Origin of the sequence: Enterovibrio norvegicus DSM 15893, assembly GCF_900115495.1 — a bacterium.
In the GTDB taxonomy this organism is placed as follows: Bacteria; Pseudomonadota; Gammaproteobacteria; order Enterobacterales; family Vibrionaceae; genus Enterovibrio; species Enterovibrio norvegicus.
Map to the genome: position 1 here is coordinate 25,631 of NZ_FOWR01000022.1, position 57,671 is coordinate 83,301.

General features: G+C 47.9%; 58 protein-coding genes (1 of these 58 cut by a window edge). 26 read left to right on the forward strand and 32 right to left on the reverse strand.

Annotated features, from left to right (window positions below):
- Positions 1-109 precede the first annotated feature (109 nt).
- The 4 genes from galK to BM082_RS14625 all read right to left on the reverse strand — a co-directional run bounded on the left by galK (position 110) and on the right by BM082_RS14625 (position 7,508).
- Positions 110-1,279, reverse strand: coding sequence for a galactokinase (gene galK, locus BM082_RS14610; protein ID WP_017017088.1), 1,170 nt, complete (start codon positions 1,277-1,279; stop codon positions 110-112).
- 53 nt (positions 1,280-1,332) lie between these two features.
- Positions 1,333-2,391 (reverse strand): UDP-glucose--hexose-1-phosphate uridylyltransferase, encoded by a 1,059-nt coding sequence (locus BM082_RS14615; protein WP_017009252.1) that lies wholly within the window; start codon positions 2,389-2,391, stop codon positions 1,333-1,335.
- A 305-nt stretch (positions 2,392-2,696) separates the two neighbouring features.
- Complete coding sequence (locus BM082_RS14620) at positions 2,697-3,797, reverse strand: alkene reductase (protein ID WP_074927480.1); 1,101 nt, start codon at positions 3,795-3,797, stop codon at positions 2,697-2,699.
- A 270-nt stretch (positions 3,798-4,067) separates the two neighbouring features.
- The gene (locus BM082_RS14625) at positions 4,068-7,508 is read right to left on the reverse strand and encodes a M66 family metalloprotease (RefSeq protein ID WP_074927482.1); all 3,441 of its coding nucleotides are present in this window, start codon (positions 7,506-7,508) and stop codon (positions 4,068-4,070) included.
- Between the two features lie 393 nt (positions 7,509-7,901).
- Here BM082_RS14625 and BM082_RS14630 point away from each other — a divergent pair, with 393 nt between their 5' ends.
- Positions 7,902-8,291, forward strand: a complete 390-nt coding sequence (locus tag BM082_RS14630) for a hypothetical protein (RefSeq protein ID WP_017015032.1) — start codon at positions 7,902-7,904, stop codon at positions 8,289-8,291.
- Between the two features lie 161 nt (positions 8,292-8,452).
- Here BM082_RS14630 and BM082_RS14635 read toward each other — a convergent pair whose 3' ends face one another.
- From BM082_RS14635 to BM082_RS14645, 3 genes are all read right to left on the reverse strand, one after another.
- Positions 8,453-8,908, reverse strand: a complete 456-nt coding sequence (locus tag BM082_RS14635; RefSeq protein WP_074927485.1) for a hypothetical protein — start codon at positions 8,906-8,908, stop codon at positions 8,453-8,455.
- 13 nt (positions 8,909-8,921) lie between these two features.
- Positions 8,922-10,781 carry a S8 family serine peptidase gene (locus BM082_RS14640; protein WP_017015034.1) on the reverse strand — a complete coding sequence of 620 codons (1,860 nt, stop codon included), beginning with the start codon at positions 10,779-10,781 and terminating at the stop codon, positions 8,922-8,924.
- A 433-nt stretch (positions 10,782-11,214) separates the two neighbouring features.
- On the reverse strand, positions 11,215-11,598 hold the full coding sequence (locus BM082_RS14645) for a class I SAM-dependent methyltransferase (RefSeq protein ID WP_422111102.1): 384 nt from the start codon (positions 11,596-11,598) through the stop codon (positions 11,215-11,217).
- On the opposite strand from BM082_RS14645, the gene murQ reads away from it, so the two are divergent.
- The 6 genes from murQ to BM082_RS14675 all read left to right on the forward strand — a co-directional run bounded on the left by murQ (position 11,544) and on the right by BM082_RS14675 (position 18,574).
- A complete protein-coding gene (murQ, locus tag BM082_RS14650; protein WP_074927487.1) occupies positions 11,544-12,446 on the forward strand; it encodes an N-acetylmuramic acid 6-phosphate etherase in 903 nt (300 codons plus the stop codon). The genes BM082_RS14645 and murQ overlap by 55 nt on opposite strands.
- A gap of 266 nt (positions 12,447-12,712) precedes the next feature.
- A complete protein-coding gene (locus tag BM082_RS14655) occupies positions 12,713-13,423 on the forward strand; it encodes a hypothetical protein (protein ID WP_017015037.1) in 711 nt (236 codons plus the stop codon).
- A gap of 9 nt (positions 13,424-13,432) precedes the next feature.
- Positions 13,433-13,975 (forward strand): RNA polymerase sigma factor, encoded by a 543-nt coding sequence (locus BM082_RS14660; protein WP_017015038.1) that lies wholly within the window; start codon positions 13,433-13,435, stop codon positions 13,973-13,975.
- Complete coding sequence (locus tag BM082_RS24970) at positions 13,960-14,769, forward strand: hypothetical protein (protein ID WP_017015039.1); 810 nt, start codon at positions 13,960-13,962, stop codon at positions 14,767-14,769. The genes BM082_RS14660 and BM082_RS24970 overlap by 16 nt, the downstream gene beginning before the upstream one ends.
- Positions 14,770-15,145: 376 nt before the next feature.
- Entirely contained in the window at positions 15,146-16,354 is a 1,209-nt protein-coding gene (locus tag BM082_RS14670; protein ID WP_017009241.1) for an ammonium transporter, read from the forward strand.
- Between the two features lie 192 nt (positions 16,355-16,546).
- The gene (locus tag BM082_RS14675) at positions 16,547-18,574 is read left to right on the forward strand and encodes a tetratricopeptide repeat protein (protein WP_074927488.1); all 2,028 of its coding nucleotides are present in this window, start codon (positions 16,547-16,549) and stop codon (positions 18,572-18,574) included.
- Between the two features lie 2 nt (positions 18,575-18,576).
- Here BM082_RS14675 and BM082_RS14680 read toward each other — a convergent pair whose 3' ends face one another.
- Both BM082_RS14680 and BM082_RS14685 read right to left on the reverse strand, forming a co-directional pair.
- Positions 18,577-19,398, reverse strand: coding sequence for an AraC family transcriptional regulator (locus BM082_RS14680; protein WP_074927489.1), 822 nt, complete (start codon positions 19,396-19,398; stop codon positions 18,577-18,579).
- Between the two features lie 70 nt (positions 19,399-19,468).
- Entirely contained in the window at positions 19,469-20,062 is a 594-nt protein-coding gene (locus BM082_RS14685; protein ID WP_074927532.1) for a LysE family translocator, read from the reverse strand.
- A gap of 531 nt (positions 20,063-20,593) precedes the next feature.
- On the opposite strand from BM082_RS14685, the gene BM082_RS14695 reads away from it, so the two are divergent.
- Together BM082_RS14695 and BM082_RS14700 are read left to right on the forward strand one after the other, a co-directional pair.
- A complete protein-coding gene (locus tag BM082_RS14695) occupies positions 20,594-20,884 on the forward strand; it encodes a YciI family protein (RefSeq protein ID WP_017009236.1) in 291 nt (96 codons plus the stop codon).
- A 2-nt stretch (positions 20,885-20,886) separates the two neighbouring features.
- Entirely contained in the window at positions 20,887-21,429 is a 543-nt protein-coding gene (locus BM082_RS14700) for a nucleotidyltransferase family protein (RefSeq protein WP_017009235.1), read from the forward strand.
- Between the two features lie 46 nt (positions 21,430-21,475).
- On the opposite strand, the gene BM082_RS14705 is transcribed toward BM082_RS14700, so the two are convergent.
- Positions 21,476-22,507 (reverse strand): endonuclease/exonuclease/phosphatase family protein, encoded by a 1,032-nt coding sequence (locus BM082_RS14705; RefSeq protein WP_017009234.1) that lies wholly within the window; start codon positions 22,505-22,507, stop codon positions 21,476-21,478.
- A 309-nt stretch (positions 22,508-22,816) separates the two neighbouring features.
- Here BM082_RS14705 and BM082_RS14710 point away from each other — a divergent pair, with 309 nt between their 5' ends.
- Entirely contained in the window at positions 22,817-24,124 is a 1,308-nt protein-coding gene (locus tag BM082_RS14710; RefSeq protein WP_280138445.1) for a hemolysin family protein, read from the forward strand.
- Positions 24,125-24,301: 177 nt separating this feature from the next.
- On the opposite strand, the gene BM082_RS14715 is transcribed toward BM082_RS14710, so the two are convergent.
- The 6 genes from BM082_RS14715 to BM082_RS14740 form a co-directional block, all read right to left on the reverse strand.
- Positions 24,302-24,481 (reverse strand): hypothetical protein, encoded by a 180-nt coding sequence (locus tag BM082_RS14715; RefSeq protein ID WP_074927491.1) that lies wholly within the window; start codon positions 24,479-24,481, stop codon positions 24,302-24,304.
- 182 nt (positions 24,482-24,663) lie between these two features.
- Positions 24,664-25,137 (reverse strand): 2TM domain-containing protein, encoded by a 474-nt coding sequence (locus tag BM082_RS14720; RefSeq protein WP_074927493.1) that lies wholly within the window; start codon positions 25,135-25,137, stop codon positions 24,664-24,666.
- A gap of 229 nt (positions 25,138-25,366) precedes the next feature.
- Positions 25,367-26,023, reverse strand: coding sequence for an alpha/beta hydrolase (locus BM082_RS14725; RefSeq protein ID WP_074927495.1), 657 nt, complete (start codon positions 26,021-26,023; stop codon positions 25,367-25,369).
- A 33-nt stretch (positions 26,024-26,056) separates the two neighbouring features.
- Complete coding sequence (locus BM082_RS14730; RefSeq protein ID WP_017015046.1) at positions 26,057-26,368, reverse strand: cupin domain-containing protein; 312 nt, start codon at positions 26,366-26,368, stop codon at positions 26,057-26,059.
- 183 nt (positions 26,369-26,551) lie between these two features.
- Complete coding sequence (nusG, locus tag BM082_RS14735) at positions 26,552-27,070, reverse strand: transcription termination/antitermination protein NusG (RefSeq protein WP_017009189.1); 519 nt, start codon at positions 27,068-27,070, stop codon at positions 26,552-26,554.
- Positions 27,071-27,355: 285 nt separating this feature from the next.
- Positions 27,356-28,207 (reverse strand): LysR family transcriptional regulator, encoded by an 852-nt coding sequence (locus BM082_RS14740; RefSeq protein ID WP_229491703.1) that lies wholly within the window; start codon positions 28,205-28,207, stop codon positions 27,356-27,358.
- An 81-nt stretch (positions 28,208-28,288) separates the two neighbouring features.
- On the opposite strand from BM082_RS14740, the gene BM082_RS14745 reads away from it, so the two are divergent.
- Entirely contained in the window at positions 28,289-28,885 is a 597-nt protein-coding gene (locus tag BM082_RS14745) for a glutathione S-transferase family protein (RefSeq protein ID WP_017009191.1), read from the forward strand.
- Complete coding sequence (locus tag BM082_RS14750) at positions 28,885-29,298, forward strand: VOC family protein (protein ID WP_074927498.1); 414 nt, start codon at positions 28,885-28,887, stop codon at positions 29,296-29,298. Before BM082_RS14745 ends, BM082_RS14750 begins: the two co-directional genes overlap by 1 nt.
- Positions 29,299-29,429: 131 nt before the next feature.
- On the opposite strand, the gene BM082_RS14755 is transcribed toward BM082_RS14750, so the two are convergent.
- Together BM082_RS14755 and BM082_RS14760 are read right to left on the reverse strand one after the other, a co-directional pair.
- Positions 29,430-29,735, reverse strand: coding sequence for a GNAT family N-acetyltransferase (locus BM082_RS14755; RefSeq protein WP_342028270.1), 306 nt, complete (start codon positions 29,733-29,735; stop codon positions 29,430-29,432).
- A 51-nt stretch (positions 29,736-29,786) separates the two neighbouring features.
- Positions 29,787-30,152 (reverse strand): hypothetical protein, encoded by a 366-nt coding sequence (locus tag BM082_RS14760; protein ID WP_017009194.1) that lies wholly within the window; start codon positions 30,150-30,152, stop codon positions 29,787-29,789.
- Between the two features lie 312 nt (positions 30,153-30,464).
- Here BM082_RS14760 and BM082_RS14765 point away from each other — a divergent pair, with 312 nt between their 5' ends.
- On the forward strand, positions 30,465-31,019 hold the full coding sequence (locus tag BM082_RS14765) for a peroxiredoxin family protein (RefSeq protein ID WP_017009195.1): 555 nt from the start codon (positions 30,465-30,467) through the stop codon (positions 31,017-31,019).
- 103 nt (positions 31,020-31,122) lie between these two features.
- Here BM082_RS14765 and BM082_RS14770 read toward each other — a convergent pair whose 3' ends face one another.
- The 4 genes from BM082_RS14770 to BM082_RS14780 all read right to left on the reverse strand — a co-directional run bounded on the left by BM082_RS14770 (position 31,123) and on the right by BM082_RS14780 (position 33,607).
- Positions 31,123-31,851 carry an agmatine deiminase family protein gene (locus tag BM082_RS14770; RefSeq protein WP_280138446.1) on the reverse strand — a complete coding sequence of 243 codons (729 nt, stop codon included), beginning with the start codon at positions 31,849-31,851 and terminating at the stop codon, positions 31,123-31,125.
- 83 nt (positions 31,852-31,934) lie between these two features.
- On the reverse strand, positions 31,935-32,225 hold the full coding sequence (locus BM082_RS25440) for an agmatine deiminase family protein (protein ID WP_280138447.1): 291 nt from the start codon (positions 32,223-32,225) through the stop codon (positions 31,935-31,937).
- 234 nt (positions 32,226-32,459) lie between these two features.
- On the reverse strand, positions 32,460-32,678 hold the full coding sequence (locus tag BM082_RS14775; protein WP_017009197.1) for a hypothetical protein: 219 nt from the start codon (positions 32,676-32,678) through the stop codon (positions 32,460-32,462).
- A gap of 167 nt (positions 32,679-32,845) precedes the next feature.
- Positions 32,846-33,607, reverse strand: a complete 762-nt coding sequence (locus BM082_RS14780) for a ribonuclease H family protein (RefSeq protein ID WP_017009198.1) — start codon at positions 33,605-33,607, stop codon at positions 32,846-32,848.
- Between the two features lie 211 nt (positions 33,608-33,818).
- Here BM082_RS14780 and BM082_RS14785 point away from each other — a divergent pair, with 211 nt between their 5' ends.
- The 4 genes from BM082_RS14785 (at position 33,819) to BM082_RS14800 (ending at position 36,830) form a co-directional block, all read left to right on the forward strand.
- The gene (locus tag BM082_RS14785; protein ID WP_017009199.1) at positions 33,819-34,166 is read left to right on the forward strand and encodes a DOPA 4,5-dioxygenase family protein; all 348 of its coding nucleotides are present in this window, start codon (positions 33,819-33,821) and stop codon (positions 34,164-34,166) included.
- A gap of 265 nt (positions 34,167-34,431) precedes the next feature.
- The gene (locus BM082_RS14790) at positions 34,432-34,986 is read left to right on the forward strand and encodes a hypothetical protein (protein ID WP_074927501.1); all 555 of its coding nucleotides are present in this window, start codon (positions 34,432-34,434) and stop codon (positions 34,984-34,986) included.
- A 24-nt stretch (positions 34,987-35,010) separates the two neighbouring features.
- On the forward strand, positions 35,011-36,120 hold the full coding sequence (locus BM082_RS14795) for a cytochrome-c peroxidase (RefSeq protein ID WP_074927503.1): 1,110 nt from the start codon (positions 35,011-35,013) through the stop codon (positions 36,118-36,120).
- 143 nt (positions 36,121-36,263) lie between these two features.
- Positions 36,264-36,830, forward strand: a complete 567-nt coding sequence (locus BM082_RS14800) for a DUF6151 family protein (protein WP_074927505.1) — start codon at positions 36,264-36,266, stop codon at positions 36,828-36,830.
- Here the strand turns inward: BM082_RS14800 and BM082_RS14805 are convergent.
- Positions 36,827-37,174, reverse strand: coding sequence for an AAA family ATPase (locus BM082_RS14805; protein ID WP_074927507.1), 348 nt, complete (start codon positions 37,172-37,174; stop codon positions 36,827-36,829). The two genes, BM082_RS14800 and BM082_RS14805, sit on opposite strands and share 4 nt — an antisense overlap.
- Positions 37,175-37,339: 165 nt before the next feature.
- The gene (locus BM082_RS14810; protein WP_074927508.1) at positions 37,340-37,840 is read right to left on the reverse strand and encodes an AAA family ATPase; all 501 of its coding nucleotides are present in this window, start codon (positions 37,838-37,840) and stop codon (positions 37,340-37,342) included.
- Positions 37,841-38,071: 231 nt separating this feature from the next.
- Between BM082_RS14810 and BM082_RS14815 the strand changes: the two genes are divergently transcribed.
- Together BM082_RS14815 and BM082_RS14820 are read left to right on the forward strand one after the other, a co-directional pair.
- Positions 38,072-39,679 (forward strand): eCIS core domain-containing protein, encoded by a 1,608-nt coding sequence (locus BM082_RS14815; RefSeq protein ID WP_074927510.1) that lies wholly within the window; start codon positions 38,072-38,074, stop codon positions 39,677-39,679.
- Between the two features lie 83 nt (positions 39,680-39,762).
- Positions 39,763-41,481, forward strand: a complete 1,719-nt coding sequence (locus BM082_RS14820; RefSeq protein ID WP_074927512.1) for an RluA family pseudouridine synthase — start codon at positions 39,763-39,765, stop codon at positions 41,479-41,481.
- A 391-nt stretch (positions 41,482-41,872) separates the two neighbouring features.
- On the opposite strand, the gene BM082_RS14825 is transcribed toward BM082_RS14820, so the two are convergent.
- The gene (locus tag BM082_RS14825) at positions 41,873-42,949 is read right to left on the reverse strand and encodes a substrate-binding domain-containing protein (protein WP_074927514.1); all 1,077 of its coding nucleotides are present in this window, start codon (positions 42,947-42,949) and stop codon (positions 41,873-41,875) included.
- 117 nt (positions 42,950-43,066) lie between these two features.
- Between BM082_RS14825 and BM082_RS14830 the strand changes: the two genes are divergently transcribed.
- Complete coding sequence (locus tag BM082_RS14830) at positions 43,067-44,158, forward strand: substrate-binding domain-containing protein (protein ID WP_074927516.1); 1,092 nt, start codon at positions 43,067-43,069, stop codon at positions 44,156-44,158.
- Complete coding sequence (locus BM082_RS14835) at positions 44,155-46,647, forward strand: EAL domain-containing protein (RefSeq protein WP_074927518.1); 2,493 nt, start codon at positions 44,155-44,157, stop codon at positions 46,645-46,647. Before BM082_RS14830 ends, BM082_RS14835 begins: the two co-directional genes overlap by 4 nt.
- Before the next feature lie 73 nt (positions 46,648-46,720).
- Here the strand turns inward: BM082_RS14835 and BM082_RS14840 are convergent, their stop codons facing one another.
- Positions 46,721-47,287 carry a TetR/AcrR family transcriptional regulator gene (locus BM082_RS14840; protein WP_074927520.1) on the reverse strand — a complete coding sequence of 189 codons (567 nt, stop codon included), beginning with the start codon at positions 47,285-47,287 and terminating at the stop codon, positions 46,721-46,723.
- A 142-nt stretch (positions 47,288-47,429) separates the two neighbouring features.
- Between BM082_RS14840 and BM082_RS14845 the strand changes: the two genes are divergently transcribed.
- On the forward strand, positions 47,430-47,885 hold the full coding sequence (locus BM082_RS14845) for a cupin domain-containing protein (protein WP_017016126.1): 456 nt from the start codon (positions 47,430-47,432) through the stop codon (positions 47,883-47,885).
- A gap of 118 nt (positions 47,886-48,003) precedes the next feature.
- Here the strand turns inward: BM082_RS14845 and BM082_RS14850 are convergent, their stop codons facing one another.
- Positions 48,004-48,339 carry a rhodanese-like domain-containing protein gene (locus tag BM082_RS14850; RefSeq protein WP_074927522.1) on the reverse strand — a complete coding sequence of 112 codons (336 nt, stop codon included), beginning with the start codon at positions 48,337-48,339 and terminating at the stop codon, positions 48,004-48,006.
- Positions 48,340-48,531: 192 nt separating this feature from the next.
- Positions 48,532-50,514 (reverse strand): excinuclease ABC subunit UvrB, encoded by a 1,983-nt coding sequence (gene uvrB, locus BM082_RS14855; protein ID WP_074927524.1) that lies wholly within the window; start codon positions 50,512-50,514, stop codon positions 48,532-48,534.
- A gap of 562 nt (positions 50,515-51,076) precedes the next feature.
- Here uvrB and BM082_RS14860 point away from each other — a divergent pair.
- Positions 51,077-51,847 (forward strand): toll/interleukin-1 receptor domain-containing protein, encoded by a 771-nt coding sequence (locus BM082_RS14860; RefSeq protein ID WP_074927526.1) that lies wholly within the window; start codon positions 51,077-51,079, stop codon positions 51,845-51,847.
- 226 nt (positions 51,848-52,073) lie between these two features.
- On the opposite strand, the gene BM082_RS14865 is transcribed toward BM082_RS14860, so the two are convergent.
- The 3 genes from BM082_RS14865 to BM082_RS24800 are packed head-to-tail and all read right to left on the reverse strand — an operon-like array spanning position 52,074 to position 53,884.
- Entirely contained in the window at positions 52,074-52,715 is a 642-nt protein-coding gene (locus BM082_RS14865; RefSeq protein WP_074927528.1) for a transmembrane anchor protein, read from the reverse strand.
- 16 nt (positions 52,716-52,731) lie between these two features.
- Positions 52,732-53,475, reverse strand: coding sequence for a HupE/UreJ family protein (locus BM082_RS14870; RefSeq protein ID WP_017015064.1), 744 nt, complete (start codon positions 53,473-53,475; stop codon positions 52,732-52,734).
- A 58-nt stretch (positions 53,476-53,533) separates the two neighbouring features.
- Positions 53,534-53,884, reverse strand: coding sequence for a hypothetical protein (locus tag BM082_RS24800; RefSeq protein ID WP_131800110.1), 351 nt, complete (start codon positions 53,882-53,884; stop codon positions 53,534-53,536).
- A 419-nt stretch (positions 53,885-54,303) separates the two neighbouring features.
- Here BM082_RS24800 and BM082_RS14875 point away from each other — a divergent pair, with 419 nt between their 5' ends.
- From BM082_RS14875 to BM082_RS14885, 3 genes are all read left to right on the forward strand, one after another.
- Positions 54,304-55,095 carry an ABC transporter ATP-binding protein gene (locus BM082_RS14875; protein WP_074927536.1) on the forward strand — a complete coding sequence of 264 codons (792 nt, stop codon included), beginning with the start codon at positions 54,304-54,306 and terminating at the stop codon, positions 55,093-55,095.
- Positions 55,095-56,060: an ABC transporter substrate-binding protein gene (locus BM082_RS14880; protein WP_017015066.1), complete on the forward strand. Its 966-nt coding sequence runs from the start codon at positions 55,095-55,097 to the stop codon at positions 56,058-56,060. The genes BM082_RS14875 and BM082_RS14880 overlap by 1 nt, the downstream gene beginning before the upstream one ends.
- A gap of 70 nt (positions 56,061-56,130) precedes the next feature.
- A complete protein-coding gene (locus BM082_RS14885) occupies positions 56,131-57,090 on the forward strand; it encodes a FecCD family ABC transporter permease (protein ID WP_035014999.1) in 960 nt (319 codons plus the stop codon).
- Positions 57,091-57,214: 124 nt separating this feature from the next.
- On the opposite strand, the gene BM082_RS14890 is transcribed toward BM082_RS14885, so the two are convergent.
- On the reverse strand, positions 57,215-57,671 hold the 3' portion of the coding sequence (locus tag BM082_RS14890) for a DUF1826 domain-containing protein (RefSeq protein WP_017015068.1). The gene runs 233 nt beyond the window's last position; the window shows 457 of its 690 coding nt (coding positions 234-690); the start codon falls outside the window, past its right edge — the gene reads right to left on this strand; it ends in the stop codon at positions 57,215-57,217.

Here is a 57,671-nt window from a genome sequence, read left to right on the forward strand (position 1 = left end):
AGAAGCGAGAAGCGAGAAGCGAGAAGCGAGAAGCGAGAAGCGAGAAAAGCATGACGTGTTGAGAAAGAGGCGCAATCCCTCTTCCTCTAATAGTACGGCGGTCTAGACGCTACGCCATCGCGGCGTCTTTCACTAACCCCGCACCCGTTTTCGCCTGACACACATAAATATCGGCCTTCAAGCCCGTTAACGCTTCATATTGCGTATCAACAGCCTCACGGATGGCGTCAACATGAGATGGCATGACTAACGCGACGATACACCCACCAAAACCTCCGCCCGTCATGCGCACACCACCGTCTTTACCAATCACGGATGTAACGATGTCGACCAAGGTATCGACTTCTTTTACAGTGATTTCAAAATCATCACGCATTGACGCATGTGATGCTTCCATCAACGCGCCCATTGTCTGCAAGTCACCACGGCGAAGGGCATCGGCAGCCTCTAAGGTACGTTGATTTTCGGTGATCACATGACGAGCGCGACGCGCAACTTTTTCATTCAGGTGCTCAGCGTTGTCTTCAAATGTTTCGAGGGTCACATCACGCAATGCCAGCACGCCAAAAAAACGGGCTGCTGATTCACACTGCAATCGACGTGTGTTGTATTCGCTGTCGACCAGACCACGTTTTTTGTTCGAATTGATGATAACCACAGCAATGTCGCTGGGCATAGAAACAGGCAAGGTATCTAACGAACGGCAATCGATGAGCAAGGCATGGTTCTCAAGCCCTTCCGCGGAGATAAGTTGGTCCATGATGCCGCAATTGCATCCCACAAACTCATTTTCTGCCTGCTGACCAATTAAGGCGATATCGGCCTGCGTGACATTCAGCTGGAACAGCAATTTGAAGGTTTGACCAATCACCACTTCAAGTGATGCGGAGGAACTCAGCCCTGCCCCCTGCGGAACGTTACCGGTCACCGCCAAGTCAACACCACCGATGTCATAGCCACGCTGTTGAAGACACACAACCACGCCACGAATGTAATTCGCCCACATTTTCTCAGGCAGGAAAGCAATCTTTTCATCGAGCGAGAACTGATCTTGCTCGTTATCAAAATCCACGGCGACCACGCGTATTTGGTTGTCATCTCGTTTTGCAGCCGCAACCACGGTTTGGTAATTGATGGCGCAAGGCAACACAAAGCCATCGTTGTAATCTGTGTGTTCACCAATCAGGTTCACGCGTCCTGGCGCTTGAATGGCATGTGTCGCGTCATAGCCAAACGCCTGCTGAAACGCGTTGTTGGCGTTTTGAATAATATTTTTCATAAAGTTATCTCTCGCTAGCACGCTGTTTATGAGCGTGGATAACGCGTTACTCTTCAATCCATGTGAGTTTTATAGTGCACGTCGCTCAGCGCGCGTAAGCGTTCGGCCGCTTGTTCTGCGGTTAAATCTCGCTGTGTTTCTGCCAACATTTCATAGCCCACCATAAACTTGCGCACCGATGCGCTTCGTAGAAGAGGTGGGTAGAACAACGCATGCAATTGCCAATGTTCGATGTCAGTCCCCGCGTCAAAAAACGGCGCATAGTGCCATCCCATCGAATACGGGAAGGAGCACTGGAACAAGTTATCGTAATAGGTCGTCAGCTTTTTGATTGCCAACGCAAGATCATCACGCTGCTCATAGGTCAGTTCTTCTAAGCGACGAATGTGCGTTTTAGGGAGCAACATGGTTTCAAATGGCCACGCCGCCCAATACGGCACAACCGCCAACCAATGCTCTGTGTCCACCACGGTTCGCGCACCGTCGCACATTTCCGCTTCCACGTAATCCACCAGCAAATTACGCCCATGTTGCAGATAATAATCTCGCAGCAGTACGTCTTTGCGCGCGATTTCATTTGGAAGAAAGCTGTTCGCCCAGATTTGCCCGTGAGGATGCGGCTGAGAGCACCCCATCGCTTCACCTTTATTTTCAAATGCCTGAACCCAAACGTATTGTTGACCCAGTTCTTCGATTTGCGCATTCCATGTATCAACCACCCCGCGAATCGCTGACAAAGGCAACTCGGGCAACGTTTTACTGTGATCGGGGGAAAAACAAATCACGCGGCTCAACCCCCTTACACCTTGTGCTTGAAATAAGGGGTTGGTCGGTTCAGGGGCATCCGGAGAATCTGGCATCAAAGCGGCAAAATCATTACCAAATACATAGGTGCCTTCATAATTTGGATTTTCATCACCAGACACTCGGGTGTTTCCGGGGCACAAGAAGCAATTGTCACTGTATGAAGGTAAAACATCTGTCGAGGGCTTTTCATCCTGACCACTCCAAGGACGCTTTGCACGGTGCGGAGACACCAGCACCCATTGACCCGTTAGCGGGTTATAACGGCGGTGTGGGTGATCGACGGGATTAAATTCAGTGTTATCCATGTCAGCTCTCTCAATCCATTCAAGCGAAATTCGTGGCATGTTTTTTCAACAGCGCAGCAATGTCTGTTTAAGGCTCGCCACTCGCGTTTACTTTAGTGTTCGATTCACAAGAACGTGTAATTTCGCCACCGTTTAAAGAGTAAACACGCAATGTAAACGTTTCCATTCAGTCTAGATGAATAATGCGTGTGCTTCAAATCTACCTGTGCATTCAACCGCGTGTTCAACAGGGAGACACCATTTTTAGGCACAAAAAAGCCGCTGTCGGAAACAGCGGCTTTCAAAAACTTAATGCTAAGAGGTTGTTAGCCTGCGTGGTAGGCAGGGTAATCCAACAGCCCTTTTTCAGCACCCCCGAACAAGGTGCTAGGATCGTGCAGTGCTAACGGGTAGCCATTTTTCATGCGTTCCGGCAGGTCTGGGTTTGCTACAAATGGGCGACCAAAACCAATCATGTCAGCCTCTCCGCTTTGAATAGCTTGCTCGCCTTTTTCGCCGTTGTAGCGACCCGCGTAGATCAACACACCGTCATACACTTTACGCATGGCATGTTTGAACACGGCGGGTGTTTCTGGTGCATCGTCACAATCCACTTCTGCGATGTGAATGTAGACAATGTTCAACGTGTTCAACAACGCCGCCGCCGCGACATAAGTTTCAACTGGCGTGCTATCGATCGTGCCATTGAGCGAGGTGAATGGTGCAAGGCGCACACCAACGCGCTCAGCACCAATCGCGTCTGCCATGGCTTCAACCACGTCTTTTAGGAAGCGCAAACGGTTCTCAATGCTGCCGCCGTATTCGTCAGTGCGGTTGTTGGCTTCAGAGTCAATGAACTGATTCACCAAGTAGCCATTCGCTGCATGCAGTTCAATGCCATCAAACCCGGCTTCTATCGCGTTCAGTGCTGCTTGGCGGTACTCTGCAATCACGTGTTTGATGTCGTCTTTGGACATTTCGCGAGGTTCTACCACATCAACAAAACCCGGTGCGTCTGAGCCGTTGTCGATGAAGACTTTCACGTTTTCTGCTTTCAATGCAGAGGATGAAATAGGTTGCTGTCCGCCAATGTTATCAGAGTGCGTCACACGGCCAACATGCCAAAGCTGCGCGAAAATCACGCCATCTTTTTCATGGACCGCATCGGTGACTTTTCGCCATCCTGCGATGTGTTCTTGGCTGTAAATGCCGGGTGTCCACGCATACCCCTGACCCATTTCAGAAATTTGCGTGCCTTCGGCAACAATCAAACCCGCACTGGCACGCTGCGCATAGTAGGTGGCCATCATGTCATTCGCGACGTTGCCAGGTTGGCTGGCGCGTGAGCGGGTCATTGGAGGCATCACAATACGGTTTTTTAGAGAAAGCGAACCGAGTTGGATCGGTTGAAACAATGCATGGGTCATGTCGGACTCCTATTACTCAATAGCGATGAGAATACGCATGATCACTCGGCATTTGAAATTATCGATTTTTATAAAATGAATAATATTTTGTTATGAACAAAGGAGCATTTTGCGATTGAAGAAATGAAGCAGGCAAGAAGGAAGGTTCGCAAGGTTCAATCTACATGGAGGGGAAAACATCCCGCCCGCTGACAACGAAAACGGCCAGAGGGCGGGAAGCGAGTTATTGCTTATCGCTTATCGACAGAAAATAGAAATGAGCGACAAACACTATTGGTAACTGTAAGAACCATGTCGGCTTGAGAAAACCCAACGGTTACCGTTTGACCAATACACTTCAGGTTCTTGAACACATTGGCCGCCTTCATTCACAAAGCCAGCACCGTAGAATTCTCCACCGCTGGTTAAGCTACATAGATTCGCATCGCTGCCAGCTTTGGCTTTGACGCGTTCACCAATCCCTGCAGGGTTGTTCAATGACAGCCATTCAAACTGGTTAACAGCAGAGAACATCGGACGTTCACCGTCTGCATCTCTTACCGTTATGTCATCCCCACCTGTACATTGGAATTCATCGTTGCCGAGGTCTTCAACATAACCGTGCAGCGTTTTTTCAACGCCGCTCACGGTCATTGGGAAGCGACAAACATGCGGATAATCATTACCCAAACGCAATGTCGCCAGATTGTTTAGGTCTGCTTTCGACAGGTCCGCAGGGTCAAAGGTTTCTGTGTGCGCGAACCAGCTTGGTGGCAAGGCTGATTCGAATGCCTCATAACCATGCTCTTGACCAATAATCACTGGGCCGACCAAATCATTCACCGCAGGGTTGCGTGGCGTCTCTTGGCTATCCAGCACGCTGACGGCACCATCGGCATGTGAACAGCTTAGGGTGATACGTTTAGGGTGGTTATTCATTGGCAAGTTAATGTGGAACTTGTTGCTTTCACCACTACTGTAGCGAGTGCTTGCTAGCGCAATACGCTGTACAGAGCCATTCTCGCCTTCAACCGCCAACTCACACTGTTTTTGGGACTGCAACGTATATTGCGCAATGCCACCTTGGTGAGCAGCATATGACCATCTTGCGCCATTGACGTGTTTTACGTCATCAATTTGCTGACATTTCCCGTCGGCAATAAATCCGGCGCCATCGTGAGAAGTGCCTGATTTATCTAAGCTACACAGCGTTTGTTCACCCAAAGCAGCGGTAGGAGTATAGGTGACAGCGCCAAGGTGCTCACCTTTGGCCGAGAGCAACTGATAATCCATTAACGGAGAAACAGGGTTTTCGCGTTGCCCGTTAACCGCCCAATACATTTCAGGCGCCGTGCGACACACGTTGTCGTTAGCATCTTCATAACCGACAAAGTTGGCTTGCTCGCCGTTTGCGTTGGTATAACTGAACTGACAAACAGGCAACTGCGCATTATCAATTTTCAGGGTTTGCCATTCCGTGCTTAGACGATCAGATTCGCTCAGGTGGCTCACCGATTGCCAACCTTCCAATTGCGTTTCGATATAGCTCGGCGCAGGAAGCTCAAACAGGTTACCGTAGTTTGAGTAGATCAACGGATAGATCTGGCTTGCGTTCTGTTCTGCAGGGTCGTAAATACCCAACACAGTGATCACTGGAACGCCTTTTGATTCCGGCTTGGTAAAGTCTGAATCTACCTCAACATATTGCTGCGAGGTTTGATCCCACTGAGAAAAGCCAGTACTGCTATTCATGTCCAGATTGTTCGAGCGATTGAACCAATCTTGCGTAACACGCGCAGCGATTGGGTGCTCAAGCGTATAGTGGCTGATTAGGCCCGTTTTTGCGTATTCACCGCCGCCCATGGCTTCTCGCATAAAACGGAATTCGCCAGCAAACGGAGGGACGATTTCACCGCTGTTTTCATTTTCCATCGTGATCGGTGTATCCGTCCAGTGCAGGTTACCGATGAAGCGCTTGTAGCGTGCATCCCAACCCCAACCGGATTCCATATCATGGATGGAGTAGCCCTGAGGATGGTGTCCTCGGCCGTAGTTATGGCCTAACTCGTGAGACCATTCATTTCCGCGTGTTGCATCGAGCGTCACAATGCCGCCACCACCGCTTCCGCCGTGTTGTACAACTTTCGAGGTGACTACGCCGGTTTCTGCATCTTTCGCCAAGTATCGTCCGCGGCTGTTGTGCGAGGTGATGTGGCTAAATGGGCGCGGCCAGCTAGCGTTTCCTCCCGCTGTATCGGTGACGCCGAAGTTAGCGTTATTGATACCGATAGAGAACAGGCGCTTACCGACGTATTCACGCATGTCACCACCGTGCCATCCCGGCGTTTCATACTCACTGGCTTTGGTATACACCTTGCCGTTTGGTAGGGTGACTTTTTTCAAGTGGACTGGGGTGTAATCTGCCATCACCAGCTTGGACACGGGGATCTTCTGGAAGTAATCCGTGGCCAACTTTGGCATTTGCTGAATCATGTCATAGCGGTCACGCGGTTCAACGAGCATGCCGATATCGATGTTTTGGATCACCATCTCAGGTGCGCCACCAAAGACCAAGCTGTCGCTGGTGAGATCGCCTTCGCGGCCTCGGTTATCGCTGAAACGCAGGGATAAGCCCGGCTTCATCCATTCCCAGCTCAGTGGGAAGCTCCATGCATGGTGAGAGAACACCACTTTGCTACGATCGGTTTTGATCTGATCCGTGTCTGCCAAGGCACTTGGTGGCTGCATAGGGAAACGTCCCATGCTGACACCATCAACGGCGACATCGACCCACAATTGGTGAATGCCGTATTGAGAAGGCGTCACTAACAATTGTGCTGCACGATCCATCACCAGGTTCGGATGACGCAAATCATCGTTGCCATTCGGCATCACGCTGGTGTGTGTTTGGGCGAAGTTCACGTGTCCACGTAAGTTACCCAACAGATGGTTTTGCGCGTCGCGGCTATCGTTGTAACTCAAACGAGCAGGCAAGGTATTGAAGGTCAACTGTTCTGTGTCACAGCTCAAGGCATTACAGCCTTTTAGCACTACGTCGTACTCAGTGTCCGGTTCAAGATCGCCAATGTAAAAGTGGGAACCCGTCGCTTTGTAGTTAAACGTGATGGAAGATGCATTCTCAGGATGGGTAGTGATCGCGATGTTGTATTTCGCATCTTCACTGGTCGCTTTCCACGCCAGTTGAGCGCCCTTATCAGAAACAGAGGCGGTTTGAAGCTCTGTGATATCAGGGGTTGCGATGCCACCACAGTCGGACATCACCGTGCGGAGCACCATGTCGCTTTCCCAAATGTAACTGCCATCATCATGCTGCGAGCCACGTGCAGCGGGAATGTACTCAACATAACAACCCGTATCATCAGCGGTCATCACACCCCATTCGCGGTGCATCAGATAGAAGCCACCGTTGTAGGGCACATATTCCCAATCAGCATCTACAAATGGAAACGCGGTGCTGAATTCGCCGTTGGTATCATTGAGTGGGAAACGCGGGAAATTATCGTGGTTCAACCAGTACTCTTTTCCTTGGTATGTCAGAAAACGACGACCCTCTCGCTCAACAACATTGGCGGGATTTTGCGCCAACTGCTGCATATTTTCGAGTGAAGCACGGGTTTGCTCTCCCAAAGACATCAATGTGGTGTTTTCTGCAAGTGCCGGCAGGCTGACTAACGCACTTCCTATAAGCAATGACAAAAGTGTTAATTTCATAAATTGTCCCTGATCGTTCTATTTAGAATTATGTGATTCAGATCCAATTTTCATCTAGTTATCAAGAAGTCGCAGCCAGCAATATGCAATTCATTGATCTTGGTGCAAGGCGTTTTTTCTCATTGGCGATATTACTTCCACATTAGTGAGACTATTGCAGATAAAAACATCAAAAAAACAAAGCTAAATCATCATGTTAAACAGCATTCTTGTCGATAAAACAGTCTATTTTGTTGGTCAATGAGAGCATAAGAATGCACACTAGAGCGTGCAGAGAAAAACGATGCACGTTGAGCACGACGTGGATGTGAAATTTGCACATGGAATGACTTGCTATTTGAATGCGCTATTCGAGCAAATGTTGCGTTGAGCAGAAAAGAGGATAAGAACAAAATGACCAAGAAAATCATGCTATCCATGGCACTACTTGGCAGCACACTTTTGATGGGTTGCAGCCAGCAAAGCCTTCTGAACGGCAAGGACAGCATCTCAGCAACGCCCATTCAAGGCATTGAGCAGATAACGCAGCAATCAGACACTCAGTTTGATGTTGTGTGTCCAACAGGGATATGCCGATTTGAACTAACGACAAACACACCGAAGACAATCACTCTCAACATGTATTACGGCGCAGATCAGCCGTTTAAAAAGCTAGAAGGCATCGACGTTTTCAGACAACCCGAAGAGGCGATCAATCGATTATCCCTGTACCAATTTGACGTAACACTGCTAGGCGGTGCAAAGCCACATGAGATTCAGGTGATCGATTACTTCCGCAACTAGTCGATGACTTCCAAAACGAAAAGGAGTGGGCTAATAACCCGCTCGCTTGAGTAATCGAGATTATCATTCAAGACTTCCTGAAGAAAAAAAGCCACCACTTCAACGTTAACTGTCACGATGAAGAGGTGGCCTTGTCATAAGTATGACGTTAGTGAGGTGCTTTACTCAGGTTGTAATGTCGAGTTAAACAGCTCTAACTGTGCTTTCAAACCTTGCGCGTCTAATTGCGATACCAACTCAGTGAGTTCCGTATCGTTATCGGCTTTTAATACTGCAATACTGCCGACATGCGACACCAAGGTTAATCCTTCTTGCTTTGCAGCAGATTGCGCCGTTTCTTTGTCTGCTTTGATGAGTATTAACCCGCTGGTTGTATGGGAAACCAAACCTGTCGAGTCTGTCAAAGTTTCACCTGCATACACGTCTGGGGCATCTTCAAAACCGAACAGGGCACGCAAAGAAAACGCCTGAGGTGCATTTTTGTAGAAGGTTTTACCATTAATCACAACGGCTTCGCCTTGTGGTGTTGATAAACCCAAGTCAGACGGCGATACCGTGTTTGCGAGTACTGGCGCAGACAACAATGCCGCAGTAAATAAAATCGTTTTCGCTTTCATTGTGCTCTCCTTCTTATCCTTGATGACCGATTAGACGTATCGACCAATCATTAATCACGCCAGGTACACTATTGTTCTCATTACCAAAGTAATAAATCTCAGATTCATCAGAACGGTTTTTCAGTACCCAATAATCAAACGCACTGCTGGTGTCCGTCACTCGCAGATGCCATTCACCCGAGGCTTGCTCGCCATAAAACTTGTGGCTAAGCATAAGATGATCGCGGTAACCACGGCTTTCATCGCCAGGTTGCTGGCCTAATCCGATAAGGAAAGAGCGTCCAATCATGCTGTTTCGAGGTGACATCAACACGCTGCTTGTGCCCGAAGGGGATACCAATTCAATCAGCAAATCCGTGGTACGTTCGTGGTCAATGTCGACTTTCACCTGCACAGATTCAACAATCAGATTGTCTGCTACAACGATACTATCGCCCACGGCGTCATCACCCGCATCAGGCACCACAACATTGGCTTCGCTGGCTTTCCATTCCGTGAGTTGAAGTGGCGGGAGTGGCTGATGCAAACGCGCTTCAAACATGGCTTTGTCCACATCAATCAATCCAAAACCGTAGTAAGGACTGAAATCATAACCCGCCGCATTGGTTGACCAACCTTCAAAGCCTGTCACGGTGCGCGTAACCCCCGACGCTGTGACATAGCTAATCAGTGTGTCCGTGTGCGTAGGATCAACCTTACTTGCTGTCGTCGCGAGAAGGTGGCGAATATCGCGCTGAGAAAGATCAGGGCGAACAGTCATCAGCAACGCCGCAGCACCCGATGCGTTTGGCGCGGCAGAAGACGTACCATTCATAACACCGTTGTAGTTACAGTTTGGATCCTCCGCTGTGCCGCCATGTAGCCCATTACGATCTGCTTTTTCGATGGTGTTATAACCACGATCACAGCCCGTTAAGTCTGTTGTGATATGCGCGGGCTTGTCTCGACCAAACTCACCAGCTGGAGATGTCAGAAAGACGTTGCTACCAACGGATGAGTAAGACGCAAGCTCGCCATCAGCGTTAAGCGCACTCACGGTCATGTTCCAGTAGTTTGAATTGTTCGCAGAGAGGTTGCTGTTTTGCCAAGGTAGGCCTTCATTGGGTACATCAGCCGTGTCGAAATCTTTCGGTTGAATGCGGTATGTGGTCTCACCCAGAGTAATGCCCGTTCGACCAAAACCATTACCCGCAGATTTGACATACAGAGCACCACGCCCCTGATGTGCCGTGGTACTTTGTTCTTGGTAAACCGAATCTTGGAGGGCGAGTGATAAGTCGTTTTCTAAATCGTAAGGCATGCTAAAGAGAGCGTTTCCTCCATAGCTTTGGTTAAACACACGCGCATCACTTGAACGTGCATCAGCACCGTGTGCAATCAACCAACTTTGTAGTGATTGCTCTTCTAAGTAGTTGTAGCCTTTCAAGCCCGCTTGCGGTGCTACGCCACGGACCCCTTCGCCATTATTCCCCACGGCCGCAATGATCCCAGCCACTGAGGTGCCGTGAGACGCATTCGGATCCCAAGGCGTCGGATCATCATCGTTATTCACCAGATCCCAAGAACCCGGTTTTACATTTCTCGCGAGATCGGGGTGAGCAATTTCAAGTCCATCATCCACCACCGCGACAGTGACACCCTGACCTTGATAGCCAAATAAGTGCGTCTGCCACAAGTTTAAATCGTAACCAGAACGGCCACCTTCGGCAGAAAATGCCGCTTGGCCATTATTCAATAAGTTCCATTGGTGCGCGAGAAGTGGGTCTCCAGGTAAGAGCCAACGGTTTTCGTAATATCTATCAGCTGCTGATGCAGCCCCTGAAAAAGCAATAGCAGCGCTAATTGCCAATGCGATCGTCCGTTTCTTATTCATTATTTTTCCTAAGTTCACAACTAAAATATGGAATCGAAAATACGATTCACCTTTTTAGTAATATATGAATGACGTTGAACATGAAATAAGAAGTAAGTGATATGACTCGCAACAAAACGCCTAAATAAGTAACCATTTATGAATAAATAATAACGAACTTGATATGTCTAAAATTATCAACAACTAAGGTTACTATCTTTATTTAACCTGCGCTGTGGCGGCAAAAATGACTGAGCACCCCTTTGCTTGAACACTATTTTTTGTATAGAAAATTGGAATACAAAAAAAGGCCATGAATAAACTCGATATATTCATGGCCTTTTTTATTTCAATTAAGACGAAAATGGCTTTAAAGACAACTTGTCGCCTTTATTATAAATTCAATGTTTTCTGACGCTTAAAGCGCTTGAATATATACCCTACCCCTTCTTTATTATTTTTCTAACAACACCATCACTTCAGTATGCTCAGTGTGAGGGAACATATCGAACCATTGCAGACGTTTTACCACGTAAGACGGCATTTCTTGAATATCTTCATACAAGGTCTCTGGATTGCAGCTTGAATAGTGAATATGTTGCAGGGCAAGCGCGACCAACTGCCTGACGAGCGCTTTTTCTAAGCCACGACAAGGCGGATTCACCAAAACCAAATCAGGCACAGTCTCTTGCATTTCAGCTTTGCGAATTGAGGAAAAAATCGTTGTGGTTTCCCAGCCCAATAAGGAATACTGGTCACCATCATGATGACGAGAGATCCACAATGAAGATTGATTTAACCCGCTTGGTGACCGAAAGCCGAAATGCCGCCAGTGCACACATCGACACCTTATCGACGCTGGACATGCTCAAGGTGATCAATCAGGAAGATCAAAAGGTTGCGCTCGCAGTGGAAACGCAACTTCCCAATATCGTCCGCTCGGTCGATGCGATTACACACGCCTTCGCAAACCAGGGTCGTTTGATTTACATGGGCGCGGGCACATCAGGCCGACTCGGTATTTTAGACGCCAGCGAATGCCCGCCTACTTATGGCACAAAACCCGAGATGGTTGTCGGCTTAATTGCGGGTGGTCACCCTGCGATTTTGAAAGCGGTTGAAAATGCCGAAGATAATGCCGAGTTGGGTCAACGCAACCTTGAGGAACTGGTTCTGACAAGCAACGACGTCGTGGTCGGCATTGCTGCAAGTGGCAGAACACCTTATGTGTTGGGCGGTATGCGCTATGCAAAAACAGTGGGGGCAACCGTCGTCGCCATCGCGTGTAACCCGCAGTGTCTAATGGTAGAAGAAGCAGATATCGCCATCACTCCCATCGTTGGCCCAGAAGTGGTCACAGGCTCTTCGCGCATGAAAGCGGGCACGGCGCAGAAGTTAGTGCTCAACATGCTCACCAGCGGGGCAATGATTCGCAGTGGTAAGGTGTATGGCAACTTGATGGTCGATGTGGAAGCCACTAACGCCAAATTGGTACAACGACAAGTGAACATTGTCGTGGAAGCGACAGACGCAAGCCCCGAAGAAGCGGAAGCTGCGCTCAATGCTTGCAATCGCCACTGTAAGACCGCCATCTTGATGCTATTGGCAGAGATTGATGCATCAGAAGCAAAAGCGCGCCTTGAACAACACAATGGTTTTATCCGCGCAGCATTGAACGCCAAGTAACCCTCGACAAAAGCTGAATGTAGCGTCAGCGCCTAAAGCTCAAGAAATCTATCACTGAGGACTTGGGCTTTTTTGTATCGACATAACGCCTCTTTTCAACAAATACTTCTGACCTTGCTTTCCTTCTTATCCCTATTTTTTCATCTGCCCTGCATCTAAATCCCAAACCCCGTCGTCTCTTATCTTGAAAACTCTTTTCACATGGCCGTGAGAAAAAGCAATGCGCTTACCACTTCGACACCGAAGTACTTTGAAAGGATAAATAAATGAAATACTGGACTTTATTGGCTCTACTTTTTCCAGCGCTGGCCTCTGCCGCTGCGATCACACAAGAGACTGACATTGGCGACGTCTATGTCGATGCAAAGGGTAGAACCTTGTATACCTTTGCGAAGGATGTGCCAAACGTGTCAAATTGCAATGACGGATGTGCCGCAAAATGGCCACCATTGCTCGCAGACCAAGCAAACAACGCACTCTTTGCTGAAGAAGAAGGCTTTTCAACGATTCGTCGGGCTGATGGCAGCAAGCAGTGGGCGAAAGATGGCCAGCCTCTCTATCGCTGGATAAAAGACAAAAAACGCGGCGATATTTCTGGCGCGGGCATTAAAGGCGTTTGGCCACTCGCGCGCGCCGATGATGTTTCTCTCAAGCTCTACAACACGGGAAAAACTCGTATTCTTGTTGATGAGAATAACTTCACCCTCTATACCTTTGATAAAGACATGGACGGAAAGTCAGTCTGTTATGGCGATTGCGCGGTGAAATGGCCACCTGCACTTGTTTCGTCAACCATCACATCTCAAGGCATTGATTCACTGTCTTTTACAGGCGGGTTTGGTATCACAGAAAGAACGGATGGTACCTACCAATGGATGCACAATAACCAGCCATTGTATTTATGGTTTAAAGATAAGAAGCCAGGCGACACGACCGGTGATGGTGTGAAGAACGTTTGGCATATCGTGGAGCGATAAGGACATACAGTGAGCGTCGATAAACAGCAACTAACATCGCTACTCTCACGCATAGCGCTTCGAGACCGAGAGGCTTTCGAAGCGCTTTATGCTCTGACGAATGCGCGACTTTTCAGCTTAGTAAAATCCATCGTGAAAGATGACCAACTCGCTGCAGACCTCCTCCAAGAAGGTTTTTTAAAGCTCTGGTTTAGTAGCAAGCGTCACCCGGTTGAACACCCGTGGGCGTGGATTTGCCAAATCATGCGGAACCTTGCCATTGATGAGCTACGCCAACGACGACGGCGACAACAAAACGATGCGGATCCAACGTTTCTTTCCCAAGAAATGGTCGCGGATGACAGCCCATCATCTACAAATACAAATGAGCCTCAACGCCTCGATCTGTGTCTCGAGGCGTTGCCATATGAAAAGCGCAACGTCATCGTGCTCGCCTACCAACACGGCATGACACACCAAGAAATCGTTGCGTACACAAACTCTCCGCTGGGTACGGTAAAATCGTGGATCAGACGCGGACTACAGGAGTTGAAACGATGCCTAACCGAATAACAGCAAAACGCTACGCGTCACTCGAGGTTCGCGACAGACTCGCTGCGCAGTATGTTTTAGGCACGTTGACACCGCGCGTTCGCCGTCGACTCGAACAATTGATTCAACAAGATCCAACTTGGTGGGAGTCCATCGCTCATTGGCAGAAACACTTTAGTGGATTAACCCCTTCGATGGATGATCTCCTCGACGAACAAGGGTTTTCCCCCGCCCCCAAAAAGGTATGGGAGCACATTTCTTTCGCGTTGTTCCCAAGCACACAAAGAGACGCTCCAAATCTAGCCAAAAACCAACGGAGTCGCCTGTGGCCGACATGGTTTACGCCTGTGGGGTTTGCGTGTGCGCTCATGCTGGGGTTGTTCCTCAGGCCCATTGTGTCGACTGCTCCTCTCATCCCTACAAGCGAATCCACACAGACAACGTCTCTGATTTCGCTCGTTCAACCTGCAGCCTACTTCGCGATGATGTCGTCCAATATTGGTGAGAATCAGTTCGCGCTGGTCGCGTATAAAGGGACGAAGCCTGGTGAATCAACGATCCGTTTACAGCGAAACCTACGGGAAACAAATCTACCCTCAGAAACTGCAATGGTATGGATGCGTGATAAAGCGAGTGGAAAACTGCAACCCATCGACACACTCAGACGCATTAACGACACTCGTGTTATGAGCCCAACAGAATGGAAGGTACTGAAAAACAGTTCGGAGTTATTAGTCACTGAGACCAATGACCCAAGCAGCACGTTGCTTTATCGTGGTGATAATGTTGAATTGAGTAACTGGAACGCAATTTAACGCATTGCACCAGAACGTTTACTGACCCAGATAAGCATACTTGCCCATCGCGAGTGTGCTTTCTTTGATCTTGAAATCGACAACACACATACCGCCTAAACCATCTTACCTATTCGGCTTTCCTGCTAAAGCACCATTTTGGTGCGCACAACACCTTTTCATTGCACAAGCATGATGCATTCAACGTTATGCGCACGTTAACGATTAGTGCAATTCATTCAATGTGACGTGATTTTATATTCCTTTAATATCAATACTTTAAAAACAATATGCACCTTATTGGTGTTTCCATGCACCCTGCTTGAGCAACTCGGCACGATTCGTGCTTAAACACCCACTAGGAAAATTTGTTCTCAAGGAAGTAGAGGAAAACATTGTGGAAAATATCAGTAGCGCGATTCAAACGCTGACCGAAAGCGCGAACACGCTCTTTATCTTGATGGGTGCCATCATGGTTCTAGCCATGCACGCCGGATTTGCCTTTTTAGAAGTCGGCACCGTCAGACACCGTAACCAAGTGAATGCACTGGTTAAAATCATGTCAGACTTCGGTTTTTCAGCCCTCGCTTACTTTTTCATTGGCTACTGGGTAGCCTATGACACCACCTTTTTCAGCAGCGCAGAAACCCTCTCCGCCAACAACGGCTATGAGTTAGTTAAATTCTTTTTCTTGATGACTTTCGCCGCCGCCATCCCAGCCATTATTTCGGGTGGTGTCGCAGAGCGCGCGAAGTTTACGCCAATGCTGATTGCAGCAGCGGCCATCGTGGCATTTGTTTATCCGTTTTTCGAAGGTCTTATCTGGAACGGTAACTTTGGTTTCCAAGACTGGCTAGAAGCGACATTTGGCGCGGCTTTCCATGATTTCGCAGGCTCAGTCGTCGTCCACGCTGTGGGCGGGTGGATTGCACTCGCAGCCGTGCTCATTCTCGGTGTGCGTAAAGGCCGCTACCGTGGCGACCGTTTGATTGCATTTGCCCCTTCAAACATTCCTTTCCTTGCCCTTGGCGCATGGATTCTTACCATCGGTTGGTTTGGCTTTAACGTCATGTCCGCGCAAACACTCGACGGCATCAGCGGTTTGGTTGCGGTGAACACCTTAATGGCAATGGTCGGCGGCATCGTTGCGTCACTCGTAGTAGGTAAAAATGACCCAGGTTTCCTTCACAACGGTCCACTCGCCGGATTGGTAGCTGTGTGTGCGGGCTCTGACTTGATGCACCCAATTGGTGCGCTCTTCACCGGTGGTGTTGCAGGTGCGTTATTTGTTTGGTTGTTTACCTTGACCCAAAATCGCTTCAAGATTGATGACGTGTTGGGTGTTTGGCCACTGCACGGTGTGTGTGGTATGTGGGGTGGCCTTGCGGCGGGCATCTTCGGCTTAGAAGCGTTGGGTGGCCTTGGTGGTGTGAGCTTTATGTCTCAGCTCATCGGCACCATTGCAGGTGTTGTCATTGCCTTCGTAGGCGGTTGGATTGTTTACACGGCGGTAGATAAAACGGCGGGTATTCGCATGACCGAAGAAGACGAATACAGCGGTGCTGACCTGGCCATTCACAAGATTGCGTCCACCTCAGAAGACTAATTGCTAAGCGCTTAGCGCTAACGCAAAAAACACAAAAGAGCCCAACGTATTTGGGCTCTTTTTTGTTGCTTAAAATCACATGGTTGCATAGCTTTCAACGCCTCATATTCCTGAAATATAGACATCCGACTCCAACGTTCACATCAATACTGTTTACTGTATTTGATGAGATATGTCGTTGGGAGTTGTTGCATGAGCCACCATGATATCGATGAAAATCACGTCGCCGATCCCCCACAAGATGATTTGGTTTCTCGCCTAAAAAAGCGCGTCGCTAACCACCCCATCGGTGCATCCATCATTATCATCACGGCGGTGGTTATCGCCTTGTCTCAAGCCGTTCCACCCATTGTCTCTTTCTACGAATACCTCACCGCTAAATCCAGTGATACCGATTACCTTGATGATGAAAACTTTAAAATCGGTCAACGTGAGTATTTCCACGGTAACGACGATGAAGCGGCATATGTTGCCTATCTCGAAGCGGCAAATGATGAAAACCCCCTTGCTCAGGCAGCCGTAGCCAAGTTTCTATGGCGCGGGTTAATTGGGCCAAAAGATGAGGATGGCGCACAGTATTGGGCGACTAAAGCGTTACCTCAACTCAACAGATTGGTCGCAGTAGATCATGCTGAAGCGTTATATACCTTGGGTTGGCTAACCAATAATGGCGTCGGCGTGGCGAAAGATGAGAAGAGGGCTATCTCCCTCTATGAGCGCGCGGCATGGAAAGGGATTGCTTGGGCGCAAACCAATTTAGGGGCCATCTATGAGGCAGGAGAAAACCTACCAAAAGACGCTGTGAAAGCCGAGTATTTTTATACGCTCGCCGCAAACCAGGGGTACGTCCCCGCACAATATGAATTGGCTCTCTTGTATAAATATGGTGACGACGGCGTTCCCATAGATTTAGCTGCCGCCATGAACCTATTCTCGCTGGCGGCAAATAAAGGCGATGCTGATGCCCAATATCACTTGGGGGATATGTATCGCTTTGGAAAAGGCGCTGAGATTGACTTAGAAAAAGCGGTGCATTTTTACACCCTCTCGGCAAATCAAGAAAAAGACTCTGCACAATGGGCGCTGGCTTATTGCTACAGCAAAGGTTTAGGCGTTGAGAAAGATCCTAAGCGCGCGGTTTCGCTCTACACACTGGCTGCCGACCAAGGTCATTCCTCGGCACTAAACAACCTTTCGATTCTCTATCGAAAAGGGGAAGGGGTGGCTAAAAACCTTAATAAAGCCATTACGTTACTTCAGCAAGCTGCCGACAATGGGCACAGCTCTGCCCTCAATAACCTTGGGTGGCAATATGAGATAGGCGAAGGCGTACCCAAAGATTTGAACAAAGCCTTTGAATTGTATTCACGCTCGGCCGAGCTGAAAAATTCATCGGCTCACGTCAATCTAGGCATACTTTACCGATATGGGGATGGCGTTGAAAAAAATGCTCAAACCGCCGCTAAGCACTATCAACTCGCCGCCGACCAGAACAATGCAAAAGGTCAAACATACCTTGGGGAGCTCTATGAGTTTGGTGACGGTGTTGAAGAAAACGCAGTAAAAGCGGTTGAGCTTTATCAATTGGCCTATGAACAAGGCAATCAACGGGCACAAATGCGATTAGGCGCAGCCTATATGTATGGCATGGGAGGGTTAGACACGGACGAGGAAAAGGCCAAGGCATTGTTGCTTGATGCCGCAGACAACAATGAAAACCTCGCGAATTGGTTTCTCTCCAGCCTTCATGCCAATAAAGAAAGTCCACTTTATGATGACGAGGCTCGTATTCGCTACCTAAAAACCGCGGCAGAAAATGGGCATTTTTGTGCGCAAAACAACTACGGGGTATATCTCGAGGAAAACTCGCCAGAAAGCGCTGAGGAGGCGGTGACTTGGTACGCAAAAGCCGCCAGCCAGGGCCACCAGCGCGGGCTAAAGAACTTCATCGCACAATTGGAATTGGGTAACGCCACAGAAAGCGATATCGCCCTTGTGCGTGATTACTACCTTGAACAAGCCGGAAAACAAAACATTCACGCAAACCTGATTCTGGCTGACTGGCACAACCGCGGCGTGATCGTCGAAAAAGACATCATGAAATCGGTGAGTTATTTCTTTGAGGCCAAGAAGCTCGGCAGTGATGAAGCGGATGAGAAAATTGCCGCCGTGCTAGCGCCGCAGCATACCTTTGCAGCGACCTGCCCAACGAACATCTAAGGTTATTTCATCACGAAGTGCGATTGATAAAACTTCGGCGTAACGGCGAGTTTCTTTTTGAATTGGCGTTGGAAATGGGCTTGATCTGAAAAACCGAGCCTGAGTGCAACATCAGAAATATCATCGCCCGATTTAAGCATGATTTTGGCGCGTTTTATTTTCTCATCCATCAAATAAGCATGCGGTGGTAAACCAAATTGATGTTTGAAAGCGCGAAGCAGTTGATAGCGGCTCATGCCCGCTTCCTGTGCCAGCTCATCTAACTGATGTGTGTGTTCAATATCATCCAAGAGCCGCTCTCGAATGCGCATAAGCGGGGGTTGAGACATCATCACTCTGAGTGAGTCTTGCTGCTGTTTCCCTAAAATGCCCTCGATAAAATCATAAAAGCATACCTGAGCATGCAGCACACTCGCGTCGCTTTTCAATGCCTCAAACAAAGCACTAAAACGCTGCTGAATGTCGGGACTACGTTCAAGATCATAAATAAACGGGGTGTAATCGTGTGCGTCGCTTTGTAACACATCACGCTGAACATCGCCCATTTTGAGGGTATCCACAAACAACATGTTGTAAGACCAAGTCCCCACGTTAGGGTTGCAGGAATGCACGTCAGCGGGGTTAATCGTCACCACATCCCCTTTGCCGATCGCATGCGTCGTCTGCCGGTTTTTGTAGTTGGCACTGCCCTGCTGAATGATCCCGAAAGAAAACTCATCGTGCGAATGCGCTTCATAACAAGCAGCGCTTTGATTGGCGACACGCAGTTCAACCCAAGGCAGCAATGTGCTTTGCTTAAAACTGGCGCTTTTATCCTTCTTCATGCGTGCTCAACGTCCTTCCGCAAAACCCTTGAACCTTCCCTCGCCCGATGCAAATGATGACTGATGGCGTTCAAAGCCACATCATAGTGACTGACACAGCAAGCAACACACTCATCACTCTATTAAAGTGACGCTGTTGGACAGGATTATCAAGGTAGTTAGCCAAAACGGTGCCGATAACCGCCCATACCCCGACGCCTATCAAACAAATGACCAAAGACACCAAGGTAAATAACATGAGGTAAGTTTGTTCATCATCCTGCCCCACCACAAACAAACTGATGCCAGACATCGCAACCAACCATGCCTTTGGATTCAGCAGTTGCGTGAGAGACCCTGTCCATAGCCCTGAACGCCCTTTTTTCGACGCATCAATGCCTGATACTGGCGCTGTAAAAATCTTGTACGCCAAATAGAACAAATACACGCTCCCGCAAACACGCATGCCCAATTCCATCTTGGGCAGCAACGACAACAACAGTTGCATGACACTGCCAGAGAAAAACACCACCGCTGCATACGCGACCGATGCACCCACTACATGTTTAACAGCTTCACGCACGCCGAAGTTAATCGCCGTGCTGGTCGCCAGAATATTAACCGGCCCAGGCGTTACAGCGCCAACAAACGCGAATGTCGCCATGGCGACAAGGATATTTTCCATCACAACCACACCTATCTATCCTTCTCTTGAGTGTTTGAGAATACGTTAGGCGTATCGCTAAGTATTGAACGATATTGCACTGAGGTGCGCCGCGTCTGAGCGGTTAAAATTCATACGAAAAGATATGCCACCACCATCATAAGAGTTTGATTTCGCGTTAATAAATCTAAGAATTCTGGTTTATTATTGGAAGATTATAAACTTAGTGGCTACGCTAATCGGGTTGTAGTAAACGGGGTCATTCAGGACGAATACCCCTGTTTACTTATAGATCAGAATCTGCCGTCAGTTGTCGAGATAAAAATATGAAAGCCTTAACTCAACTCGCTCACCGCTATATGAAGGATCAATCAGGGGTTACCGCTGTAGAGTACGCCATTATGGGTATTGGCATCTCCTCCATCATTCTTGCGGTCTTCATTACAGACACTACGTTTAGAGATACCCTTATCTCTGCGTTTCAAATCATTGCTACAAATATCGACTCAGTAGCCAACTAGTCCCTGATTTTTTAACGATGAGAGCCTCTCCATGTTTGTTGTATCACTCACGTATACCGTCGCGCTCTCTGAGGTTGATCAGTACATTGACGCGCACATTGCATACTTAGAAAAACAGTACGCAGAGGGACATTTTCTGGCATCAGGACGCAAAGTGCCGCGCACTGGCGGGATCATTCTGGCCCGCGCCAACGATCGCGCACACCTTGATGCTATTCTGCGTGAAGATCCTTTCTATCAAGCGGGTGTGGCAGACTATGACATCATGGAATTCGAGCCTTCCATGGTTGCCGAAGGTCTGGATGGGCTGTTAGACAATTAGCCATGAATGAAAAGGTTATTTCTCTCGTCTTACAGGATCCTGTTCGCCAAAAAGCCCTCGATTGCCTCTTCACGTTAGCACTTCCCGATGCATACATCGCAGCAGGGTTTGTTCGCAACCGAGTGTGGGATTACCTGCATCAAAAGGACATCCCTACGCCGCTAAATGACATAGATGTTATCTATTTTGACCCTATCAGTGTCGATACTGCTGCCGATTTACAGCATGAAGAAACGCTGAAAAACATGATGCCAAGTCTTAACTGGCAAGTTCGAAATCAGGCGCACATGCACCTAAGAAATGGCGATGCCCCTTACGCAAGCAGTGAAGATGCTATGCGTTACTGGCCGGAAAAAGAAACAGCGATTGGCATCCGAAAAGTGGGGGACAGGGAGTATGAATGCATCGCGCCCTTTGGATTGACGTCTCTGTTTTCACTGTCTCTGACTTATAACCCTAAAAGGGATAAGCGCCTTTTTGAACAAAGGGTTGCAACTAAGAACTGGTTACAGCAGTGGCCAAAACTTCAGATCGCGCCCCATTAAAAAAGCGGCGCAATGGCCGCTTTCGTTCATGATAAGAACCGACAGATCAGTTAAAAGCCACTGTCGCCACCACTTGCGCATGGTCAGATTGTTTCTTGTTCCCTACGCCATCATTCTTCAAATGGGCGTCGTATACATCAAACCCAGACACTCGGCCTGCAGCGCTATTGTTCTTCTCATTAAGAGCATTTGAAACAAACACGTAATCCAACGTGCCGCCTTCGCCGCGATGATAGTGGGTCGGCGTTCTTGGGGTGCCATCAGGGTTAGGGGCCATGTCGAAGGCATCATATAACTTGAGTTTGTAGCTTGCGACCTTGGCCTCAATGGGCAGGTCTGCCCAAGCAACGCCATCAATGTCATACACGCGGCCACGGTTTGAAAGGGCCTCAATGGCGATAGAATGAATACTGTCATTCAAGTCCCCTAGCAACACCACAGGCGTCTCAGACGACGCATGCAAATCTTTCGAAATGTTCTCGTAAAGCTCGCTCGCTTCCGCACCGCGTTGAAGCATTGACGCCACGTTGCCAATGGATCTCGCTTGCATCGCTGCCAACACGCGCTCATTCCACCCTGCGTTATCACAAACATCTGACGGAATAGAAACAGGACGTTTTGATTTAAAGTGCGCGACGTACACAATCGCATTGGCTGCACCGTCGATTTGGACTTCAGCACGAATCGGCGTACGCGAAAAATCTGTGTCTTCTTTCAACGGTAAATGCTGGCTGGAGTTGTCATTGAATGACACCTTTTCCGCCGATACCAAAGGGAATTTGGAGGCGATGGCCACCACAGGCCCCACATACACATTGTCGCCGTCATCCCCTTTTGCTGGCGTATCTACCACCGCGAAATGCGGGTATCCCGCAGCGTTCACCAAGGCTTCAAGCTCGTCAGGGCTAAACACTTCTTGAAAGCCCACCACATCACACGCCATCGTATCGAGCTGCGCAGCTACCCATGCTTTTTTGTCTAACCAATCGCTGTCTGAATACGTATTCTGAGGGGCGTACCATGCCACCGGAGGCGCAGCGAATTGGTAGAGATTAAATGTACCGAATCGAATATCCATCTTCTTTTCCTCTCTGTAGTTATACCCAAACAACCTCACAGGCATTCAAATACCGCAACAACAAACTTCGTCGATCACCTGCTTTAGATCGTGTATTTTATCAGCCAAAAATGTGGGCAAACTTCACGTCCATAAGACTTTGGCAAGATAGATTTCATAAAACGGCATGACGAGCGTTCAGTCGCGGATCAATTCGCTCAGTTTCGCGGAAAAAGTAAGCGTAGGTTGTTTGGGTATAATCACATTCAGCAAGACGATTCCAGATTAATCTGTAGATAATTTCATCAGCGGAATCAATACACTAAGGACGTGCTACTGCTTGTTAGTTTAATTGTTATTAACGGTATCTTTGCCATGTCGGAGATTGCGTTGGTCACCGTCAAAAGCAGTCGATTGAAGCGTTTAGCGGAAAGAAGTAAAGCCGCGCACGTTGCACTGACCCTCAAAGAAAACCCCACACGATTCCTCTCAACCATTCAAATTGGCATTACCGTGATTGGTTTGCTGAGCGGCATCGTCGGTGAGGCGACCTTGTCTGTGCCCTTTGCTGAATGGTTGGTGGTGATGGGCTTGGATGTGTACACCGCAGATATTTTCTCAACCGCCTGCGTGGTGTTAGCGATTACTTACTTCGCCATTGTCATCGGTGAATTGGTGCCTAAACGCTTTGCACAATCAAATGCCGAGCGACTTTCAGTGTTAGTGGCATTGCCAATTTACTGGCTGTCCAAAATCGCTACGCCCTTCGTTGCCTTACTGACACACTCCACAGAAGCATCACTGCGCGCGCTGAACGTCAGCCAAGAAAACGACGACACAGTGACCGAAGATGACATTCAGGCACTGGTCAGTGAAGGGTCATTGTCTGGCGCAATTGAGCCTCAAGAGCACGAGATGATAAACAACATACTGCATCTCAATGACAGGCTGGTTAGCTCGCTGATGAAACCGCGCCGTGACATTGATTTTCTCGACATCGACCAACCCGTCGACCAGGTTCTCAAACGTATCCGAACAACCAAACACAGCGTGTTTCCTGTTTGTCGAGGCAATCTAGATAACGTGGTGGGCACGGTTTCTTCCAAAGCCATGCTTAATCAAGCGGGCAATTTATCGATCCCCGTGATAGCTAGCCTCTTAAAACGTCCGGTTTACGTGCCTGAGTCCATGCGCGGATTAACCTTGCTGAACTATTTGCAGCGAAAAAGCGGTGAATTGGCGTTTATCGTCGACGAATATGGTGACATCCAAGGGTTAGTCACCCATTACGATTTACTGAAAGCCATTGCGGGTGATTTGTCGTTGTCGGAAGAAGATGCATGGGCGAAACAGCTTCCCGATGGCAGTTGGTTCATGGATGGCATGATGCCCATCGCCGAGTTCAAAAGTCGACTAAACATCAGCACCTTATTGGGAGAAGCGGAAGAAGGCTTCCAAACCCTGAACGGTTTATTGATGTGGGTGGCGGGGCGTCTGCCGAACGAAGGTGAGGTGATCAGCTATCAATCATGGCGTTTTGAAATCATCAAATTGGCGCATAACCAGATTGCCGATGTGAAGATGATGCCTTTAATGGTGCCGCCGAAAGAGCCCACAAAAACGCATGAAGCGGCTTAAAGCGGCTTAAAGCGAGAAACGAGAAACGAGAAACGAGAAACGAGAAAAATGCAAAAAAAAGCCCGGAAACCAAAGAGGAATACCGGGTTTTATTAGCAGAATTACATTGGGAGAACTGCTACAAATAGGGAGAATGTTTCGCTGCTCATACCAACACACAAGGTGTGAGCAGTGTTGTCACGAGTAAGCGGCAGAAACCCCTTTGCTATCGAAAAAGTGAAGCTTGTTGGTGTGAAATGACAGACCCATTTGATCTCCCGCTTTCACGTCACTGTCTCCATCAGTTCGCACAGTGATTTTGCCTAGCTCACCGCAATCAACACTTCTATAGATGCCCACGAAGGCGGATTCAGTCACATTTCTTCGCTATCGTTATTTTTGAAAAGCCGGCAACTTACCGCCAAATCAACATATTTCCGGGGTGACGCCCAATAGAAAACCCGCCGAAAGCGGGTGTAGGCTGGATGAATCATTGCCAATGTGATGGGGCATGTTGGCAAGACACGATCAGGCAATCAGTGGTAGTGGACAATTTGGGGTTATAGCTTTCGCCCTAACCGCTTTTCCACTTGCTTGCGTTCCCAATCAGCGCCAAAGAAATTCAGCACTTCAAATGCGCTTAATCCGTGAGAAATAATGCCAATGCCCCACCCCATAGCAGGCCACCACGCCCAGATATATTCCGGGCTGGTCATGTAGTTCAAAATGAACAACCCCGCGATCACTAACGCATAGGTCATTAGGTGTGAGTAGAAGCCTTTAATTTCTCTCACTTGGTTAATCACGCGGGTTTCTTCTTCTGTAATTTTTACGTCAGCTGGCATGTCGGGCTCCGGTTCTTTTTGAAGATCTGATACTTGAACGTCGAATACAGCAGCCAACGATTTCAGCGATTCCAATCCCGGTTTGTCACCCCTTTCGATGCGTTGAATGGTTCTAACACTCAGGCCGCTCATCTCCGAAAGTTGCTCTTGTGACCACCCACGTTGTAATCGTAATTTCCTGATAATCATTTCGTTTCCTTTCTGCTGTGTGCCCTTAAAATCTACGAAAAACCGGCATGTATTGGCTACGACACCGCCGCGACACTTACCTGACAGTGCTTTAAAAACATAGACTTACTTATAATAAATAGATTTAGCATTGGGATTCTCGAACATCAACTTATCCCGTCAGCAATGCGACAGAAAGCCGACTGCGCTTGAGAAGCTTGCCTTAAACGCACAGAATACGCCGAGAAAATCACAAACCAAGGCGTGCAGTAAGCCACACGGAAATATCATTGATTTGTGGCATACACACCTGATGCTCCATCGGGTAGGTAGACCAATTAGGTTTAAAACCCGCGGCAATCAAATCGTCACGCGCATCTTCCCCCATCGTTGGCAACACTACGGGGTCAAAACTGCCATGCATGATTTCAATCGGGATATCACGATTTGCATCCGAATATTCAATGACGTCGGAGGTAGGGAAATACGTCGATAACGTCAGCAACCCCGCCAGCGATTGCGGGAAACTCAACGCAGATTGATAGGCGACGGCGCCGCCTTGAGAAAAGCCGGCCAGAATGATGCGATCGGCAGCAATACCTCGCGAGATTTCTTGTTCGATCAATTCATTCACTTGGTTTGCAGATGCAAGAAGTTGCTCGGTATTTAGCTTTCGCCCAGCCCCCATTTCCAAAATGTCATACCAAGCAGGCATCACCATACCGCCGTTTACCGTGACAGGTATTGACGGCGAGTGTGGAAAAATAAACCGCACAGGCGCATCTGCAGGAAGGCGGAGTTCAGGCAAAATCGCCTCAAAATCATGGCCATTAGAGCCTAAACCATGTAGCCAGATCACAGCCGCGGTAGCGGCAATTTTCGGTTCAACTTCTACGCATTTCAGCATCTTTTCGTTCCATATCTAAGAGGTTATTAGAAATTACACACTGCCTTCTTTCTCGATCACCAAAATGCGTGCTTCGCCAACAGGGTGCGCCACATGTTCAGTGCCCACTGCGGCGTAAAAAATATCACCGACGACCATCAGGTTAGATTTCTCAAGGCCATTCTCGCGATAGCGCATCTCGACTTTGCCATCGAGCACAACGAAGATCTCTTCTCCGTCGTTGATGTGCCATTTGTAGGGTTGGTCGGTCCAATGAAGGCGCGTGGTAATGCCGTTCATGTTGGCGATGTCCATCGCACCCCATGGTCGTTCAGCTGTATAATTGGCGCTTTTAATAAACTTCATACAGCCATCCTTGCGGTATTCATCTCAAGCTAAAGCTTATAGATCGGTAGCGGAATTGAAAACAAAGGCGTGGAAAAACAGGGGAAAGATCAATGCATTTAGATGTGACAGGAGATGTAACAGGACACTTACGAACGCCATCCTTGGCTGGGTATGGAAACAATCAGGGCGCAGCGTGACTGTTTACCAAGTAAATTCAGATATTTCAGTTCTTACGTAGCAGCGAGAAGGCAGATCGAGCAACATAGAGAACCCTAGCTGTGTCACTGGCGTGGCAATCAGCTTCACCTCTCCCATGTCAACAAATTTTCCGGTAATGCCTTTCAGCGAACCGTTGATCACGGCAATGGTACAACCATCTACCTTGTCATTATTGATGGATTCGGTTTGTTCATAATAGTGCAGCACGGTTTTAATTTTAACGATGTCACACCCTGGAACAGAGGCCAAATATTTGCCATGCCTAACAAAGTGAGACAATTCCGGTGCCGTTTTTACCCACTGAAGCCCTTCAGGCGTAGTGCGAACAAAAACGTGGCATTTGAACAAGGGCTCGTAGCACGTTCGTTTTTTACCATTCACCACTTGCGAGAAGGTGCGAACAGGCAAATACACATCTATCCCCTTACGTTGAAGGCGACCGGCGAGATCTTGTTCTTCACCTGGGTGTGTACACGCAACATACCAGCGATAACTTTGCAATTCGCTCTCCTTTAACGCAGGCTCAACGCCCAAATAATGAAAGGCTAATGAGCTCAAAACATAAACTGCAGACTGAGAAATTTACGATTGCAGGATTTAACTTATTTCACGAAGAATAATAACTCTTAAACAGATAGGAGAAAAGTAAAAGAACGCAGGATGTGACAAGGCTTCTCGACGTAACGACAACTCCGGAATGCCTGTCACAAAGATGAACATTGAAGTGATCTGAACCGGAAAGATATCTGGGCTTTTCGCAAAGAAATTTTTACATAATCATTGCCATTACCACCTGTTTTTTAGGTGGCTAGCAAATGCGGTGAGCAAAGGGTTCCTATTTAAGGAAGGATGATAGAGCAGCCACAGGTTCCAACAAGGCAAAGGGGTCAATGTAGGAACGCTTTTTAGTGTGTCATCGTTTTCGACGATAAAGCTAGGTAGTAAACCGATACCAACCCCAGACCGAATAATCTCCCCAACACACATATAACTGTCAGCCTTCAGTTGGTAGGTACACGCATCCTTTTGTTCGCCTTGCCAGCGCTCCCCTGGCAGATGCGCAAAGCAATCGTTCAACCCCACCCAAATCGCAGAATCGATTTTCTGTGCCTCACGCTTCTGTGCAAGCTGTAATGAGAAAGAGTGCAAACGTATACCCACTAAATCTTCGTCTGGAGAATTAGTTGCCCGAATAGCCAGATCGGTGCTCGCCTCCCTCAGGTCAACATGCATGGGCGTAGCACTGATCTCAAAGTTAGTGTTTGGATTGGTTGCTGAAAATGCTCCAATCAGAGAAGACAATCTCGGTAACGCAATATCACAGCAACTTACCGTTAACGTGCCTTCAATGTGCTCTTGTTTCTTCTTCAACCAAAAACGGATGTCATTGACATTGTCTCCCATACGTTCAACAAATGTGCCCAACTGCTGCCCATCATGGGTGAATATAATGCCGTTAGTCGTTCGACGAATGAGGCATACTCCCACTGTTTCTTCTAGACGAGCAACCCGCCGGCATACCGTGGAGTGACTGATATTCAGTGCTTTAGATGCACCTGAAAGTGAGCGCGCTTTGACTACAGCAAAGAAAATCTTTAAATCATTCCAAACTGGCTCTGCAATTTTGCCATCACCCATTGCGTAAACCTCCATGTTAATGTCGTCATTCTCCTTTTACAGTGGTGTGAACTCAATCATCCCTTAGAAGGAAGTCACCCCATGAAGTTGTATGATCTAGAACTGTCCGGTAACTGTTATAAGATTCGTCTTTTCTGTGCACTGAACAATATTCAAATCGACATTGCTCCGGTCGATTATCTCGCTAACGAGCACAAATCAGCGGCTTTCCTCAACATCAACCCTCTTGGACAAATCCCAGTGCTTGACGATGAGGGAGTGCTGATCAGAGATTCGCATGCCATTCTTATCTACCTCGCGCAAACCTTCCGTTTAAATCACTGGTTGCCACACAGTGCCCTCACTCAGGCGCGCATCATGGAGTGGCTTTCTTTTTCCGCAAATGACATTGCTCGTGGCCCGAACGATGCTCGCTTGCACGATTTGTTTGGCCTTCCCCTCGATATTGATACCGCAAGAAACAACGCGAAAAAATGCCTGGATATCATGGATGCACATCTCGCCACACATACATGGTTAGCCCACAAAAGCGCAACGATTGCCGATATCGCTTGTTTTCCCTATGTCGCACTGGTGCAAGAAGGGGGCGTCAGTCTTCAAGGTTATGACAATATCCACCGTTGGATAAGAGACATAAAAGCGCTCGATGGCTTCATCCCTATGCCAGGATTGGCATAATGTCAGTCCACTTTCGTGTCACCAAGGTTGAACATGTCGGTATTCGCGTCAGTGACCCTGAAGAATCAGTTCGGTTTTATCAATTGCTGGGCTTTAAAGAAGTGGTCCACTTGCCCGATCATCAAGCATGTGAACTCACTAACGCGGATGGCATCACGGTGAATTTAATTTTCAATGGCGAAGCGCACAACCCGAAAATATACAATCCGCTACAGGATGCTCAACCCAAGCGCCCAGGAATAACGCACATCGCATTTGTCATTGATTCAATGCCGCAGTTTCTTGAATTCTGCGCATCTAACAACATTGCGATCACAGAAGGCCCAATACGTATCGGTGAACGCAGGGTGGCCTGTTTTATTCGGGATCCCGATGGGGTGGTGTTGGAGTTCAACGCACTGAATACGCAATAAGCGAAAGCGTTAGCCAGATGTATCCACGAGTTTCTTCGTCAGAAAATGCAGTTGATGAACGACAGGGTAATCATCGAGGGTCATTTGGCATTGATAGCCGCATTTTTCGTAGAAGGGTTTGGCTTGAAAGCTCAGCGTATCAACCCATGCCGAATGGCAGCCTTGCTCAATCGCGTAGGCTCCATTCGTTGCATGAGTTGGGTACCAATGCCCTTTTCACTTGATACAGGATCTACCCAGAGGAAGCGGATATACATCCAATTCCCCCAGATTTTTGAAACGATGCCGCCGACACGCTTGCCCGCATCATCCACGGCATACACGCCGACATCAATGTCTTGTGCGTCCTCAACAAACGGGTCATTGAACGCAATCAGGCCTCGTCGCACATCCATGATGTCGTCCGCGTTGGGATCATTCACGATGTGGAATTCCATGCTTTCCTCCTGATCGCGTTGTTGCAATTCACTCGCGTCTTTATCGCTGGGTTATTTCTTTGTGGGTGCGCCTTGTGAAGCGCCAGCCGCTTCTAAGGCCTGTTTCAATGCGGTGATTTTCTTTTCTTTAAACCAAAAAATCAGGAACATACCAATGGTAACCGCAATGCAAGAATACAATTGCAATTGAGAATACACATTGAAATTGGTGGTCAGGAAAAACAACATGATGAGGGCGAGAATAGATTGCGTGATCCAGCGAGACTTGTCGTTAAAACTCATGGTTTTCGAGGTTTCGTCATACTTCACATGCACACGACCGACTAGTGCGCCTAAGTTGATCAGAACACCCCCTGTGACAGATTTTGAATCATAATTGTTCGCTGCCAGATATTTTTCCAGACCTTTAAGATCCATGTATTGCTCTCCTTTCATGCAAGACAGAAAACGACCATATGCTGTTTTCTACTTCATGCTCACTGTGCTTAGTTGCTGATAATACCAGAAGCCTTTTCTCGCACAGAGGGGTTAACACCTTTCTTGCTCTCATTTCTTGTTACGAAACGCTAAGCGCATCGATCTCATCGTGCTTCGCACATTGAATCTAAACACCCACCTAAATTAGTTTCGATGCGATACAACAATTGACAATGCATCGTGCTAGTGAGATATTTGTTTCGCATCGATACTAATTAAAATAACTCACTCCATCACCGTAAGGAGAACACCATGTTGAACAATCATTCGGGAAATACATTTACTCTCAACGTCAGTGAGTGGTTTAACACCGATAAAAGCCTCGAGATGGCTGACTTCAAAGGGCGTGTTGTAGTGATCTATGCATTCCAAATGCTCTGTCCAGGTTGTGTGTCTCACGGGTTGCCACTCGCGAAAAACATCCAACAGTCTTTTCGCAATGAAGACGTGCAGGTTATTGGTTTACATTCGGTTTTCGAGCATCATGACGTGATGACGCCCAAAGCGTTGGAAGCCTTCATTCATGAATATCGTCTCACATTTCCAATCGCCGTGGATACGCCGAGCAAATATAGCCACCTTCCTGAGACCATGAAGGCCTATCAATTTGGAGGCACACCGACAATATTACTGATAGACCAATCGGGTAAACTGAGGCTGAATCACTTTGGCGCGGTAAATGAGCTCCAACTGGGTGCGATCATAGGTTCTCTATTGGAAGAAAAAGTGTCTCAAAAAGAAAAGGAAAGCGTGTCGGTTGATGAAACCCTTCAAGCAGGCTGTGACGAAAATGGCTGCAGCATTTAAGCTGATCTGAGTACCATAAAAAGCGATACTGGCATGTTGCCCGTATCGTTTTACCTTTTTCATTCTGCCGCTTGATAGCAGAAAAACGCACTCGAAGCGCTCGTTACATCAAACACCTTGGTTCTTGCTGCGTTGCGCAATGGATGCTGCCACCACCTGCCGCAATGGCATCAACATTCAGCGCCACAATGTCACGATCAGGAAACAACGAAGCCAATGTGTTTTTGGCTTTTCTGTCTGCCTCAACATCGCCGAATTCTTGCATGATCACTGCGCCATTACACACGTAAAACCCCACGTAACCAGCGGCAAAATCAGGGCTGTCGTATCTCTCACGCACTGTGTTTGGCGTATCCAGTGGGTGAACCATGAGCTTGTTGCCTTGCGCATCGGTGGCGTTGGCGAGTATGTCAGCATGTTCGCGTGTTACATCATATTCATAGGAATCTGGATCGGTATCGATGCCCACCACCACATTGCCCGGCGTGGTGAATCTCGCATAAAAATCAGTATGCCCATCGGTGATATCTCGGCCTTTTATGCCCGGTAGCCAGATGATTTTTTGCAGCCCCAACAAAGGCGAGAGCGCATCTTCAAACTCGGCTTTGGACATGCCGGGGTTTCGGTTTTTGTTCAAGGCACAGCTTTCCGTGACGATTGCGGTGCCTTGGCCATCAACCTCAATCCCCCCTCCTTCCATCACCACAGACGCTTTTTCCCGCGGGAGTTGGGCATGATTGGCAATCAGTGCCGCCACCTTCGCATCCAATCGATAGGCTTGCTTGCCACCCCAACCATTAAAATTGAAATCTATTGCGGCACATTCTCCCATTGAGCTTTCAACAAACAACGGCGCTGTGTCTCTCGCTCATAGATCGTTCATGTTGCTTTCAATGAAATCGACTCTGTCACCCATCAAAGCATACGCCCTTGCCATGTCACATTGACGACCAACATGGAAACCGGTTCATATTCAGCGATAGTGAGAGCAATATTCGCGAGGTTTTCCTGTACGCCTGGGAATAAGCGTCGCCCCCAAATGTCCTTATTGGCGCCAAAAACCATCCAAGTACGTGCATGAGGTGCAGCCTCATCAGGCATTAGCCAACCTGAAGTGCGCGCAGTTGTCGCGCCAAGGTGACAAGCGAGTGGAAGTGTCACAGTGAGTAAGCCTGTTTGTTGAATGAAACGACGTCGAGAGATCATTGTAAGCCCAACGAGTTGACCCAAAAAATGCGTAATTTTATTCACTCTCAGTCTATGCACTTTGATTTAAGATGGTCTGTTTGAAGGGTGAAAATGCTACGCGCGGCGTGTTTCTCGTGACGAACACTTAAGAAAAATGCACCTAAGTGCTTATGGTGAATATGCATACTGAAGCGAATAGACAGGATGAAAAAAACAGCCAGCAAATATGCTGACTGTTTTTGTTCAAATGCATCAAATATCGAGTGGTGGTTTCTTTCGCATCTCTTCAAGCGAGCTCCCCATCATGATGGGGTCGGACAGGGACTCACATTCGTATACACCTTTGGTAAATTCAAGAGCTTCGTAAAAACTCCACCCTTGCTGGGAAAGCTCACCTGCAATTTCCACTTTATTCTTTCCGCTACTGTGCATGTCAACAACGTTACCAATTGCTTCATCGATCTCATTCATACCCGCACCTTTATATTGTCAAGCTGTACTCGTTTAAGGTAGCGGGGTATTCCTACGCAAGATGTATCATATTTTTGACTCATCGCGCCTAATCACTCAGCATCACGGTATTACTTCACATCGTCGAGAAACAGGGGGAGCCAGCGTTACCATACCAAAGCTATGCACTACCCTTTTCTGAGCGCCAGAATTTCCGCGATATCATCCGTTTCACGAAATAGGGTTAACCCTTGGTCTTGACGTTCAATCGCCACAATTGACATTCTGTCTGCAAGTTCATTGCCTTCAATGCCAACGTGACCATTCACGTGATGGATCGTAATGTCAGATTTCATTGATTGATAGAGCGCATAAGCCGACTGAATGATGTCGAGGTTTTTAATTTCACCGCCTGCCTTTTTCCAGCCTTTTTTCTCCCACCCTTCAGCCCACTTTGTCACGCAATCGATAGAGTATTTTGAGTCACAATAAATCGCCACGGACTGCTTTTTTTCAAGCTTCTCTTGCGCAAGCATGAACGCTTGTTCTAGCCCATGCAGCTCAGCCGTATTGTTCGTGCCTACCGCTTGATAAAGTCCATACCACAGCTCGCGTAATTGGTTATTTTCATATACCGCTAAACCCGTGCCCGCTTCACCAGGGTTAGGTTCACACGCTCCATCCGTAAAAATCTTAATATCAAACGGCATCGCTGCGATTTGTGCTTCGGATAACGGAACAGGCTTTGATTTATTCGTTTTCTTAACGGCAGAAGACGTTGCTGATGCTGCGCTAGATTTACCACCAAACGCTGCTTCCGCTTCCACTAACGTGGGAAACGATTTGAATTTTGCACCCTGGAAACCGTCAACTTGCGCTTTGCATTGCGCCCAGTCAGTGTAAATACCACTCTTACGACCTTTCCAAACCACATAGTATTTTTTAGCCAAACCGATTCCTTACTGATTCATTGAGGAGGGATGTTTTGAATACCCAGTCTCTCCTGCCACACAGCGACAACTGCACCACCCTCATTATTCATAAATCAGCGATAGGCGCTACCGACAATGCCGATGCTCGCACTCATCCGGCAATAAGTATGGAATGTACAAAGTAAAATACGCTAGGCTAGTTATAAAACTCAGGCTGAGGAGAAGTAGGATGGACAGCCCTAAAAGACCGATAAACAACCATGAGGCCTACCATGCCCATGTGTATTTTGATGAGAGCACACTGGATACAGCAAAGCATCTTCATCAGAAAATTCAGCAAAACTTTCCCCTAAAATTAGGGCGAATACATGAAAGACCTGTTGGCCCACACACGATGTGGAGCTATCAAGTGCTTTTCTTCAACGCAGACTTCGACCGCTTCATTCCTTGGTTAGATGAGGAAAGAAAAACATTGAATGTGCTTGTTCATGCTAGCACTGGCGACGATCTTGCTGACCACACTAAACATGCGTATTGGCTTGGAGATACCGTAGAGTTAGATCTTCGCGGATTCTAACGACAAGCGCCTTTAAGCCTTATTTATGTAGACAAAGGCAAAGGCAAAGGCTTAACAAACACCGTTTGATACACACAACATTTGCCTTTTCTACCCTTTCTTTGCTCGCACTTACCACGCTAGCAGTTTGCACCTGCACTGCATAACATCGCGAAAACAAAACACCCCACGCAAACCGTTAACAATTTCTACATTTCTTTCACATCCCATCATTTATACCTGTCGGCACATGAACCATTCACGCACTGTTGTCTCCGGTAACCAAATGATGAAAACCCATTTTTCGGCTCAAAACGCGCCTTTTTTAATACCCATTGTTGCGCTACCCCTCGCTCTTTTCTCTAGCATGATTCAAGCCGAACAGAGAAACCCATATCAAATAGCAATCTCTGGTGAAGCCTTTGCCACAGGTGCGCTCGGCGGTGAAGATGAAATGCTCGTCGGCATGGAATTCAAATACTTCTTTCTGCCTACCACTCCCTTTCACCCTTTCCTCGCCGCTGGCTACAAAACTGACATCGACAAAGAAGGCAGCGCGGTAGATATCGTGTATGCGGATGTTGGATCGCAATGGGATTTTGCAGAATTTTGGGGAAATCGCGCTTTCTTGGAAGCCTCCATTGGCGGGGCTTACATCAATGAAGAGATTGCCGTTTCGCTGCTTGATCGAGAAGCCAACAATTCATACTCAGAGTTTGATTTCAAAGCATCGCTGGGACTGGGTGTTGAATGGCAAAAAGCCTTCGGTACGACGCTCGTTGTAAACCAATACGGTTCCAATGACCTCACCGGCGGACTTAGCTTTTCATACTCCTTCTAATGCACACATAAATAGGTTTTCATCATGAAGAAATTAAGCGCTGTAATGCTTCCTCTCATCTTGGCTGCCTGTGGTGGTGCATCACCCAGTGATGACCCAACAAGCGAGCAGGTCGGCAGCTTGCCATTAACCATTATCGAGCCAGCTAATAACCCATCATCCGCCGAAAAAGTCGCACTCGGAAAACAGCTCTTTTGGGACCCGATTTTATCAGGCAACCAAGATGTGGCCTGCGCGACATGCCATCACCCTGATAATGGCTACGCAGAGCACATTGATGTCAGCATGGGTGTTGGCGGTGTAGGGTTGTCCGAAGCGCGTATCTCTGGCGCTTTGGTTAAGAGAAACTCCCCCACCATCGTCAACACGGCTTACAACGGGATTGATGAGAACAGCAACTACGACCCTTCTGCGACCGTCATGTTTTGGGATAACCGTGCGACCTCGCTGGAAGACCAAGCACTCGATCCCATTCGTTCGAAGGAAGAAATGCGCGGCGACCAGTTCACGGAAGCTGAAATCTTAGATGAGGTGGTGTCGCGTCTCAATGCGAATGGTGACTACATGACACTGTTCACCGACGCTTTTGGTGATAGCACCATCAATGATGAACGCATTGCACAGGCGCTTGCTGCATTCGAAAGGTCGCTGATCTCAGCAAATAGCCCTTTTGATCGCTATGCACGAGGCGACGAATCTGCATTAACGCAACAGCAGGTTCGCGGGCTAAATGCCTTCATAGATGCGGGTTGCAATGCCTGCCACAGTGGACCCATGTTCTCAGATTATGCGTTGCACCAACTCGCCGTTGAAACCAACCCTAAACTCACGAATGCAGGCATTGACGACAACGGCGTTGACGGCAAATTCAGAACACCAAGCTTGAGAAACGTCGCCCTCACCGCGCCTTACATGCATAACGGCACGGAGAGGACACTAAGAGATGCCATTGCTTTTTACAACGGCGTCGGTAACCCAAGCAATGATCCTGACCTCGCCGCATTAGACTTTGATAATAACGGCGACACCATCGACGCCATTGAAGCCTTCTTGATGTCGCTTACCGATGAAGGATTTGACAAAACCATTCCAGACGCAGTGCCTAGCGGGCTTAATCCAGGCGGGGATATTTAAGTAAGATACGGAAATAGTGGGATCTTTTCTGAGACGGGCGCTCAATCGCCCGTCCATACACTCGCGCTTTGATAACATTCGTTATAGTGTCAAAAGAGGGTAGCAATAATTCGCTTACCTTTTTCAACGGATGGAATTCTCTTATGACAGATTTATCATTGCAGTGTGATTGCGGCGCATTAAAAGGCACGGTCAAGAATGTGTCACCCAAGAAAGGCAACCATATGGTTTGCTACTGTGACGATTGCCAAGGCTTCGCAAAGTACATTGGCAATGAAGAGAAATGGCTGGATGAATTTGGCGGCACAGATTTATTCCAACTGGCACCTTCGCAAGTGGAAATCTATCAAGGGGCAGACCAACTGCGCTGCATGCGCATGACACCCAAAGGCGTTTATCGCTTCTACACCGCGTGCTGTCACTCCCCCATTGTTAACACCATCAGCAGAAAAATGCCGTTCGCTGGCATTCCGCTCACCGCGCTTCAAGGTGAAGGCAAAGAAGCCGCTGTTGGCCCAGTGAAATGTTATGTCATGGGCAAATTTGCCAAAGGCACGCCACCCACTAACCCACACCCTAAGTTTTCCTTTGCCTCACTCGCGGCCATGATGTCGTTCATGCTCAAGAACAAAATTCAGGGCAACAACGTGCCGACGCCGTTTTTCAAGGACAATGGCCAAGCGGTTGCAAAGCCCGATAAGCGCGATTAATCCGAAAATAATTGTGCCAGCATCGGTGCAGGATTATTTAGAAATGCTTTGGTGACCTGATAATGCTCGGTGTCTTCGTACTTGATTTGGTTGATACCAGACTGATCGATCTGATAAATCCGCGCGCCTGGGTACGCCATCAATATTGGGGAATGCGTTGCGATAATAAACTGGGAATTGGCTTTCACCAGTTGATGCATTCGGCTCAATACGGAGAGCTGTCGGGTTGGCGACAGCGCCGCCTCTGGTTCGTCGAGAATATATACCCAAACGACCTGAAGATGCTCGCATTCAGAGGTTATCAATGCGTTCAATTCGAGGTGAATTTTACGAGGAATAGTCATTCTATTTCCGTGGAATTTAACGAAGAAGTGGGCGCATTGAGGGCCTCCCTTCGGGCGAGTTGACTGACGCCGTGCTCTTTGTTGTCCCTTTTTGATGGGGGTGACCACATCGGCAAAGGGACGCCGCGATCACAACGCCAGTCAAACTCGCTGAATCCAGCATATTCAGGTCGTTTGGGTATAAACCCCCTCCCCGCCAAATCGTTCCACCATCAAAGCAAGAAACGACTCACCGTGAGATTGATGATGCAAAGAGACACCGCCGTATGAATTGATGATCGGCGGCTGGGGCCCGGGTTCTTCATCCAATTCATCAATGTTCGTGGCGACGTTGTAAAAGCTTTCCGCACGCAGAAAAAATCCATCACGGTGCTTCTTGTAGGATTTTGAAAAACCTAAATACGCATAGAGAGACGAGTGCGTAGATCGGGTGCCGAAGTTGAAATTTTTGGTGCCGCCTTCAGCGTTAAACCCCATTCCAACGGCGATGGCCTCTAGCAAGGTCGATTTCCCGCTGCCATTCTCCCCCACCAAAATAGTCACGTCTTTTGCAAATTCGAGCGTATCAAGATGATTCACCGCCGGAATAGAAAACGGGTAGGCGCTAAATGAATCAACCCGATCCCGCTTTAAGTTAACCTCTTTGAGATACGGCAATGCTTCCATGTGTATAGATACCTAAGCGTAAAAGCACGGGCAGCTGAAATGCATGAACCTTACAAAGCCGTGCTTTTTTTGAGAGTGAAATGCCAACACAATACTGCCACGTTCAATCTGAAATACACTAAAACTAAGGCTCAGCAATGCGCGTGGCGCTCATCAATGCATGCTATAAAACTGGCGGATAAAACACCATCAAAAGACACGTTGAGTTCAACGAGCATATACAATGGAAGCATGAGCAACGCCATTGCGCCCCAGCGAAACTGGCCAGCCTACCGAACCTTATCCACTCAACCTTCTATTTCATCCTCTAGTCTTCGTGTGCAACCACCCAATCACAAGCTTGATCGTGAAGCAGACCAATTTTCAGCCGCCACGGTTAGCGGCATTTATTCCTCATCATCAAGAGATATTCACCGCCCACAGATCGCACCCACCTCCGTTGGGAAAACAATCCGTGAATCTGGCGTTCCACTCGATCAACCTTCTCGCCAGTTCTTTGAACCGATATTGCAGCGAGATATTAGCAAGGTAAGGATCCACACCGGTCAGTTTGCCAACCTTTCAACCCAATCACTAAACGCGTCGGCTTACACCGTTGGCCATCATATTGCCTTTCGCAACGGGTTCTATCGTCCTCACACAAGCACGGGACGAAGTTTGCTTGCTCACGAATTGGCGCATGTTGTTCAACAAGCAGAGGGACGAACGACGCGTATTCAATGCCACGACTTGCCCGAGCAGGTTGTCCCTGGCTCTACCCATCTCAGTCGTGTGGCTCAAGCTTACCGTCGTGATAACCATCACGTTGGCGATAGCATCAATTTGATGGCCGTTGAATACTCTACAAGCGATGGCGTTCGGCAAACACACGTTTTTGAAAACCGTCCAGGGGTCGCTCATACCGAAGTCATGGTGGACGAATTCTTCAGGCAACAAGGCAGTGGTGTTCGCATTCACGAAATGTATTCAGAACGTCAGCCCTGCGGACCATCTGACCAAGACTGCGAAGTCAGAATCCACCAAATAATTAGACGACGAGGACGCAGAGGGTCCGATGGTGAACCCGATACACGCACCACTTACGGGTATCAGTATCAAGAAGCAGCAAGTCAAGGCGGAACGCGAGCGCGTCGCTCACGAGAACGCATTGCAGACTCCGCAAAGCGAACACGAACAACGGGCAACCTTGAATGGGATTTCCCACGCCGTGAGCCACCACCACACCATGAACGAAACGAAGGTGGCCCCGTTACTCGACGTTCAAGACGGCTCAGGATCCCTTCATCCCGTATCAGACGTTCACAACGTGGCGCGATGTCTATCGAAGCCGCAGGCCTGATCTCATTAATCGCCGCTTTTCTCGCTGGCTGGGTTGAAAGTGCGGTTGACGGAAATCGATTATCAAATGCGATAGAAGCACGAGTGCCCAATGCACTCCAACAAGCTATAAACGATAACGAAAACCTCGCTTCGATGATTCGCGCTGCGACCGCGACCATGCGCGAAGGCCATGCATACGTTGACCTACATGCTGTCGTTGAAGCTGAATACTCTTCCGAAAGTTTTGTCGTTTGGCAAGACGTGGAGGAAACACCACCACATCTTGAGGCCGTTCGAATCTCGCATTTTTCCGACACGCCCATCGCCTATGAAGACCGACAAATCAGTCGCTCGCAACCTCAATTCAATGTATTCGAAGAAAGAAACAAAATGCGTTTTTCAATCCCACTAGAGTTCGAACAGACGCAGGTTCGACATGAACAAGAGAATGGCCAAGACACCCTCAGACAACAACTCACAGCCTTAGGGATGCCAATCCCAACCAGTTTGGAGCAGTAGGCGCTGTTGCATCACCAAAGTAGTATTTTTCACTTAAACAGGTAAAATCACGCCCCCAATCGAGTTGCTGATAGACTTTTACCATGCACCCAGACGCATCGTTCACACCAGACGGGCTATTTACCCGCTTTAAAGCCGATATCGATCATCTCGAATTGCCGAGCGCGTTTACTTTCCCATTTTACTATCAGCCACACCCGCTTTGTGTGCGTGCTTCACAAGAACTACAGCAACACCTTGCCACGCAAATCGATTGGCAGCACGACTTTGGGCTTAACAGTGAGCACGAACTGGATGGCGAAAATACGGCAGAAGGCACAGGCAAAATGTTTGGCGTTTTGCTGGTGCGCTCTCCACGCGGGGAGCTCGGCTATTTCAGTGCGTTTTCCGGCAAAATTGCTGATCAAAACATCCTGCCGAACTTCGTACCTCCTGTGTTTGATATGCTGGCCGAGGAGTGTTTCTTCCAAACCGAATTGGAAGCGATCACCACCCTTAACGCGCAAGTCACAGCCCTTTCTGCCAACCCTCAAATATCGTACTTGAGTGGCAAAGTCGCGCAATACCAAGCCGACTACAAAGCGCTAGAGCAACAACAGCGACAAACCATGATTGAAGGACGCGCAGAGCGTAAACAGCAGCGCCAGCATGCCGAAGCCCACTTGACGGGCGAGGCGTTGCACGCCGCGTTAGAGCAACTTGCCAAGCAAAGCGTTGCCGAAAAAAACGATCTCAAATACCTCAAGATGGCATGGGATGAAAAAATCGACGCCCTTCACGCTGAGTTAACCGCGCTAACCGCCGCCATTGACGATGCGAAGCAGCAACGTAAAACCTTGTCGAACGCTCTGCAAAACAAACTGTTTGAGCAATATTGCTTCCTCAATGCGAACGGTGAAGAAAAATCCCTCAACGCCATTTTTGCCCCAACCACCAGCCCGACGCCGCCTGCAGGGGCTGGGGAGTGCGCAGCACCTAAGCTGCTGCACTATGCCTACAAGCACGGATATATCCCGCTCGCGATGGCGGAGTTTTGGTGGGGCGTTTCACCGAAATCAGAAGTACGTCAGCATAAAAAGTTCTACCCATCATGCCACGGCAAGTGCAATCCCATTCTGGGGCACATGCTGGAAGGGTTAACGGTTGATCCAAACCCGCTTGAAACCAACTGGGCAGAAGACAAAGCGTTAGAGGTGGTTTATCAGGACGAGGCCATCATCGTGGTGAACAAGCCATCAGGCCTGCTCTCCGTGCCGGGTAAAACCATTAAAGATTCGGCCTACACCCGCGTGATTACCATGCTGCCAGAGGTTGAAGAGATCTTTGTTCTGCATCGATTAGACATGGCGACGTCCGGCTTGTTGGTGTTTGCCCTTACTCGACGCGCAAACAAAAACCTGCAAAAACAATTCATCACCCGTGGTGTTGAGAAGCGCTATGTCGGGATGGTGGAAGGGATTGTGGAACAGCCAAGCGGTGAGATTAACCTGCCGATGCGCGGCGATCCTGACGACAGACCACGCCAATTGGTTTGCTTTGAACATGGCAAACCTGCGACGACGTATTGGCAGCTCATCCACGCCGACAACGGTCGCAGTAAACTTCACATGCAGCCGAAAACCGGTCGCACCCACCAACTCAGAGTGCATTGCGCACACGTGATGGGGCTGAATATGCCAATGGTTGGCGACGGTTTATATGGTGAACCCGACACACGCCTTCACCTACATGCAGAACAACTTTCATTTGATCACCCTTACACGCACCAACGCATGACGTTCGACGCGGCGTGTGATTTTTAGGTGTTCTCCCTTTGTGGCGTCAACGAAAGCCTATGTATGAATGCCTCTGTCTGTATGTTTATTCCGCGCCTAAACCACAGCAATTTCGCGTTGAATGCCAACAGAATATATTAAAACACCATCGGGATGCGGTTGAACACCTCTTAGAAAACTCAATCTCAATTTGTTTGGATATAAAGATTTGTTGAGGCTGGGCCGTACGAAAAATAAGACAACACTTAACACATTGGAATGATTAATAGTAAACTAAATGCATATTGATGCTATTTCATTATTTCCCGGACGTAACCAGTCGACATTAATTGAAATGAAAACAAAATAATACACACATTGAATTCACTGTTTATTATATATTACTAATGTTTAATATAAGATTAGACTTAATTATCTATTAATTACTTAGAGAGTAACGAAAGGCTTCTTCCGTCAATTTATCTAATTCTTTTTTACTCATCTTGTTATGGACAACAGTGATTCGCCCTAAGTACACTTTCGGCACGTCAGACGCTTTGCCTTCTATGTAAAATTTGATGGCCTCCGCAGTAGCAACCCCTAAGTCATCGCTCATTCTCATTGGCGTTGCATCCAATTCACCGGACCGGATCCTTTCAATCTCTTTTGCTGTGCCTCCCCAGCCGGTTACATACACGTCTGAAAGCTTCTTTTCTTGGCGAAGTACATCAATCGACCCCATGGTCATCGCAGTATTGGCATTATGGATCATCGTTACACTAGGAAAGTTAGCGAGGACTAATTTTACCCCATCAGCGCCGCCGAGTTTCTGGTATTGACCAAAGTGTTCATACACGTTAATCCAACCACCTTTTTGTTCTACACAATCGATAAAACCTTTTGAGCGCTGGGTGTCGGTGATCCCAGGAATACCTCTATTTGCCGCAAACTCCACACCTTCGCCTAAGTGTTCAACAACATGACTGCACAGAACCTCTGCCCCCATAGCACTCGAAAAATCGAACCACGCATCGGGTTGATAAGTCCATTCACTGTTTGGCGTGTGGAAAGCCCAAATGAAGGTTTTGAACTTGTCTGAGGCGGCGAGTTTCTGGATGTTCTTTGCTTGAAAGCCGAGTTCAGACGGGCCAAAAATGACAAAGTCGTAAGGCTCAGTGGCATTCAATACATGCTCGGTATGCTGGGTCTGCAACGAGTGCTCGATTTGCTTCGACGTAAACTCGTCAATCTTATAGGGCAATGCTAGGGCCAATAAGCGTTTGCTCAGCGCAGTGTAATTCTTCACCCAAAAGTCTGAAATATCAGAACTTGGATAAATAAGGGCTATACGCACAGGTTTCTTTACCATGCCCGCAATCGTTGGCAATGGTTTGTCACTGACAGTTTGTTGGAAATTAAATGTTTTTACATCTTCATCAGCAAAGACAGACCCGGAAATTACACATAAGCACAGAATCAGGCCTCGAAAGATATCTATTTTAATTTCTCGATCCATATTGTATACCAGACTACAAAATACGATTAACATAATCATCAATAGTACACTCAAACCATAACTTAGAATTATCATATTTTTATTATGACTAGATTTTTTTCGTCGATATTTATACTCATGTCACTTACTCTTAGTTCACTTTGCCTCGCCGAGGTTACGACCTCTCAAGCAGAATTCCTTGTTTACGCGAAAGAAAAAGTAAATAAAGCGATAAAGGGCGGAGAAGTTTGGGATGGGCCAACAACAGGCCCAAACATCGTGCGAAGTAAAAATATTATCTTCGTCGCGTCTGATTTAAGAAATGGTGGGGTGTATGGCGTTGGCAAAGGCATGTCTGAAGCGATCGCACACTTAGATTGGCATCTGAGGTTTATCGATGGGCTTGGCTCCGCCGTTCGGCAGGGAGCTGGTATCCGAAAGGCCATCGGGTTTCAACCCGATGCCATTGTGCTGGGTGGGCTGGATGCTCAAAGGCACAAGGACATTCTGCTAGAAGCGAAACGCCGTGGCATCATCGTCATTGGTTGGCATGCTACTGAGTTGGCAGGTGGTAACAGCGAAATAGGTCTGTATATGAACATTACCACAGACCCTCTTGATGTTGCTGAAGTGGCTGCATTGCTTGCCATTGTTGATTCTGAAGGCCAAGCAAACACACTGATTTTCACCGACCCAAATTACAAAATCGCGTCTATCAAAGCCGACGCTATGGCGAAAACAATTTCCCGTTGCGAAGGCTGTGAACTTCTAGAAATTAATGCACTCCCGCTTGATGAAATCGCAGAAAAAATGCCTAACGCATTCAACACGCTTTGGAACAAATACGACAAAAAAATCACACATATTCTTGCCATTAATGACCTTTATATTGACTACGCCATTCCCTCACTAGAGTCCAACGCTGCGCGCACCATACCGCTCCCTCAAAATATCTCTGCGGGAGATGGCAGCAAAGCAGCATACAAACGTATTCATAACAACAAGTTCCAGTTCGCAACTGTCCCAGAGCCATTATACTTGCAGGGCTGGCAGATAACTGATGAGCTAAACAGAGCCTTTCATAAGCTCCCTCCAAGCGGCTATTCCGCGCCCGTACATATCGTCACACCAGACAATATCGGAGAGCTCATTACTAGACAAAAAAGCGGTATCTACGACCCTAAAAACGGTTATCGAGAAGCATACCTTAAGATTTGGAAGCCACAATGAACCTAAAATCAATGAGCGTGACTCAACGACTGATTGTGTCGAGCTTGCTGTCTCTTCTTATCTTCAGCTTCGCTGTATTTCTGGTTATTCGCTCACTCTCTTATGTTGAATCGATATTGAAGAACGAAGCCTCTAACCACGTGTCTGAATTGATCGTTAATTCTGAAATCAGTCGTCGGGTTTTTGCGCTCACTTCACGCGTAAAGCTGTTGGAGCAGACTTTTCTGTTCAGTGAGACAGTGCTGTCGGAAGAAGCTTTCAATGTCGATTTTCAATTGCAACGGCTAAGAGGCCTTTCTGCCAATAAAGAACTTTCTTACAAAATCGACGCGTTTATAGGAAATTTTCACCGCTTTCTGGGTAGTTCCTTAGGACTTAATCGCATCTTGAAGCAAACAAATGCCATTGACGGCATGCTGGCGAAACAGCTCGATCAACTCGAGTTCTCGGTTGCTCAAAGTAAACTTCAACAGTCAAATAAAAAGGATTTAATAAAATATAACAATGAATTAGACCTCATCAGCATGCTTAGGGAGTCCTTCCTCACTGTCGGTAAAATGGTCGGCGATATCCATAGTCGAATCACACCAGAGACAGAGAAGGTATTACTGATCGAGGCCGAAAAAGAGTTAGATATTTTCCTGCTTCATCTTGAAAACGTTGACATCAAGCATCAAGACGTTTCGCTGCATAAAGCACAAATGAAAATAACACTGAAACGCTATCACGCTGCGCTAAAAAAAATCCGAGCCAATTTGGATCAACGCTGGAAAGTGATGGCTGCATTGGTTGACGCGCAAACAGAACTGCTCGAAATGGTGGAACGCACTGAATCGAGAGTGCAATCTCAGACCCTCACCCTCACCAGTCAACTTGAAGAGGTCATTCGCCATTCCAAAATCAATGCGATTACCATCAGTTGTGTTGCTTTTCTCTTTTCCGTATTTCTCATCAACCGCGTGATACGACGACACATTCAGAAGCCGCTTGATGATCTAAAAAACGGCTTCGATCACCTGTTAACAGACGGTAAGAAGCCTATTAACTTGGGCCGGACAGATGAATGGGGAGACATTGAAAACGCCTATAACAACATGGCGGCACGCTTGTCTGAAGCCTATAGCGCTATCAGCGATGAAAAGAAAAACTTCGACTTTCTCGCACACCATGACCCATTAACAGGTCTCGGTAACCGTTTGCTCGCCACCAAATCGCTCAACAGCAATATCGACCTCGCCAAAAAAAGTCAGAGCGCATTTGTGTTGTTGTATCTCGATATTGATGAATTCAAAACAATCAATGACTCATTGGGCCACGCCGCCGGAGATAGCTTGCTGACCAACGTTTCCAAAACACTCTCCGATCTGATTGGTACGTCAGGCTTTGTCGCCCGCATGGGGGGCGATGAGTTCATGATCGTGATGTCAAACACCAGCTTGATACAGGGAGAAAAAGTCGCCCAGAAAATCAACAAAGCCCTGAGAAAGCCCTATCACATCGTCGACAACACCATTGTTGTCTCTGCCAGCATTGGCATCTGTGAATACCCAGCACACGGGCGTGATGGCGAAACCTTGATTCGAAATGCGGATACCGCTATGTACTGCGCCAAACGCCAAGGTCGCGATCAGTACCGTATTTACAGCGATGAAATGACAACTGAAATCAATGAGCACATTGAAACACATCGAGGCCTACATGACGCTATACGCCGCGATGAGTTAGTCGTTTTCTTCCAACCAAAAGTAAACCTCGATACGGGCAACACGATCGGTGCGGAAGCACTAATCAGATGGCAACACCCAAAACTTGGCCTACTTCCTCCTTCCGCTTTCCTTGAAGTGGCTGAAAAATCCGACCTTATCATTGACATAGATAAGTGGGTATTTAGGAAGGTGGCACAGCTCCTCACTGATTGGAAACATAATGGTATAAACACAGATTGCATGGTCATTGCTGTGAATTTTTCCGCCAGAATGTTCTATATGACAGATCTCGCTGACCAGCTGCAGCACATACTTGATAAAACCGACTGTAAGCCAAGCCAGCTAATCCTTGAAATTACTGAGCGCGACATGATGCGGGATTTTGAAACCTGCGTAAGAACGATAGAAACGCTCCATGCGAAAGGCTACAAAATTGCGATTGATGATTTTGGAACCGGGTATTCCTCCCTTTCCGTTCTTAAAAATCTCTCTGCCGATTACATCAAGCTGGACAGAAGCTTCATCAAAGATGTCAACACATCAAAGTCTGACCTTGAAATCACTCAGGCCATTTTGAAACTCTCACAAGTGTTGGATCTCACCGTGGTAGCAGAAGGTCTGGAAACCCAATCTCACGTCGACACACTCCGCGGAATAGGGTGTGATTTAGCGCAAGGCTACTACTTCGCCAAACCCTTAACGGTCGATGCGTGGCTCACATACCTAGACGACCAAACAAGGGAGATAGACCAAAGGCAACCTTTGCAACTATCGTCATTGTGAGCAGCAACACAGAGTACTTAACATCGATTTAAATGCAAAAATACAGCAAGATTAATGACAAAAGCAGACGATTTCACTTCAACAATTGTGGGGCTTTAGATATGCAGGCCGCTAACAGTTCGCTGATCGTCTCTTTGTCATTTAATGCACGTGACACTACCACCCCGCCAATCAATAACGCTGCCATTGACAAGGCGCTTTGCCGGTCAGTGATACGTCCATCCGTTTTGGTTTCCAATATATCTATCATCCCTTGAAACACAAGGGTATAGGCTTCCTTTGTCTCTGCGTTTTGATTGGAGGTATCTGTGGCGAATGCTGCGAGCGGACATGGCGATATTTTATGCTCGACGTGGTCATCACAAAGATATGTCTTCACTATCGTTTCAACGTTCAGCGCGCCTTCAGACTCTCTGATTATCCCAGCTAACGGGCTGTACTCCGTCGCGGAATATACCGCTTCTTTGTAGAGTTCTTGCTTAGAATTGAAATGCGCATAAAAAGCGCCATGCGTTAGTTTGACATCTTTCATCACATCTCCCAACGACACGTTATTAAAACCTCTCTTTGCAAAAAGCCTCACTGCACTTTTCAGAATTTTCCTTCTCGTTTCCAGTTTTCTCGATTCAGGCCAAGGCATGCCGACTCCAAAATATTATGTTGAACATATAGTCAATCATCTTAATCTACCCTCAGAAAAGAGAGAAAACAATCCATGGTTTCTTTCTCGTAAAAAACACTTTCAATTTATATTTCAGATGGTTAAACGAAGGATCGACACAATGAACAATCTAAAAACACTTTCAAAAGGACGTAACCACTGCGCTATCTCAACCGGTAGCTTAGATAACATTGACCAGTTCACCTTTGCGCATGACGCAGTGCCATTTCAGATTGAAGGTAAGGTATTTGTCAGCGAAGCACTGGGCATGTCCGGCGGGATTCTTTCACTCAATAAGCTCGCACCGCATGCATCTATGCCTTTTCATCATACTCACGTTGAACACGAAGAAATTTACATATTCATGGGTGGGAAAGGAGAGGTCATGGTCGACGATGAGCGCTTTGAAGTAGAGCCCGGATCGGTGGTGCGCGTTTCGCCTAACGGTGTTCGCTGTTGGCGAAACCTCACTGACGAGCCACTCTACTATGCTGTTCTGCAAGCGAAAGAGGGGGACAATGTCATCAAAACCACCATTGAAGATGGAAGAGGCGTAAATCGTCCCGTTAAATGGTAACGACTCGTCAGCATACCAAAGGGTTGAACCCGCCTATGCGTTCATCCCTTTGTTCAACAGAGCATTTGGAGTGAAACGAGACCGTGTTTCGTTGAACCCAAGCTCAGACACGATAGTATTATTCAGCGAACAAACCTCGCTGCTCTCTGGCGTCGTCAATGCCGCCGGCATTAAATACGTTTTGGTAGCCCTCTGCTTTTAACGCTTCCATCGCTTTACCTGAACGCACTCCGCTGCGGCAATACAGGCGAATTTCTTGGCTTTTATCCGGATAAAGCGCTGACACTTCTTTCACGATATCGGTGTGAGAGAAGCGAACATCCCCCGGAATGCTATCAAAAAAATGCTCCGCTGCGCTTCGTGTATCTATCCATACCGCTTCTGCATGCAAAGCTGCACTCAGCAGCATGACCGCCAAGCCAATAACCCCACTTTTCACACTTAACAACGTCATGACTATCACGTCCTATGTACATAAACAGGTTTGTTTCCCATTTTTACACTATCCGCGATGGATGATCAGTGCGCTGAGTCTGCGATGAGCTTTGGGTCACTGCCTCGGGATGCCGTTCACATTATGTCTAGGTGCAGTCGTCGCCATCAAAAAGAGACAACAAAGTGCACTTCAGTAAAGAGCATCAACCGCTTACATAAAGATATACTGCCGATAGAGGGTATCGAGTGTCGCCCGTAAGGCATTGGTCTCCGCATTTTCCGTTCCGCCATTTTCGGCACACACCTTTAACAGTTCTCGCTCAGTTTCCGTGATCCGGTGGCACAGTTCCTCAAGCGTGGCGCACATTAAGGCATCTTTGCTCTCAAGTGGTTGCGCTATGGCAGGATCAATGGTCCGGCTCGAACTTCTCGGCTGCAGTTGATGCGCCTCGTTATAAGCAATTTGCTTAGCTCGGCGACGGTTAGATTCATCCATGGCGCTTTGCATCGCTGGTGTAATACTGTCGGCATAGAGCACAGCCTTACCCTTCGCGTTTCTGGCCGCACGTCCAATGATCTGAATCAGTGCTTCCGTGGAGCGTAGGAAGCCAGCATGGTCTGCATTCAGGATTGCGACCAAGGAGGCCTCTGGAATATCTAGTCCCTCTCTCAGTAGGTTTATCCCAATCAACACATCCAGCTCACCACGTCGAAGTTGACGGATGATCTCAATGCGGTCTTCCGTTTTCACATCACTGTGAATGTATTGGCAACGGATGCCTGCCTCAATGTATTGATGGTAAAGCGCTTCAGCACTTTGCTTACTGAGCGTGGTCACTAACACCCGTTCTTGAGCCTCAATGCAGGCGCGAACCCGTGCCATTAAGTCTTCCTGTGTTTGCGCCAATGGCACAATTTCAATCTCTGGGTCGAGTAATCCGGTCGGGCGTATAACCTGATCAACCACCTCTCCCCCCGAGCGTTGCACCTCGTAATTACCGGGTGTCGCTGACACAAAAATGGTCTGTGGTTTGATCTTCTCAAACTCTTCAAAGCTAAGAGGACGGTTAAATTTGGCAGACGGCAAACGAAAACCATAGTCAATCAGGGTGTCTTTACGACTTTGATCGCCCTTATACATGGCATGAATTTGCGGCACCATCACGTGGGATTCATCAATAAACAGCAACCCACCTTTTGGGAGGTAATCCATCAAGGTCGTTGGTGGCAAGCGCGTGTCTCGACCCGTGAGGTAAGACGCATAGTTTTCTATTCCGCCGCAATACCCCTGCAAGCGCAGCATTTCTATGTCACGTGTGGTGCGTTCGTAAAGCCGCGCAGCTTCCACCACCTGATGGTTACGACTCAACGCTGCAGTGCGCTCTTCAAGCTCGGCTTCGATCGCTTTGCAGGCACGGGCAACCTGTTCAGGAGACGTTGAATACAGGGTTTTGGGTGACACGAGATAGTGTTCCAACTCCCCCAGGATTTCTCCGGTCGCATTATCCACCCGCAACAATTGCATAATGACGTTGGCATTGTCGAGCATGACCACAATCACTTCTTTTTCTGAATCTGCCGGGAAAATCTCCACCTTATGCGGGCTAATACGGTAGCTCCCTCGCGACAAAGGCTCACCGCCGGGCTCATAGTGGAGTTTGGCCAGTTGGTTCTCCAGTACCATAAGATTGAGTTGCGCCCCAAGCGCTAGCGGAATTTGCAGCGCTCGGTAGTCATCGGGTGAGCCCAGACCATATACCGAGGACACAGACGCCACCACAATCACATCTTTGCGCTCAATCAGCGCTTTCGTGGTCGACAGCCGCAAGCGTTCAAGCTGCGCATTCACCGCGGAGTCTTTCCTGATAAAACGTTGACTGCCAGGAATATAGACTTCTGGCTGATAGTAGTCATAGTAAGAGACAAAATACTCCACAGCGTTTTGCGGAAAAAACGCCAGCATTTCATGGTAAAGCTGGGCGGCTAACGTCTTGTTGTGCGCAAGAATAAGGGTGGGTCGCTGCAAACGATGAATGATGTTTGCCATGGTGAATGTCTTGCCTGATCCTGTTACGCCCCGCAATGTCTGATGCGTTTTCCCCGCCTCAATCCCTGCGATGAGCTTTGCTATCGCTTCTGGCTGATCGCCCGCCGGTGAATTCTTAGAGTGAAGCAAAAAAGTGTGCTGACCCATGCCTGATTCCCTAGTCACTAAATACGCATCACCAAGTAAAGGACGGGCCAACGTCAGCTGTCAAACCGTATAGCGTGCTAGAACTGGGAATATTGGGATTGTGGAAAGCAAAGCCCGACATTGGCAGCTTTTGGGCGGTTTTTGGATAGACCTAGACAGTGCTGCCATAGATAAGCAGCATCACCATCCATTCTTACATTTGTCCGTGATCATTCGGCAGTTTGTGGAAAAGCGATTTAGGGGGATTGCCCTAAATCGCTTTTGGGCAGAAACGACTTAGGGTTGACACTCTAAGCAGCTAGATTCGAATAGGTGAGTTTGGGCAAAAATGCTTTCATTCCGAAAAGGACAACAGCTTTCATGTCCGTATTCGTTCAATTTACTGAATAGAGGGCGGGCTTGTTCAACATCCAAAAAAGTTTCGGTTGCGCAACACTTATTCGTGATTGTTAGTCGATTAACACCAAATGCCTATGGTTTCATATTTTTCACTAGCTATCCTTGAAATTTCAGAGCTTTAGCACAATATGTAGTACGATATAACTATGACAAGGAATTAATCTTGAGCACGACTGTCCCTAAAGTATTCATCTCTTATTCTCATGATAACCAAGCTCACAAAAAGTGGGTTCTAGAGCTGGCTCAGCGCCTTAGAAACTCTGGTGTTGACGCCATTTTAGACCAATTCCGTGTTGGGCTAGGTGATGATTTAGGTAGTTTCATGGAGAGAAGTGTTTCGGAATCAGATCGTATCATTATGGTTTGCACCGATACTTACGTAACTAAAGCTAACGACGGACTTGGTGGGGTTGGCTACGAGAAGATGATTATGACTGCCGATTATATGAGCCAAGTCGATAGCAAAAAAGTAATTCCTCTAATTCGCCAAAACGGTACTCACCATGTACCGACGTTTCTTAAGAGCCGCCTTCACATTAATTTCTCTCGTGAAGACGAGTTTGAACTGCAGTTTGATAATTTACTCCGTGAAATTCATGAAGCTCCATTATTCAAAGAGCCACCTGTCGGTAACAACCCCTTTGAATCTGTGGTAGATAAACCCGCAGAAAGTGTAACCGATAAGAAAACGGAACTACTAAAAAGTTGGATAGACAGCTACAACCGAGGTAATGGCTTTTTCACTTTCGACGAACTTCACATGCAACTAGGTTGTTCTAAGATATTCGCTGAGGTTTATATTAGTGAGCTATTAGAAGATGGTTTCATTAAAAGAGATTATCGCCGCACCCAATTCAGAGAGACTATTGAAGGTTTTATATTGACTAGCAAGGCTAAAATTCATGCTATTCAACAAGGTTGGGTCAAAGAATAAAACTCGCCAAAAACTTTATAAAGTCGCTTCATAGGCGACTTTTTTAACTTGGCTTTTTGCTCAGATAACTATTAGGAATAGTAAGACAAAACTCAGTGCAACGATTCGCAAAGAGTGTTTGCGATAACACGTAAAGGGTATTTTCATGCTAGAAGTTATTGGCCTGATTGAGCCTGAGACAAAAAATGAAGATAACCCCCCCTGCACAATACAGGGGGGATTTTTGTTAGAGGACGCGTTTCATTTCCACATATTCGCCATTGGTTTTAAGTATCACCATGACAGTGTCGGCGTTTCGGTTACGGAAAAACCATCCATGGTTGCCAGTGAATGCAGCGAGCAGCTCACCTTGGTCATTGGGTACACCTCGACCTTTCTCGTAGCTGATAGAACGGCCATTTCCATCACCATGTGTGTCGTAATTTACAGGCCCACCCTTTGATTTCCAATCAAACGTTGCAGTCTGTCCTTTTGCCATCACCAGTTTCACTTCCGCGCCCTGCCCAGGTTTGAGAGTAAGAAAGATAGTATCTTTCCACTCAGGGGCTTGTGCATCAGATGTCTGAACGACGGATGCTGACTCAGCAGTGGATTCAGTCGCGGTGACGGGTTCGGTCGTTTCAACAATGACGACCGTTTGTTTAGCGGCATTGTCTGCGGCAGCTTCTTGTGCCAACTGGTTTTTTATTTCCCCCATCTCTGTTAGCCCCAACACTTTACCAGCGCCCGTAGGGTCAATCGCGTATTCAGCAGGCAAGATCACTGCTACGAGAATCACAATGGCCGAAACCAATGCGATAAGTGTGGAACGAACAAGCTGTTTGGTAGAAGGCAACTCTGCACGGGTAGGCATGTCTGAGTTATACATAATTCAATCCTTTAGATTATTGGGAAACAACATAGCCCGTTAACTGATAACCGATGAGCATGAAACCGAAGCTCATCATGACGACATTGGCGGTATACGCCTGGCGATAGAAATGTGTGTGTCGTCGCCAAAACCCCATCACAATCAGGATGACGCAAAGCGCCAGCATCTGACCGATTTCAACGCCAATATTGAACGCAAGGAGATTGGGCATTAACCCATCAGGGGAGATGTTGTAATCGATAATTTTCGAGGAAAGACCGAACCCATGACAGAAGCCAAATAATAACGTTGCCAGTTTTGTATTGGGTTGAAAACCAAACCATCGCTGGAACGCACCCAAGTTATCCATGGCCTTGTAGACGACAGAAAGCCCGATAATGGCATCAATGATGTAGCTGTTGATCCCTATATTGAAGTAAACACCCAGCAGCATGGTTGTGGAATGCCCTAGAGCAAACAAGCTGACATACAACGCAACATGGTTGAGTCGATAGAGAAAGAAAACAACACCAAACAGAAACAAGATATGGTCATACCCCGTTACCATGTGTTTTGCACCTAGGTAGATAAACGCAATGAGGTTTGTGCCTGTGATTTCCTGAATATACCCTTTGTCACCTTGCGCGACGGCATGTGCAAGCGCATCAGTGCTCATCACCATGAGTAAGACAAGAGAGAAAAAAAAGAGCACTTTTTTAACGTGGTTTCCCAACCCAATAGGTAGCAGGCTTTCTTCCCGTGAAGAAAGTAACATCATAAAAACTCCGTAATATTGATTGAATGATGGTATCGCTACGTTTTCAGCGTAGCGGATATTAAGCAAACAATGGCAACTTCGGAGGGCGCTCTATTTGGAAGGGGGTACGTATAGGTAACCCAATGACAGAGATAACTAATTGGGCATCTAAAGACGCGCAAATCACAAAGACACGACTCCCATTGAAGTGGGCCTTGTCGTGCGAGTGATTGCTGGCATCGTGATGAAATGGGTGTTCTGTCTCTTCCCCATGGTGATGAGAATAGACATGCCCATGGCCATGTTCTAACTCGATGGCTGAAACAGGGTTGTGGGACTGAAACTCGCCGATAGCAAAAGACGTCGTGCTTATCGAGACGACAAACAACATCACATAACAGATAGATTGTACGGCCAATCGAGAAAACATCGTTGTTATCGTCTTTTAAAATGCGGGGGAATGGAATGGTGGTTATTACGCAAACCACTCAACAGATACTTATACCCAAACAACTCGAAGCCTACTAAAGTAACGGCAGAGGGAACACCGTGAGTAATGTAACTATGATCACAAAACATACAATTGAGTTCGACATACATACAAAAAAACGTGATGCGCACGGTTCGCCAGCGTATGCCACCTCAGCCCTTCGATGACCACTTTTCTTACCACTCCGCTCTAAGAGTGTCTTCCTCTGCTTTCTCTGTGTTCTCCTTGAGAAAGACCTCCGACCAACCCGCGCAGACGATCTCCGTTATTGACAACCGCTAGCGCCTAAGTGTTATGTTATAACATAACACTTAGGCGCTAATGCAATGATGCAAATGGATGAAATGGAACAACCCATAATGTCTGCCCGTGGGCTATGTGCCGATGGGGTTTCTGGCTGGCGAGCGGTAAATGATGTGACGTTCGACGTTTTCAGCGGCGAGTGCGTGGCCATTATTGGCCCTAATGGCAGCGGTAAATCCAGCTTGCTTAAAGCGATGACGGGCGAGCACCAAACCGTGATGGGCACATTAACGATCGCGGGCGTCAGCGTGAATGCACTGCCGAGGCAACAAATGGCAAAGACCGTAGCCGTTGTCGCGCAGCATGAGCATGTTGATCCTCGCTTGAGCGTCAGCGAATACGTTTGGCTAGGACGCGTGCCTCATACCTTTTGTTGCGGTAAGCGTGAGCATGAGAGGGCTGTTCGGCAAGCGCTTGAAGATGTCAGCCTTTCGCATAAAGCCGACCAACCTTTTGGCTCCCTGTCAGGGGGAGAGCAGCAACGGGCAAGTATTGCGCGGGCATTCGCGCAAGAGCCCAAACTCTTGCTGTTGGATGAGCCCACAAACCACCTTGATCACCTTGCCCGCCTTGAGCTGCTGACCTTGGTGAAACAGCGAGGCATTGCCTCTATTGCCGTCTTACATGATTTACCTCTGGTGACGCCCTTTGCCGACAAAGTGTTGCTCATGTCGAAGCAAAAAATGGTGGCTTTCGCGTCGCCCGACATCGTTATGCAAAACACATTTATTACGCCCGTTTTTGGCTTGAACGTTATCCCAATCAATCACCCACACATTAATCGCACGATTCATCACTTTGAAGCGGCGCAAACGCATTTTCATTCACCCGCAGTAGGAACCCTCTAATGAAGTTGTCTGTCATCTCGACGCTGTTCTTTTTTCTCTCACCTATCGCTGCAGTCAATGCAGCAAATACCAACTACCCGGTTACCGTCGATAACTGCAGCAGTCCACTGACCATTGAGAAGAAACCAGAGCGTGCTGTTTTTCACGATATCAACATGACCGAGATGGCGTTTGCGCTTGGGCTTCAGGAAAACATGGTCGGCGTAACGGGCATCTCTGGCTGGTACAAAATGTCACCCTCTTTTGAAAAGCGCTTAGGAAATATTCCTGAGCTCGCACCCAAATATCCTTCGTTGGAAACATTACTCGCGGCCAATACTGATTTCTTTTTCGCGGGATGGAATTACGGCATGAAGGTCGGTGGGGATGTCACGCCCCAGACACTTGCACCCTACGGTGTCGACACCTTGGTGCTGACTGAAAGCTGCATTCACACCGGCGATCAAAATGGCTCTGCCAGCATGGAATTGCTTTATGGCGACGTCATAAAGCTGGGGATCATTTTTGATAAGCAAGATGAAGCGCAAGCACTCGTCACCAAGTGGAAAGCCAAACTGAGTGCTTTGGCGAACAAACAGGCCAGTGCTGGTAAGCCTCCTCCGAACGTCTTTTTGTTTGACTCGGGCGAAGACAAACCCTTCACGGCGGGGAAATACGCCATGCCTAACGCCATGATTGAGGTCGCAGGGGGGCGCAACATTACGGATGACATGCCGACAAGCTGGGCGCGCACATCGTGGGAGAACGTGGCGCGTGCCAACCCTGATGTGATTATTCTTCTCGACTATCAAACGGCGAACGGCGCGGATTCCTTGAAGCGCTTTTTGGAAGAACATCCGCTCATGAAACACACGAATGCCGTGACTTCTGAGCGCTATGTAAAGCTGCGTTACGAAGAGCTGACGCCAGGGCCAGCCAACATCGAAGCCATTGAAAAGCTCTCAGATACCTTCTTCCCACAGTAAGGTGAAGGCAGCGTAACGCCGAATGAAAATCCAAAAATACCGGATGGCATGGCTGGTTGGCATCGCCGCCATGCTGTTCGCGTTCTCCATGAGTTTACAGTTTGGCGCCGTGCCACTGACGTGGAATGATGTGCTTGTCGGGTTGCTCTCTTTCAATGATGAAGAAATCAGCATGGCAAGCCGCATATTCATTGATTTGAGGTTGCCAAGGGCGTTACTTGCTGTGATTGCAGGGGCGGGCTTGGCCATGGTTGGCGCATTGCTTCAAACCGCGACACGAAACGACCTCGCCGATCCCTTCTTATTTGGTTTGTCATCGGGTGCATCTGCGGGCGCAGTATTGGTGATCACGCAAGTGGGGGATGCCCTTGGCGTGTGGTCATTGCCGATTGCAGCGTTCTGCGGCGGGATCATCTCTGCATCTGCAGTGCTTTTTCTGTTTTCGATGCAGAAAAAACGGGGCGACAACAACCTTGTTTTGTGCGGCTTGGCGATCTCGTTTTTGTTTGGTGCGGTCACCAGTTTTCTGATTTATTCCGGCGACCAGCGCGCAGCGAGTTCCATCTTGTTTTGGACAATGGGAGGCTTGGGGTTGGCCCGTTGGGATAACCTCTTTTTTGCCGCTGTTGGGGTACTGTGTTTGGTGGTATTGCTACTGAAACGGTATCGCGAACTCGACACTTTACTGGTGAGCGAACAAACCACCCATTCTCTCGGCATCAATGTGCATCGGCTACAAAGCGAAGTGTTTCTCTGCTGCGCTTTTTGCACCGCATCGATCGTTTCACTCACGGGCGTGATTGGGTTTATCGGGTTGATGGTGCCTCATCTCGTCCGCCCCTTTTCAGGCATGACACACAAGCTGGCACTTCCCTTAATTGCATTGTGGGGCGCGGTAATTTTGTTGCTGGGTGACGTTGTCAGTCGCACTGTGTTAGCGCCTCAAGAACTGCCCGTCGGCATTGTCACTGCTGCATTGGGCGGCGTGTTTGTTCTCTATCTGGTATGGCGAAAGCCGCTTGATCACTGATAATGAAAAACAGCCCCAACGGGGGCTGTTTGCGTTAGGCATGGGCATGGGCTTGGGCTTGGGCTTGGGCTTGGGCTTGGGGCCATATGCTTAAGGCTTTCTGGCTCGAACCCTACCTATTCCATTAATCTGCAAAATCGAGCGTTAAAAGCAGTCGGCTTTGGTCGGGATCCTGCGCGGGGGAGCGGTGCACGAGACCTGCTTCTTCGTTTCCTTCCCAGCTTTCTCCTTTGAGTAAGGCGACGTCAAAACAGTTGAGCTGTCGGATGTCTTCTGCATGCGCATATAGGCCAGACTCGCTATCCGGTTTCCCGTTACTTCCTCTGCCCAACTTCGTTTGATCAACCAGGTTATGCGGTAGCCATTCTGTCGCGATGTTTTGATACGTGGTGACCAAGCGGCACGGGACTTTGTCGGTGTGAAAACGCGGGCACATGGCTTTATCAATCACGGTTAATCGTAAACCGACTCGCTTGAGATCGAACAAACAGCAAAACATGTTTACCAGTAGTTCGATGTCATTAATCAGTGTTTGATGCACCACAAGATCGAGCGATTCTTCTAGGCCTTCACGCACATTG

Excerpts from the sequence above, each read along its gene's own strand:
- galK (WP_017017088.1), bottom strand. The coding sequence starts at position 1,279 with ATGAAAAATATTATTCAAAACGCCAACAACGCGTTTCAGCAGGCGTTT.
- BM082_RS14615 (WP_017009252.1), bottom strand. The coding sequence starts at position 2,391 with ATGGATAACACTGAATTTAATCCCGTCGATCACCCACACCGCCGTTAT.
- BM082_RS14620 (WP_074927480.1), bottom strand. The coding sequence starts at position 3,797 with ATGACCCATGCATTGTTTCAACCGATCCAACTCGGTTCGCTTTCTCTA.
- BM082_RS14625 (WP_074927482.1), bottom strand. The coding sequence starts at position 7,508 with ATGAAATTAACACTTTTGTCATTGCTTATAGGAAGTGCGTTAGTCAGC.
- BM082_RS14630 (WP_017015032.1), top strand. The coding sequence starts at position 7,902 with ATGACCAAGAAAATCATGCTATCCATGGCACTACTTGGCAGCACACTT.
- BM082_RS14635 (WP_074927485.1), bottom strand. The coding sequence starts at position 8,908 with ATGAAAGCGAAAACGATTTTATTTACTGCGGCATTGTTGTCTGCGCCA.
- BM082_RS14640 (WP_017015034.1), bottom strand. The coding sequence starts at position 10,781 with ATGAATAAGAAACGGACGATCGCATTGGCAATTAGCGCTGCTATTGCT.
- murQ (WP_074927487.1), top strand. The coding sequence starts at position 11,544 with ATGAAGATTGATTTAACCCGCTTGGTGACCGAAAGCCGAAATGCCGCC.
- BM082_RS14655 (WP_017015037.1), top strand. The coding sequence starts at position 12,713 with ATGAAATACTGGACTTTATTGGCTCTACTTTTTCCAGCGCTGGCCTCT.
- BM082_RS24970 (WP_017015039.1), top strand. The coding sequence starts at position 13,960 with ATGCCTAACCGAATAACAGCAAAACGCTACGCGTCACTCGAGGTTCGC.
- BM082_RS14675 (WP_074927488.1), top strand. The coding sequence starts at position 16,547 with ATGAGCCACCATGATATCGATGAAAATCACGTCGCCGATCCCCCACAA.
- BM082_RS14680 (WP_074927489.1), bottom strand. The coding sequence starts at position 19,398 with ATGAAGAAGGATAAAAGCGCCAGTTTTAAGCAAAGCACATTGCTGCCT.
- BM082_RS14685 (WP_074927532.1), bottom strand. The coding sequence starts at position 20,062 with ATGGAAAATATCCTTGTCGCCATGGCGACATTCGCGTTTGTTGGCGCT.
- BM082_RS14695 (WP_017009236.1), top strand. The coding sequence starts at position 20,594 with ATGTTTGTTGTATCACTCACGTATACCGTCGCGCTCTCTGAGGTTGAT.
- BM082_RS14700 (WP_017009235.1), top strand. The coding sequence starts at position 20,887 with ATGAATGAAAAGGTTATTTCTCTCGTCTTACAGGATCCTGTTCGCCAA.
- BM082_RS14705 (WP_017009234.1), bottom strand. The coding sequence starts at position 22,507 with ATGGATATTCGATTCGGTACATTTAATCTCTACCAATTCGCTGCGCCT.
- BM082_RS14720 (WP_074927493.1), bottom strand. The coding sequence starts at position 25,137 with ATGATTATCAGGAAATTACGATTACAACGTGGGTGGTCACAAGAGCAA.
- BM082_RS14725 (WP_074927495.1), bottom strand. The coding sequence starts at position 26,023 with ATGCTGAAATGCGTAGAAGTTGAACCGAAAATTGCCGCTACCGCGGCT.
- BM082_RS14730 (WP_017015046.1), bottom strand. The coding sequence starts at position 26,368 with ATGAAGTTTATTAAAAGCGCCAATTATACAGCTGAACGACCATGGGGT.
- BM082_RS14740 (WP_229491703.1), bottom strand. The coding sequence starts at position 28,207 with ATGGGTGATGGCAAAATTGCAGAGCCAGTTTGGAATGATTTAAAGATT.
- BM082_RS14745 (WP_017009191.1), top strand. The coding sequence starts at position 28,289 with ATGAAGTTGTATGATCTAGAACTGTCCGGTAACTGTTATAAGATTCGT.
- BM082_RS14750 (WP_074927498.1), top strand. The coding sequence starts at position 28,885 with ATGTCAGTCCACTTTCGTGTCACCAAGGTTGAACATGTCGGTATTCGC.
- BM082_RS14755 (WP_342028270.1), bottom strand. The coding sequence starts at position 29,735 with ATGGAATTCCACATCGTGAATGATCCCAACGCGGACGACATCATGGAT.
- BM082_RS14760 (WP_017009194.1), bottom strand. The coding sequence starts at position 30,152 with ATGGATCTTAAAGGTCTGGAAAAATATCTGGCAGCGAACAATTATGAT.
- BM082_RS14765 (WP_017009195.1), top strand. The coding sequence starts at position 30,465 with ATGTTGAACAATCATTCGGGAAATACATTTACTCTCAACGTCAGTGAG.
- BM082_RS14770 (WP_280138446.1), bottom strand. The coding sequence starts at position 31,851 with ATGGGAGAATGTGCCGCAATAGATTTCAATTTTAATGGTTGGGGTGGC.
- BM082_RS25440 (WP_280138447.1), bottom strand. The coding sequence starts at position 32,225 with ATGATCTCTCGACGTCGTTTCATTCAACAAACAGGCTTACTCACTGTG.
- BM082_RS14775 (WP_017009197.1), bottom strand. The coding sequence starts at position 32,678 with ATGAATGAGATCGATGAAGCAATTGGTAACGTTGTTGACATGCACAGT.
- BM082_RS14785 (WP_017009199.1), top strand. The coding sequence starts at position 33,819 with ATGGACAGCCCTAAAAGACCGATAAACAACCATGAGGCCTACCATGCC.
- BM082_RS14790 (WP_074927501.1), top strand. The coding sequence starts at position 34,432 with ATGATGAAAACCCATTTTTCGGCTCAAAACGCGCCTTTTTTAATACCC.
- BM082_RS14795 (WP_074927503.1), top strand. The coding sequence starts at position 35,011 with ATGAAGAAATTAAGCGCTGTAATGCTTCCTCTCATCTTGGCTGCCTGT.
- BM082_RS14800 (WP_074927505.1), top strand. The coding sequence starts at position 36,264 with ATGACAGATTTATCATTGCAGTGTGATTGCGGCGCATTAAAAGGCACG.
- BM082_RS14805 (WP_074927507.1), bottom strand. The coding sequence starts at position 37,174 with ATGACTATTCCTCGTAAAATTCACCTCGAATTGAACGCATTGATAACC.
- BM082_RS14810 (WP_074927508.1), bottom strand. The coding sequence starts at position 37,840 with ATGGAAGCATTGCCGTATCTCAAAGAGGTTAACTTAAAGCGGGATCGG.
- BM082_RS14815 (WP_074927510.1), top strand. The coding sequence starts at position 38,072 with ATGAGCAACGCCATTGCGCCCCAGCGAAACTGGCCAGCCTACCGAACC.
- BM082_RS14820 (WP_074927512.1), top strand. The coding sequence starts at position 39,763 with ATGCACCCAGACGCATCGTTCACACCAGACGGGCTATTTACCCGCTTT.
- BM082_RS14825 (WP_074927514.1), bottom strand. The coding sequence starts at position 42,949 with ATGGATCGAGAAATTAAAATAGATATCTTTCGAGGCCTGATTCTGTGC.
- BM082_RS14830 (WP_074927516.1), top strand. The coding sequence starts at position 43,067 with ATGTCACTTACTCTTAGTTCACTTTGCCTCGCCGAGGTTACGACCTCT.
- BM082_RS14835 (WP_074927518.1), top strand. The coding sequence starts at position 44,155 with ATGAACCTAAAATCAATGAGCGTGACTCAACGACTGATTGTGTCGAGC.
- BM082_RS14840 (WP_074927520.1), bottom strand. The coding sequence starts at position 47,287 with ATGCCTTGGCCTGAATCGAGAAAACTGGAAACGAGAAGGAAAATTCTG.
- BM082_RS14845 (WP_017016126.1), top strand. The coding sequence starts at position 47,430 with ATGAACAATCTAAAAACACTTTCAAAAGGACGTAACCACTGCGCTATC.
- BM082_RS14850 (WP_074927522.1), bottom strand. The coding sequence starts at position 48,339 with ATGACGTTGTTAAGTGTGAAAAGTGGGGTTATTGGCTTGGCGGTCATG.
- uvrB (WP_074927524.1), bottom strand. The coding sequence starts at position 50,514 with ATGGGTCAGCACACTTTTTTGCTTCACTCTAAGAATTCACCGGCGGGC.
- BM082_RS14865 (WP_074927528.1), bottom strand. The coding sequence starts at position 52,715 with ATGTATAACTCAGACATGCCTACCCGTGCAGAGTTGCCTTCTACCAAA.
- BM082_RS14870 (WP_017015064.1), bottom strand. The coding sequence starts at position 53,475 with ATGATGTTACTTTCTTCACGGGAAGAAAGCCTGCTACCTATTGGGTTG.
- BM082_RS24800 (WP_131800110.1), bottom strand. The coding sequence starts at position 53,884 with ATGTTTTCTCGATTGGCCGTACAATCTATCTGTTATGTGATGTTGTTT.
- BM082_RS14875 (WP_074927536.1), top strand. The coding sequence starts at position 54,304 with ATGTCTGCCCGTGGGCTATGTGCCGATGGGGTTTCTGGCTGGCGAGCG.
- BM082_RS14880 (WP_017015066.1), top strand. The coding sequence starts at position 55,095 with ATGAAGTTGTCTGTCATCTCGACGCTGTTCTTTTTTCTCTCACCTATC.
- BM082_RS14885 (WP_035014999.1), top strand. The coding sequence starts at position 56,131 with ATGCTGTTCGCGTTCTCCATGAGTTTACAGTTTGGCGCCGTGCCACTG.